Origin of the sequence: Rhizobium giardinii bv. giardinii H152 (assembly GCF_000379605.1) — a bacterium.
Taxonomy (GTDB): Bacteria; Pseudomonadota; Alphaproteobacteria; order Rhizobiales; family Rhizobiaceae; genus Pararhizobium; species Pararhizobium giardinii.
In genome coordinates this window covers 1-55300 of the sequence record NZ_KB902578.1, presented here as the reverse complement: position 1 = coordinate 55300, position 55300 = coordinate 1, and the positions used below count along the sequence as shown (strand labels likewise).

Sequence of the window (55300 nt, the reverse complement as noted above, 5' to 3'; positions counted from 1 at the left end):
TCCTAGCGCGCTCGAACGGCTTCCGGCCGGTGATCGGCATGCTCGAGGACAAGGCCGCACTGGAGCAGGCAGCCGAGATTGGCGATCCGGACGTCATCGTCCACCTCGCGGCACAGGCGGGCGTGCGCTACAGCCTGGAAAACCCGAAGGCCTATGTCGATTCCAACCTGACCGGCTCCTGGAACATCCTTGAACTGGCGAAGGCCGTGCGGCCCAGGCACCTGCTGCTTGCCTCCACTTCCTCGATCTACGGCGCCAACGAGAAAATTCCGTTTGCCGAGACCGACCGGGCCGACGAGCCGATGACGCTCTATGCCGCCACGAAAAAATCGGCCGAACTGATGGCCCACAGCTATGCCCATCTCTATCAGGTGCCGACGACCGCGTTTCGCTTCTTCACGGTCTACGGGCCCTGGGGGCGCCCGGACATGGCGCTGTTCAAGTTCGTCGACAGCATCCTTCACGACCGGCCGATCGAGATCTACGGCGAAGGCCGCATGAGCCGTGACTTCACCTATATCGACGACCTCGTCGAAGGCATCGTCAGGTTGATGGGCGTCCTGCCGGCGCAGGACAATCGTATCGACGACATCGATACGCTGTCGCATCACGCGCCATTCCGGGTCGTCAATATCGGCGGCGGGCAGCCGGTGGAACTGATGCGATTCGTCGAGACAGTCGAGGCTGCGGTTGGCCGGCCGGCGATCCGCAAGATGCTGCCGATGCAGCAGGGTGACGTGCCGCGGACCTTTGCCGCCCCGGACCTTCTGAAGGCACTGACGGGCTTCACGCCGTCCATATCGGTGGAGGAAGGCGTTAGACGCTTCGTCGACTGGTATCGCGCGGAGATGGCGGACGTCTGAGACCGCGCTGCACGCGACGCACTTTCCGCAAAATCGTCAGGGTTTGCGGGGACAGGATGCCCGCAGTGCATCCGGAAGGGTGCAAAAAGCATCGCACTGCATATATCTGTTGCTGCGCTGCACAGTTTGCTAGCTTTCGACTGCGTTTTCCCTGTCGGATCCGTTCATTATCCGGGTTCCGTCTTGACAGAGACCGCAAGAAACTTCTAGGCTGGGTAGTATATTTAATTTTTGTAGCGCAACTCCCACGTCCAATCCAATTTAAAGGGGCTCATTGATGTTTAAGCGATCTTTATTGATCTCGACTGTAGCGCTCTGCGCTTCTCTTTCTTTCGCACAGGCTCAAACGGCGCCGGCTGCGGCTACGATTGCCTCCCTTGCAAGCTGCTCGAGCAATTGCGTTGGGCAGGCACAAAGCCTTTCTGCTGAAATCAGCGCTCTGCCGGCCGGGCCGGAAAAAGACGCCTTGATCTTATCGCTGGTCAGGGCGGTCGGTACGCTCGCGATCTCCCAGCCGGCGCTTTCTGTTGCTCTCGGCGACGTCGTTGCCTCGACGCAGGCCGGCCTCAGCACAGACGCTGCTGCTGCGGCTCCGTTCGTCGAACAGGTCGCTGCCGCGCTTCAGGCTGGCACGCCGGGCACCGCAACGGCAACGATCGGCCAGATGCCTGGCGGGGATCCGGGCCTCGGCGACGATCGTGCCAGCTGATAGGGTGCACCGGAACAGGGTTTGACGCGTAGAAAAGCGCCCATCGGGCGCTTTTTTTGTGTCGGGCCCCAGAAAAAACTTCGCCGGGCTTCCGAACGACAGGTTTAACTTACGCTTGATACCGTCCGGCCTCGCAATATAGGGTACAAGCATACCGGTAATACAAACTTGAATATAGGCCCTCGTCCAACCACAGCTGGTGCGGTACAGCAGACGCGCGAAAACCCGAGCCGTTCGCGCGCCGCGGTGATCGACGGGCGATAAGGCCTTGTTTGGGACTGCTAATCATAATCCGAGCGGTAGGAATGACATTTTCAGAAAGCATCCGGCTTCGCGTGCTGGAAAAGCACCCGGTCCGGAGCAAACCCGCCAGAGATGGCGCATCATGGTAAGGCAGCGCAAATGGATCGCGATGGTATGCTGCCTGCTGATTGCGGCAGCGAGCGGCTACGGGCTGCGGCGCGAACTGGCGCCGTTTACCGCCAAACCGATCGAACAGGCGCTGACACCCAGCGCCTTCGCCGATGAGGACCTCGGCTACGGTCTGTCGTCCTATTCAAAGACGCTGGTGATGAAGGACTGTTTCCGCATCGTGCTGGCCTACAGCGACATCGACATGATCGACAAGGCAGTGCGCGACGTGGTGTCGAGATGCGCCGCCCGGGCCGCGGACATCGTTGCGACGACACCGACAGACTCCTTCGCCTGGCTCGTGCGCGCCGCCGCATCCGTTCGCCTGCTTGCCAACGATGACTTCAACGCCGCGCTCAGGCAATCGCAACTGACCGGCCCCAACGAACAATGGATCGCCCGCCTTCGCGTCGATCTGGCGGAGAACTATTTTTCACGACTGAGCGCCGAGACCATCAAGTCGGAAGCCGCGGACCTGAAGCTGCTCGCCAGCAGCCAAAAAGGTGTCGCAGTCATCGCCCGGCGTTATGTCTCCGACCCCGATTTCCGGGCGCGGATTACGGCAATCGTCGAAGCGATGCCGCAGGACCGGCAAGTCGCCTTTCTGAACAACGTCAAGAGATCGATGGGCAAGTGATGATCCGGTTTTCCGCTTTGCCGTGTCCCTACCAGGACCTGGCCGCAATCCAGCCGTCAGGCCCGCGCTTTTCTGGCGCCACGGCAGGTCTGAGACCATGAGGAAGGCGACGCGCTACCACTCGGACCGGTTCCGGCTGAACAACCAGTTGATGTGGGCCATCCTTCTGGTTCTGTTCCTTTCGCCCTTCGCATTCGGCAGCACCAAGCCCTCCCTCTGGCTGCTGTGGTCCCTGCTGATTTCGCTGTGCGGCGCGGTTCTCTTCGGCCGCATGGCGCTGTCCAACGCCCGGTTCAGGATCGCACCACGCAATCTGCCGGTGCTGTTCTGCCTTTTCGTCCTTCTCGGCGCCTTTATGCTTTTTCAGGCTCTGCCCCTCGGCGTATCGTCAGCGGCTGCCAGCATTGCCGACCTAGGTGTCCTTATCACGCTCGATACGATCAGCCTGACGCCGCACGATACGATCCTTGCCCTCGTGCGCTGGGCGACCTATGGCCTGCTCTTCTTCTTGGTGCTGCAAATCACCAGCAACCCCCAGCGCGCGCGCGCCTTCATCAATCTCCTCTATTGGGCGATCGTCGTCCACGCCGTCGTCGGGCTGCTGTTCCTGCTGCAGTTCGGCGACACCATCCTCGGTATTCCGAAATGGAAGTATTTCGGCTCGGCGCTGGGCGGTTTCATCAATCGCAACTCGTTTGCCACCTTCCTGTCCTTCGGCAGCGTGCTCGGCGTCAATCTGATGATCGAGCGGATGACGGAGAGGTTGTCGGGAAAGGGCGACACCTCGATCCTGGGGATCTATCTCGGCAAGGGCGGCCTCGTGGTCATCGGGCTCGGCTGGCTGATCCTGGTCATCACGCTGATCGCCACGAACTCGCGCATGGGTCTCTTCGCTGGCTGCTGCGGCATGATCGCCTCGGTCGTACTGGCGCTTGCCAAGAAGTCCGCCAATACCAACCGAACCGGCATCTGGCTGTTTCTGCTCGTCATCCCTGTTTTCGTCGGTCTTGGCATGCTTGGCTACGGAACGCTGTTCCTTGAGCGCCTGGGCCGCGTTGGCGATGCGTCCGACGTCAGAATGCAGCTCTACCAGCAGGTTTTGCAGATGATCGAAGCCCGGCCTTTGCTCGGCTTCGGGGGCGACAGTTTCGAATATGCCTATCCGCTGTTCCATCAGGCGCCGGTCAGCGTCGATCTCGTCTGGGACAAGGCGCATTCCACCTATCTGTCGCTCTGGGCCGAATACGGGCTGTTCTTCGGCAGCCTGCCGATGCTGATCGTCGCGATCATCGTGCTGCAGCTTGGCGCCGCCTATGTGAAGGCGCCCGGTCAGGACATGCTGATCCGCAGCGGCCTTTGCGTCATACTTGTCGGCGCCCTGCACTCGCTGGTCGATTTCAGCCTCGAGATCGAAGCCGTAACGTTTGCGTTCGTCGCCATTGTCGCCACCGCTTGGGCACGGCAATTCGAACTCAGAAACGCCGGCACGAGGGAGGGGTCATGATTCGCAGCATCCTTGATTTCCTGCGCGGCGGTGCCGGCACGACGGCGACCGCGCAACGACAGAAGCTGTTCTTCGAAGGCGGCCCGGATCACATCTATGCCGTCGGCGACGTGCATGGCTGCGACGATCTTCTCGGGAGGCTGGAGGATCTGATCTTCGAAGACTGCCGCAGGCGTGAGGGCACCAAATGGCTGATCATGCTAGGCGACTACGTGGACCGCGGACCGAAATCGGCATCGGTGATCGATCGGCTGATCGCCAAGCCGCGTGCAGACATCAAGCGCTTCTGCCTTGCCGGCAATCATGAAGACGTGATGCTCGATTTCCTGCGCAACCCGTCTCGCGACCATCAATGGCTCGATTTCGGCGGGCGGGAAACGCTCTATTCCTACGGCCTGCACAAGCTGCCGGCCAGTCGCCCGGCATTGAAGAACCTGCTGCAATCGCGCATTCCGGACGAACACGTCGCCTTTCTCGAATCCTTGCCGTCGATGCTGAGCATACCGGGATTCTGCTTCGTCCATGCCGGTCTTCGCGATGGCGTGCCGCTCGCCGAGCAGTCGGATGCGGATCTGTTGTGGCTACGCCCTTCGGCGAGCGGAAAGGCTGTGGCTACAAATGGCATCGTCACGATTCACGGCCATACGCCGGTCGCCAGGGTCGAAGTGGGTCAGGGGCGAGTCAACGTCGATACCGGTGCCTTCATGAGCGGTATATTGTCCGCCGTGCGACTTTCTCGCCGCAGTGCGCCAGAGATCATTCAATGCAGTTGATGATGTTTGAACTTGGCAATTGTCGGTCGTGCGTAATCTGCTAGAACTACCACAATACATGCTGCATTGCAGCAATTTATAAAACACTTTTTCATTTTTTAAATAAGCAGCGACGGCTGCGCAAATAATGGTTGTGTGCACATGGATGCAGAAATTGACCTCAAAGGCATACTTGGCTTAATACGCCGCCAGCTCTGGCTGATTTTATCAACAATTGCCGCCATACTTGTCCTGACGATTATCGTCACCTACTCCCTTACACCCAAATACACGGCAACCTCTCTTGTCCTTGTCGATACGAGCACGAAAAACCTGCTTGATTCCGACAATGTCCTTTCCAACCCCAATGCCGACAATTCCCGCGTTGAAAGCGAGGTCGGAATTCTCAAATCCGATCGCATCCTGCTCAACGTCGTCAGCGAAAACAACCTCGTTTCGGACAGCGAATTCGGCATCGGCGCTTCGCTGAAAGACCGGATCCTGAGCTGGCTGCGTATCCCATTGCCGCCGGCCCCCTCGGGCGAGGAGGCCCTGTCGCGCGTCCTCACCGCGTTCAAATCGGCCATCACCGTCAGCCGCAGCGGCCTGACCTACCTGATCACGGTCGGCGTGGTTTCAAAGGATCCCGAAAAGGCGGCAAAGCTCGCCAACTCGATGAGCGACACGTATATTCGCGAGCAGATCAACGCGAAGGTCGCTGTGACGCTCACCAAACGCGACACGATCCAGAAGCAGGCGGAGGCCGCCAACGCGGCCATCGTCGAAAACGAACGGAACTTCGACACCTACATTACAAGCAATATCGACCGGCTGGAGAAGCAGACCAATTCGCACGGCCTGACCACGCTTCGCGCGGAACTCGAGAAGGTCAATCGCGACCGCGCAACCGGGCTCGGCCGCATCGAATCGCTGCAGAAATCGCTGCAGACGCAGGATTTCTCGACGCTGGTAACCCAGCTCGGTTCAGACGCGCTCAACGCGCTGCAGCGCCAGCGCGAAGGCCTCGCGACGCGGATCGCCGCGGCCGGCGACAACAGCACCGAGGCCATCAGCCTGCGTGAAGAACTCGCGAAGGTCGACAAATCGCTGGCCGGCGCGGCCTCTCAGGAGGTCAACACCCTGCAGCAGTCGGTCAGCAACTACCAGCAGCAGGCAAACGAGGTTCGGCAGAAGATCCGCAGCACGGTTCTGCAAAGCAACCTGCCGCCGGAAGTGCTGACCGAAATCTACAGCCTGCAGCAATCCTCCGAGATCGCCCGCAATCAATACCAGACCCTGCTGTCGCGGCTGCAGGAGCTTGACGCACAAGCGTCGCTGCAGTTGCCGGACAGCCGCGTGGTTTCGGCCGCGCTGACCCCGACCCTGCCGTCCTTCCCCAACAGCAAGCTGATCCTCGGACTGTCGCTGATCGTTTCGATCGGCATCGGCATCGGTCTTGCGATCCTGCGCGAATATTTCATCGGCGGCTTCGTCAGCGAAAACCAGATCGAAGCCGTGCTGAAAGTGCCGTTGTCGGCCATCGCCCCACGTCAGGTGAGCGACGATCTTCACAAGCTGGCGAGCCCGAGCTCCAGCCTGTCCGATCTCATGGTGACCGCGCCGCTCTCGCTCTTCAGCGAAAGCGTGCGGCGGCTGCGGCTGACACTCGACCAGCAGGAAAGGAAAAATCCGGCGCCCAAGCGGCAGGATGCCGACGAGGGCAAGATCATCATGGTCTCCTCCGCGCTTCCGGCGGAAGGCAAGTCGACGATGGCGCTGTCGCTCGCCCGCGCCTATGCCCTGACGGGCAAGCGGGCGCTGCTGATCGACTGCGACCTGCGCAAGCCGAGCGTCAACAAGCACCTCAATCTCGAGCCAAACCACGATTTCATCGACTATCTGCGGCAGGATCGCAACTCCGCGACCTTGACGTCGCTCATCATGCGCGATCCGCTCTCCAACCTGACCGTACTTCTCGGCGGGCGGCGCAGCGACGTGGCCACCGACGAACTGGTGATGAGCGAGAAAATGGGCCGGATTCTCGCCAGTGCCCGCAAGCACTTCGATTACGTCATTCTCGACACGCCGCCGATCGAACCGGTCGTGGACGGCCTTTATCTTTCCCGTCATGCCGACATGATCGTCTTCGTCATCAAATGGGCCAGCACGTCGCAGTCGAGCGCCAAGCGGGCCGTCGCCGCGCTCAAGGAAAACAAGAACCCGGACGCCGGTATCGTCACCCTGCTCAACCAGCAGGACCGCACCAAGATGTCGGGCAATTACAGCTACTCCGGCTACTACACCGAGTAGAGACCGGCGTTTTGCAGATCAACAGGGTGCGACGCGCTCCTTTGTGTGCCTCGAAGCGGCAATCCATGCAGCACAGGGCTTGGCGCATGAGGCTTGCGGCGCAGGACACGAGGCGCAAAAACGCAGTCCGTAAAATTCTATCTTTCTACTTAAGCGAGCCGAAGAACGTTCTCCTGTACCTTTATGACACAGATGGACGAGACGGATGTGTTCCGCCTCGCAGCATGATGCGCCCTCCGCCTGAACCGAAATGATTTCGGTCCAACAAACGAAGCCTTGGACAGAGGCTGCGGACGACAGGGACAGGGATCATGTTCAAGAAAGCAGTCATCGCGCTGGCGGCCATCGCGGCTCTTGGCGTCACCAGCATGTCTTCGGCTTATGCCGTCAATCTGGGCTCGGCGCGCGGCGCCGCAAAGGACCATCGCCAGACCTCGGTGGCACCGATCGCATTTTCGCTCTACTGCCTCGATCATATCGCGGAGTGCACCAAGAGCTCGAAGTCGCAGGTTGCTTACACCTCAAAGATCCGCGGGCTGCTGGCCTCCGTCAACCGCTCGGTCAACCGCAGCATCCGCCCGCTGAACGAGCGCCGCGACGTCTGGTCGCTCAACCCGGCCTTCGGCGACTGCGACGACTATGTCATGACCAAGCGCAGCCGCCTCATCCGCGCCGGCATTCCGGCCAGCGCGCTGCGGGTTGCCGTGGTGCGCACGCCGCGCGGAGAAGGCCACGCGATCCTGCTGGTCAAGACGTCCGCCGGCGAATTCGCCCTAGACAACCTGCGCAGCACGATCGTCAAGCGTAACCAGACCGGCTACCGCTTCGTCAGCGTTGCTTCGGCCGATCCGACCCGCTGGTCGGCGAACTGAGGGGCCTAAAAGGCGCTAGCGTGAACGGAAGAGCGCTTGCTCTTCCCGTTCGCGTTCGCCGCTAGAGCAATCCGCGTGCGGCGAGATTGCGCATCAGCGCTGCCAGGCCGAATGTCCAGGGCGGGCACTCCGTCGACAGGCGCACGGTGTTGGTGAGCGATCCGAGATGCGGATTGGCGATCGTCACGACGTCGCCGATCTTGTGGGTGAACCCCTGCCCCGGCGCATCGCGATCCTCGACGGGAGCAAACAGCGTGCCCATGAACAGCATGAAACCATCGGGATATTGATGGTGACGGCCGATCGTCTGGGAGACGAGATCGAGCGGATCGCGGCTGATTTCCCGCATCGTGCTTGAGCCGTTCAGCACAAACCCGTCGGGACCGGTGATCGTCAGCGACAGATCGGCATTGCGCACGTCGTCGATCGAATAGGTGGCATCGAACAGGCGGATGAACGGCCCGATGGCGGAGGACGCATTGTTGTCCTTGGCCTTGCCGAGCAACAGCGCCGAGCGGCCCTCGACATCGCGCAGATTGACATCATTGCCGAGGGTGGCGCCCTTGACGCGGCCCTGGCTATCGACCGCCAGCACGATTTCCGGCTCGGGATTGTTCCAGCGCGAAATCGGATGCAGCCCGACGGAGGCGCCCCAGCCGACGGAGGCCAGAACCTGCGCCTTGGAAAAGACCTCGGCATCCGGCCCGATGCCGACTTCGAGATATTGCGACCAGACGCCCTCCTCGATCAGTGCCCCCTTCACCTTCGCCGCCTCCGGCGAGCCGGCCTTCAGGTCGCGCAGGCTGTCGCCGATGATGGCGGTCACGCGCTCGCGCATCTTTTCCGCCAGCGCCGGGTTTCCGGCAGCCTTTTCCTCGATGACGCGCTCAAGCATCGACCGGGCGAAGGTGACGCCGCACGCCTTGACCGCCTGTAGATCGCATGGAGCGAGAAGATGCATCGTCGAGAGATCGCCCGTCGCCTCCACCGAGGCGTCCATGACCGCCTGCAGCGATGCGAGACGCTCGCCCTCCTGCTGCATGAGGAATGCGACGGGGTCGTCGCATTCAAGCAGGTCGCGCATCGTCGGCACCTCCTTCGAGGTGATGTCGTAGAGATCGCCGCCGCGCAACACGACCAGGGAAGGTCCGGCGGCATCCGGCCGCCAGAGGCGCCCAACGAATGTTCCCGTTTCAAAAATATCGCTTGCCGCCGCCATGCTGCCCTCCCCGTTGTATGCCTGCTGTGGCAAGATAACGGCCGCCGCATCGCGGGCAAGGTGCGCGACGGAAAAACAATATGACCGCGTCGGAAAGACTGTCGCGGAATCTTGCGGGATGACCCGAAGAATGGTCGGCGCGACAGGCGGACGCTCTATTTAATTTTACTAAATTTCTGATAGCACCGGAGAGACCGAATAAGCATGCGAGGCCAGCCGTTGCACGGATGGTCACAAGAGGGGGATGGGACATGAGTTTTACCGAAACGACGACGACTTCCTGGTTTTCGCGGTTGAAGAACGGGCTGATCGGCCTCATCCTCGGCCCGCTGCTGGTGCTTGGGATGATCTGGCTGCTCTCCTGGAACGAAGGCCGCTCGGTGCAGACTTATCGCGCCTTGGCCGAGGGTGCCGGCATTGTCGTTTCGGTCGATAATGGCAGCATCGATCCGGCCAATGAAGGCAAGCTGGTGCACATTTCCGGATCGGTGAAGCCCGATGGTACGCCGGAGGATCCCGCGCTCGGCGTTTCGGCCGAGGGTGCCGCCGGCCTCAACCGCAAGGTCGAGATGTATCAGTGGATGGAGGACAGCAAGAGCGAGACCAAGAAGACGCTCGGCGGCGGCGAGGAGACCGTTACGACCTACACCTACAGGAAGGAATGGCGCCCGCGCCGCGTGGATTCCTCCGACTTCAAGCAGGCCGACCAGCATCAGAACCCCGACATGCCGATCGAGGGTGAGCGCTTCACTGTCGCGACCGCGACGCTCGGCGCCTTCACCGTCGACGGCAAGGCCGTTGCCGATCTCGGCACGGACAGCCCGGTCAAGCTCTCTGCCGATGTCGTCGGCCAGGTGACGTCGGCTCTCGGTTCCGACAAGCCGGTCAAGGCAGACGGAACGACGATCTATGTGTCGCAGAACCGCCAGAGCCCGGCGATCGGCGATCTGCGCATCAGCTTCAGCCGCGAGGACATTTCCGCTGCGAGCTTCGTCGGCGCGCAGAAGGGCGCGGCGATTGCACGATACAAGGCCTCCAACGGTCGCGAACTGTTCCTGAGCGCTGCCGGCCAGGTCGGCGCAGCGGACATGTTCGAGGCGGCCCAGAGCGAGAACACCCTGGTCACCTGGCTCATTCGCTTCGGCGGCCTGCTCGGCATGTTCGTCGGCTTCGTCATCATGCTGTCGATCCTCGGCATCATCGCCGACGTCATCCCCTTTGTCGGCTCGATCGTCGGCTTCGGCACATCGATCATCGCCGGGATCCTGACCCTGATCCTCGGGCCGGTCGTCATCGCCATCGCCTGGATCGCCTATCGGCCGTTACTGGCGATCATCATCATCGCCCTTGGCATCCTCATGGCCGCGGCGCTGATTTACCTTCGCCGCAAGAAGGCAGTCGCTGCCCCGACGGCATCGACCGCCGCTTTCGGGCGGAGCTGACACGACCCGCGCGCGCCCGAACCGACGCGCCTTGCCTCCTTTCGTCCGGCAGCGCTTCGTAAATCGACCGCCGGACGTTTGCGTTTGAGCATCGTTCTCTCTAGCCTGCAGCTCCTTCAACGCGGCGGATCACAGGCACCGGATGTTTCTCGTCTCGAAAGTCTTTTGGCTGTTGGCGCAGCCGCTCTCGCTGATCTTCCTGCTTCTGATCCTGAGCCTTGTTTTCGGTGGCGCTGGCTTCCGGCGGCTGGGCCGGTTTTTCTCCGGGCTTGCCGCTACCCTGTTGTTCTTGACGCTGTTCACCAACTGCGGTGCGGTGATGCTGCAGGCGCTGGAGAACCGCATTGCCCGGCCCGCAAGCCTGCCTGCCGATCTCTCCTGCATCATCATCCTCGGCGGCGCCTTCGAGAACGAGGTGATCGCCGGGCGTGGCGGCATGGAATTCAATCAGGCGGCAGACCGTTTCGTCGAGGGCCTGGAGCTGGCGCAGACCTATCCCGCCGCGAAAATCCTGGTCTCGGGCGGCGACGGTTCGTTCAGCGGCATATACGACGGCGACGCCGAGACCTCCGCGGCCTTCTTCTCCACCTTCGGCATCGCGCCCGAACGGATCATCCGGGAGAGCCGGTCGCGAACCACTTTCGAGAATGCCGACAACACCAGGGCGCTGCTCGAGAAGAACGGACTTTCGGATTGCGCCCTGATCACTTCGGCGTTCCACATGCCGCGGTCGATGGGCCTCTTTCGCAAGCTCGGCATTGCGGTCACCCCCTGGCCGGTGGATTATCGCACCAGCGGGCAGCTTTCCCTTGGCCCGGATTTCAGCCAGCCGTCGCTGAATGCGCAACTGACGACAACTGCAATGCGCGAATGGACCGGGCTGATCGCCTATTACATCGGCGGCAGGACGCATGTGCTTTTCCCGCAATAGGCGGCCGTTGACGCAGCATCCCCATTGTGGTCCTTCTCGGTTTTCTGGCGAGGGGGAAACATGCCGATCCTGGAAATTCTCGACTATGCCGGGGTGGCCGTGTTTGCCGCGACCGGGGCGCTTTCGGCCTCGCGCAAGCAGCTCGACATCATCGGCTATATCTTCCTCGCCTCGGTGACCGGCATCGGCGGGGGCACGCTGCGCGACGTCATCCTCGGCGCGACACCCGTCTTCTGGGTCAAAAACCCGATCTACCTCGTCGTCTGCTGCTGTGCCGGCCTCCTGGTCTTCTTCTCCGCGCGCAGGATGGAATCACGCTACAAATTTCTGGTCTGGCTAGACGCGATCGGGCTGTCGGCCTATTGCGTCATGGGGGCGGCCAAGGGGCTATCGGCAACCGGCTCGCCGATCGTGGCGCTGGTCACCGGCATGCTGACGGCGACCTTCGGCGGCATCCTGCGCGATCTGCTCGCGGGCGAACCATCGGTGCTGCTGCGACCGGAAATCTACGTGACGGCCGCACTTGCCGGCTCCGGCGTCTTTACCGCAGCCACCTATTTCGGCGCATCGCTGCTTATCGCCTCAAGCCTTGGCGTCGTGACGGCCTTTGCCGTACGGGGCGGCGCGCTCAAATACGGATGGACGTTGCCGACCGGCGATTCTCGCCCCGGCCGTCATCCGGACGATGTCATGTAGCAAGGAAGCTCAGCTGCGCTTGGGGCGAAGGCGGATCACCACGTCGACATGGGCGATTTCCATGCCCTCCGGCGGCTCGGGCAGGTTGCCGATGGTGATGCTGTTGACCGGGATGTCGAGCACTTCGTTGTGTCCCTCGACAAAGAAGTGATGGTGATCGGACACATTGGTGTCGAAATAGGTCTTGGCGCTCTCGACGGCGAGAACGCGGATCATGCCGGCTTCGGTGAACTGGTGCAGGGTGTTGTAAACCGTTGCGAGCGATACCGGCACGCCGGCCGCGACTGCTTCCTCGTGCAACTCCTCCACCGTCAGGTGGCGATCGCCCTTGGCAAAGATCAGGTCTGCAAGCGCCATGCGCTGACGCGTCGGCCTCAGGCCGGAGCGGCGCAGGCGTTCTTCCGAACGGATCTCGATGGCATTCGTCATACGGACGGGTCCAACTTTCAGGCTATTGCACAACGCATTCCCTGTGCCGATATAACTTTTGCTGCGATTGCTTTCAATAGTCGGCAAGGGCAGCAAGGCGGCGAAGCCGTGAAAAACAGCCGGAATCTTGGGGCAAGGGCCAATTATCTCTGGCCGTTGCAGCCCCCATAATGTATGCGACGGCGGAAATAGACCTTGTGCTTGACCGGGCAGGGAGATGCGACACAACTGGGAAGCGTCATGCCGACGCTTCAAATTGTGGCTGTCTTGCTCTAAACCAAGTCAACGAAAAACGGATGTAGCGGGGAAACGACAGTTCATGACGACCAGACAATCCAGCTTCAACTATGAAGAGATCCTATCGTGCGGTCGTGGCGAACTGTTTGGCCCGGGCAACGCCCAGCTTCCCCTGCCACCGATGCTGATGGTTCATCGCATCACCGACATCTCCGAAACCGGGGGCCTGTTCGACAAGGGCTATATCCGCGCCGAGTACGACGTCCGTCCCGATGATTGGTACTTTCCCTGCCATTTCCAGGGCAATCCGATCATGCCGGGATGCCTCGGCCTTGACGGCATGTGGCAGCTGACCGGCTTTTTCCTCGGTTGGCTTGGCGAGGAGGGGCGCGGCATGGCGCTTTCCACTGGCGAAGTGAAGTTCAAGGGCATGATCCGTCCGCATACCAAGCTCCTGGAATATGGCATCGACTTCAAGCGCGTCATGCGTGGCCGCCTTGTCCTTGGCACGGCCGATGGCTGGCTAAAGGCCGATGGAGAGACCATATACCAGGCAAGCGACCTTCGCGTCGGTCTGTCGAAGGAAAAGGCTGCCTGAACCGCGGCCACGCCGCACTCAGAGACAAATAAGAAGAGGTCATCGACATGAGACGGGTTGTTGTCACGGGTCTGGGCATTGTTTCCTCCATCGGAAACGATGCGCAGGAAGTCACCGCGTCGCTGCGCGAGGCGAAGTCCGGAATTACGTTTTCGAACGATTTTGCCGAACATGGCTTCAAGTGCCAGGTCTGGGGAGCGCCCAACATCGACACGACCGAGCTTGTCGACCGTCGCGCCGCGCGCTTCCTGTCACAGGGTGGCACGTGGAACCACGTGGCCATGAAGCAGGCGATCGCCGACTCGGGCCTCGAAGACAAGGATGTCGGCGGCAACGAGCGCACCGGCATCATCATGGGTTCGGGCGGCCCTTCGACCCGCACGCTGATCGACGCGGCGGAAATCACGCTGAAGAACAATTCGCCCAAGCGCATCGGCCCGTTCGCCGTGCCGAAGGCGATGTCGTCGACCGCATCCGCGACGCTCGCCACCTGGTTCAAGATCCACGGCGTCAATTATTCGATTTCATCGGCCTGCTCCACCTCGGCGCACTGCATCGGCAATGCGGCGGAAATGATCCAGTGGGGCAAGCAGGACGTGATGTTTGCCGGCGGTCACGAGGACCTCGACTGGACCATGTCGAACCTGTTCGATGCCATGGGCGCCATGTCCTCCAAGTACAACGACACGCCCGCGACCGCCTCGCGCGCCTATGACGCCAGCCGCGACGGCTTCGTCATCGCCGGCGGCGCCGGCGTTCTGGTTCTCGAAGAGCTGGAGCATGCCAAGGCCCGCGGCGCCAAGATCTATGCCGAAATCACCGGCTACGGCGCAACCTCGGACGGCTACGACATGGTCGCTCCGTCCGGCGAAGGTGCGGTCCGCTGCATGCGCCAGGCGCTTGCCACGGTGAAGGGCGACGTCGACTACGTCAACACGCACGGCACCTCGACGCCGGTGGGCGACAGCAAGGAAATCGGCGCGATCCGCGAAGTCTTCGGAAACAAGATCCCGCATATCCAGTCGACCAAGTCGCTGACCGGACATTCGCTGGGCGCTGCCGGCGTGCAGGAATCGATCTATTCGCTCCTGATGATGCAGGCCGGCTTTATCGGCGAAAGCGCCCACATCACCGAACTCGATCCGGAATTCGAAGGCGTGCCGATCGTGCGCAAGCGCATCGACAACGCCAAGATCGATATTGCGCTGTCCAATTCCTTCGGCTTCGGCGGCACCAACGCAACGCTCGTTTTCCAGCGCTACAACGGATAAGAACATGACCGGTCTCATGAACGGAAAACGCGGCCTCATCATGGGTGTTGCGAACAGTCACTCGATCGCCTGGGGTATTGCGCAAGCGCTGGCCGCCGAAGGTGCGGAACTTGCCTTCACCTATCAGGGAGAAGCGCTCGGCAAGCGGGTCAAGCCGCTGGCAGCCGAACTCAACTCCGACATCCTGCTTCCCTGCGACGTCGAGGATATCGCTTCCGTCGATGCCGTCATCGACGCGCTGAAGGAAAAATGGGGCACGCTCGACTTCATCGTCCATGCCATCGGCTTTTCCGACAAGAATGAGCTCAAGGGCCTCTACGCCGATACGACGCGCGACAATTTCAGCCGCACGATGGTCATCTCCTGCTTCTCCTTCACCGAGATCGCCAAGCGCGCGGCCGAACTGATGACCGACGGCGGGGCGATGCTGACGCTGACCTATGGCGGTTCCGTGCGCGTCATGCCGAACTACAACGTCATGGGCGTCGCCAAGGCCGCTCTCGAGGCGTCCGTGCGCTACCTGGCGGCCGACTATGGCGCGCGTGGCATCCGCGTCAACGCCATCTCCGCCGGCCCGATCCGCACGCTTGCCGGCGCCGGCATTTCCGACGCCCGCGCCATGCTGTCCTGGCAGCAGAAGAACTCGCCGATGCGCCGCACCGTCACCATCGAGGATGTCGGCAGTTCCGCGCTGTACCTGCTGTCCGACCTGTCGCGCGGCGTCACCGGCGAAATCCACTATGTGGATTCGGGCTACAACATCACGTCGATGCCGACACTCGACACCCTGCGCAAGGCAGATACGGAGTAGTTTTCGAGCTGCTCGCGACCGGCGCGCGGTTCGCAAACGGCGCGCGCCTCTTGCCCTCTTGAATTTTGCCCGATTCCTTGCCAGTTCAGAGCGCGCAAGAATTCCGCAATACAAGATGAGGCATGACAAGCATGAGCAATGCTCAAGAAAAACCCGTCGAAAACCACGTTTTTGAGGCCGACGTCGCGCGTCTGCTGCACCTCATGGTGCATTCCGTCTATTCCGACAAGGACGTGTTCCTGCGCGAGCTGATCTCCAACGCGGCCGATGCCTGCGAGAAGCTGCGCTACGAGGCGATCGCAGCACCGGAACTCCTCTCCGACGATCCCGGCTCCCGCATTGTGCTGACGCTGGACGCGGATAAAAACACGCTGACCCTCGAAGACAACGGCATCGGCATGAGCCGCGACGACATGGTCGAGGCGCTCGGCACGATCGCCCGGTCCGGCACCCGCGCCTTCATGGAACGCGTCGAGGCGGCAAAGGCGGGCGATGGCGCCCAGCTGATCGGCCAGTTCGGCGTCGGTTTCTATTCCGCCTTCATGGTCGCCGACAAGGTCGATGTCGTTTCCCGCCGGGCCGGTACTGCCCATGCCTGGCTCTGGTCATCCGACGGCAAGGGCAGCTACACGGTCTCCGAGGCCGATCTCACGGAAGCTCCGGCGCGGGGCACCCGCGTCAGGCTGCATCTGATGGACGACGCCAAGAACTATACCTCGAAATGGAGCGTCCAGCGGATCGTCAAGGACCAGTCCGGCCACGTGCCGGTGCCGATCGACCTGATCGAGAAGCCCGGCGCGGAAGCCGAGCGCGTGGCCGACGGCACCGCTCTCTGGACCCGGTCCAAGAACGAGATCACCAAGGAAGAGTATGCCGATTTCTACCGCGGCGTTTCCGGCCAGTATGACGAACCGGCGCTGACCGTGCATTTCCGCGCCGAAGGGCGCCACGAATATACCGGCCTTGCCTTCGTGCCGGAATCGAAGCCCCTCGACCTGTTCGATCCCGAGGGCAAGGGCCGCATGAAGCTCTACGTCAAGCGCGTCTTCATCACCGACGACGCCGAGCTTCTGCCGCGCTACCTGCGCTTCGTGCGCGGCCTCGTCGACACGGCCGACCTGCCGCTCAACGTCTCGCGCGAAATGATCCAGGAAAGTCCGATCCTCGCAGCGATCCGCAAAGGCCTGACCAATCGCGTGCTGACCGCCATCGAGAAGCTTCAGGAAAGCGACGAGACCGCTTTTGCCAAGCTCTGGGAGGCCTTCGGCAGCGTCCTGAAGGAAGGCATCTATGACGATTTCGAGCGCCGCGCGCAGCTTCTTGCACTGTCACGCTTCCGCACAACGACTTCGGACGAAGCGACACGGTCGCTTGCCGACTACGTCAAGGACATGAAGGATGCGCAGGCGGCGATCTACTATCTGGCGGGCGACAATCTCGACCACCTGAAGGCTTCGCCACAGCTCGAAGGGTTTCGCGCCCGCGGCATCGAGGTGCTGCTTCTGACGGATTCCGTCGACAGCTTCTGGGTGACGGCCGCTCCGGATTTCGAGGGAAAGCCGTTCAAGTCGATCACCCAAGGCGCTGCCGACCTCGCCCAGGTGCCGAAGACCGAGGGCGATGTTCCAAAGACCGCGGAGACGACACCCGCCGTCAGCGATTTCATCGCCTTTGCCAAGTCGGCGCTCGGTGACGCGGTATCGGACGTGCGGGCCTCCGACCGGCTGACGGAAAGCGCCGTCTGCCTCGTCGCCTCCGAACAGGGTTACGATCGCCAGCTGGGAAAGATGCTGCAGGGTGCGGGACGTCTGGATGCCGTCGCCAAGCCGATCCTCGAGATCAATCCCGGCCACGGGCTTATCGCCGCGCTGGCTTCAGGCGGCAGCGAAGAATTCCGCACCGACGCAGTCCAGCTTCTGCTCGACCAGGCCCGCGTCCTCGACGGCGACAAGCCTCAGGACCCGCGCGCCTTCGCCGAGCGGCTTTCGCGGCTGTTCGAGCGGGCTTTGCGAGGCTAACTAATGGGAAAACGGCGCGATGGCGCGGGCTTGGGCGCGGGCCATCGCCACCGCGCAATGGATCGGTCTGCCTGACGCGTCAGGCGGCCCACCAGACGGCGAGCAACACCGCCAGGACCGCGATCGCAAAGATGCCGAACATCGTCATCTGCTTGCGCGCCTGGTCCAGGGTTTCCGGATCGACCGACCGGCGGCCGGTCTGGAAGGCCAAGGGCACCTCGGAGGTTGGTTCCTTGCCTTCGCCGCTCTTGATATCCTTTGCGATCACTTCCGCGACATCTTCGGTGATGGGCGGGCGGGCAGGTCCAAATCCCATTGTTTGCTCCATCGAGCGCCGCGCGTCCGCTTGGACGCGCAAGGGCGCGGCGAGGAAATGGTGAACCTTATTCAGGGCGAACGCAACTGCAAAAGATGCGTCCCGGGAGCGCTGCGGGAGGGCCGCCCTCAAAGCCTCAGCGCTTGCCCCAGAGCACCTTGAAGCGGGCGTTGCGGCAGGTCTCGCCCCATTCCTTGAAGGTCTCGGCCATGACCGGCTCGTAAGGCAGGCCGCGATTGGCAACCAGCATCAGCCGTCCCCCGATCTTGAGCGCCTTGGCCGCCGCCTTGATCATCGCGGCGCCGAGTGCCGGATCGGCGGCCTGGGTCTCGTGGAACGGCGGGTTCATGACGATCAGGTCGTATTTGTCGCGTGTTTCCTCGGAGGTGAGGTCCTGCCAATAGAAGCGCGTCGGGACGTTCGGCGCGTTGGCCTTGAGGTTGGCGCGTGCGGCTTCCAGCGCGTGATAATCGGCCTCGAAGAGATCGATGCCCTTCAGGCCAGGGGATTTTCCCGCCAGCATCACCGACAGATAGCCCCAGCCGGCGCCGAAATCGGCGGCGTGGCCCTTGAAATCCTCCGGAAGACGCGAGGCCAGCAGTTCCGAGCCGGCATCGATCCGCTCATGCGAGAACATGCCCGGCGCCGCGTCGAAACGGCCTTCGACCCGAACCGGCTTCTTGGCAAACTTGGCGATCACATCATCCGCATCTTCCGGACGGCCGAACCAGAAGGCGATGCCATGATATTTCGGCAGGCTGTCGCCGCCCCAGCCAAGCTGGGCGACGCGCTTGCGCAGCGACTGGATGCCGTCTTCCTTGCCGCCGGCGACGATGATCAGGCCGCCGATCTTGGTGCGCTTCAGCGCTTCGGCAATCCGGTCCTCGTTCTCGCCCTTGTGCTTGCCGCAGAGGATGAGCGCGGCATCATAGTCCTCGCCCTCGACGAACGGCGTCACGCTCGCCCTTGAGGCTTCCAGGCCGCGATAGAGCGGGCGCAGAGGCTGCACGGCGGCGATCGACGCCGCGAAATCCGCCGGCAGCCGGTAACCCGCCTCGGCGCCGAGGAACAGCACCCGCTCGTCTTTACCGGGTGCGGGAACGACGCCGGTTTCGAAGGGATGGAAAAGGGTTTTCAGCGCGTCGCGGCTCATGGTGGAACGTCCTAGGCGGCATTTCCAGGAAAAATGTGAAACGGTTTTCCGCCCGGAAATGCGTAAAAACAAAGAGATAGAGCGTATTCGTCACTCGGGGAAAAGCGCAACGCTCTAGCGGAGATAAACAAGAAAGGGCGCGGAACGATCCGCTCCGCGCCCGTGGCAGTCTTTTCAAGCGCCGCGCTTATTCAGCAGCTTCGCCTTCGCCCTTGGCGACTTCCTTGCCGGTTGCCTGGTCGACAACCTTCATAGAGAGGCGGACCTTGCCGCGCTCGTCGAAGCCCATCAGCTTGACCCAGACCTTGTCGCCTTCCTTGACGACGTCGGAGGTCTTGGCAACGCGCTCGGAAGCGAGCTGCGAGATGTGCACGAGGCCGTCACGCGGGCCGAAGAAATTGACGAAGGCGCCGAAGTCGGCGGTCTTGACGACCGTGCCTTCGTAGATCTGGCCGACTTCCGGTTCCGCGACGATCGAGTGGATCCACTTGCGGGCCGCTTCGATTTCCTTAGCCGACGAAGAAGCGATCTTGATCGTGCCGTCGTCTTCGATGTTGATCTTGGCGCCCGTCTTCTCGACGATTTCGCGAATGACCTTGCCGCCCGAACCGATGACTTCACGGATCTTGTCGACCGGGATGTTCATGACTTCGATGCGCGGTGCGAATTCGCCGAGCTGGCTGCGGCCTTCGGTGATGGCATTGGCCATTTCGCCGAGGATGTGCTTGCGGCCGCCCTGGGCCTGCTCAAGCGCCACCTTCATGATTTCTTCGGTGATGCCGGCAATCTTGATGTCCATCTGCAGCGAGGTGATGCCGTCGGCGGTGCCTGCGACCTTGAAGTCCATGTCGCCGAGGTGGTCTTCATCGCCGAGAATATCGGAGAGAACTGCGAAGCGCTCACCTTCGAGGATCAGGCCCATGGCGATACCGGCAACAGGCTTTGCCAGCGGAACGCCGGCATCCATCAGCGCAAGCGAGGTGCCGCAGACGGTTGCCATCGAGGACGAGCCGTTCGACTCGGTGATCTCGGAGACGACGCGCAGCGTGTAAGGGAACTGCTCGGCGCTCGGCAGCATCGGGCGGATAGCGCGCCAGGCGAGCTTGCCATGACCGATTTCGCGGCGACCCGGGGAGCCCATGCGACCGGTTTCGCCGACCGAATAGGGCGGGAAGTTGTAGTGAAGCAGGAAGCGTTCCTTGTACATGCCGGTCAGGCTGTCGACGTATTGTTCGTCTTCGCCGGTACCGAGCGTGGCAACGACGATCGCCTGCGTTTCACCGCGGGTGAACAGGGCCGAGCCGTGCGTGCGCGGCAGGATGCCGACTTCCGAGACGATCGGGCGAACGGTGGACAGGTCGCGGCCGTCGATGCGGCTCTTGGTGTCGAGGATGTTCCAGCGGACGATCTTCGCCTGCAGGTGCTTGAAGACGGCACCGACGACTTCGGCCGTGTACTTCGGCTCAACGCCTTCGGGCAGGAAATGCGCCTTCACCTTGGCCTTGACGGCGTCGACGGCGGCGTAGCGCTCAGCCTTCTGGGTGTTCTTGTAGGCGACGCGCAGTTCGGCTTCGGCGAGCGAGAGCATTTCGGCTTCGAGTTCCGAATAGTCTTCCGGCTGGAAGTCGCGCGGCTCCTTGGCAGCCACTTCGGCGAGCTTGATGATCGCGTCGATCACCGGCTGGAAGCCCTTGTGGCCGAACATGACGGCGCCGAGCATGATGTCTTCGTTCAGTTCCTTGGCTTCCGATTCGACCATCAGGACGGCGTCCTGGGTGCCGGCGACGACGAGGTCGAGGACCGACTCGTCCATTTCGTCGAGATGCGGGTTGAGCACGTATTCGCCGTTGATGTAGCCGACGCGGGCGCCACCGACCGGACCCATGAAGGGAACGCCGGAAATCGTCAGCGCTGCGGAAGCGGCAACCATCGACAGGACGTCCGGATCATTTTCCAGGTCGTGCTGGACAACGGTGACGACAACCTGGGTGTCGTTCTTGTAGCCTTCCGGGAAGAGCGGGCGGATCGGGCGGTCGATCAGGCGGGAAACCAGCGTTTCCTTTTCCGACGGACGGCCTTCGCGCTTGAAGTAGCCACCAGGGATCTTGCCGGCGGCGTAGGTCTTTTCCTGGTAGTTGACGGTCAGCGGGAAGAAATCCTGGCCAGGCTTCGGCGCCTTGGCCGAAACGACGGTGGCGAGAACGACCGTTTCGCCATAGGTGGCAAGCACGGCGCCGTCAGCCTGACGGGCGATCTTGCCGGTTTCGAGCTTGAGCGGGCGGCCTGCCCATTCAATTTCTACCGTGTGGGTATTGAACATGTTTTGTCCTTCGTGTGCGGCAAGTCCGCGCCGCTGCCTAACTGGCGCGGGCGGTCCGCAAAAATGACGCATCACGGGCAAGACAACGGGAGGCTTCCAAATCTGGCTGGCGGTCGTTCCGCTCCTGAAAGCCAATTGGCTTCGGGCGCCGGGAAAACGAGCAAGCGCCGAAGCATCCTGCAATCCTGCCCCATGACAGGTCATCGGTTGGTTCCGCAGAGCCGGCCCATCCGGTCTGCTGGAGCGTCCGCTTCGGCAGAGCCAGCGTGGCTCGCCCGGAAGCGCAAAGACGGGATCAATCCCGCAAAAAAGAACCGGCGGGCATCCTTCCTTCGAAGGGTCCCGCCGGCGTAAGGCTTAGCGGCGAATGCCGAGAGCGGTGATCAGCTTGGTGTAGCGCGCTTCGTCCTTGCCCTTGACGTAGTCGAGAAGCGAACGGCGGCTGGAGACCATTGCCAGAAGGCCACGACGCGAGTGGTTGTCCTTCTTGTGACCCTTGAAGTGTTCGGTCAGGTTGTTGATCCGCTCGGTGAGGATGGCAACCTGGACTTCCGGAGAACCGGTATCGCCTTCAACAGTTGCGTATTCCTTGATGAGCGCAGCCTTGCGCTCTGCAGTGATCGACATCGTGTCATCCTTTCAATGTTTAGGATTTCGGGTCGCCAGCAGCCGGGATGTCGTCTAGCTGCGGCCATGAAGGCAAAAGTCCACTTGATCGGGTCTGATGCTGGCGCTGCCTATAAACTATCCGGCATCAAAAAGAAAGAGGGCGGATGACGCCCTTCCGGAGCGCCTATTGCGGCGCTGAGCGCGGATGCATCGGCGCCGATTTCAGCTTATCGTCGCGTCCCGAGCAATCGAGGAAATTGCCAAAGACCCAGCCCAGCGTCTCGCCGTTGGCAGCCACCTCGACCCAGCGCTTGCCGCCTGTCCGCGTTTCGGCGATCACCTCGACCGAAAGCCCGTTGTCGAGCGTCGACAGGATTTGCCCGTTCGGCTGTGCGCGAACATTGAGCGGCGTGCCCGTCGGGTCGGCAACCACGCATTTGGCACCGAAAGCGGACACCATACCGGAGGCGAAAACCCCAACAACGGTGGCTGCGATGATCGTCTTGCAACGCATGTGTACTCTTTCAACTGGACTCAGCTATCGCGCAGGATAAACCAATCAGGATTGTACCGACAGGTTTGCATTCAACCGCTCCTGGGGCACAGTCATGCGCCATTCGATGCCATCCGCATGCATGATCCGCTCCAGTTTTGCATCCAGCACCATCGCAAGCATACGCTCAAGCACGATGGTCCCGAAACCCTTGCGTGTGGTGGCGATGCTATCCGCATCGATGTCTGCGCCCGCCTCTCTCCAGACGAGCAGAAATGCCCCGTCAGCGAGCGACCAGGTGAGGTCGACGGTCCCCCTGCTGTTGCCCAGCGCACCATATTTCGTGGCGTTGGTGGCAAGCTCATGCAGCGCCATGCCCAACGTCTGCGAAACCTGTGCGTCAAGCCGCACGGACGGCCCGGAAAGGTGAACACGCTGCGGGTCATCGGGAATGAACGGTTGCAGCTGGTTTTGCGCAAGTTCCTGGAAATCGACGCCCTGCGTGGCGTTGGCAATCATCAGATCTGTCGAGCGTGCAAGGCCGGCAATCCGCTTGCGGAACGCCTCGGCAAAGTCCGCCCGGCTTTCGCCCACGTTGAGCGATTGGTTGAGCATCGATTGAATGACCGTCAACTGGTTCTTGGACCGGTGCGCCACCTCGCGCATCAGGAAGCGGATTTCGTTTTCCGCCTTCCGGCGGGCCTGAGCCGCCTCGGCCAGCGCGGTCGATACCGTCTCGATTTCGGAAATCATATGCGTGCGCGGCGCGATCGGCCGTCCGGCACCGAGGAGATGCGCATCCTGTGCCAGTACCTTGACACCCTGGGTCAGCAGACCGGCAATGGTGACCGACCCGGCGATCGCAATACCGGCAAAGAGAATTCCACCCAGCGACAGCCAGAAATAGGACCAGAGCGCTGGCGCATCGACATCGGCACTCCTCGCCCAGGCGATGACCTTCCAGCCGGTGAGGACGGAAAACTCGGTGACAGTCCGGTATGCGACGCCTTCATGCGTCGCCTCGCCGACGCCGACGCGTAACGACGGCACGATACTCATGAAGAAGGGCTTGCCGACCGCCACGCTGGGATCTGACGAGGCAATCACATTGCCGGCGCTGTCGACGAGGGCGGCGTTCCAGCCGGGCGACAGAACGTCCCTGCTGACCGCCTTCGACATGTTTTCGGCGTTCTGGGTCAGCGTCAGCAGATAATCATTGTTGCCGAGGGGCGTGGTGACAGGCAGATAGACGTTGAACACCCATTTTCCTGCGGTCCTGCCAAAAAACACGTTCGAAATGAGCGGACCGCCGTTGCGGAACGCCAGGTCGATCGAAGCGGGATCGGACGCCTTGCCGAGCGCGCTGCCGAAGGGCGCCCGCGTGTTTAAAAGCTGATTGTGCCCACGATCGATGACCAGCAGATGGGATCCGGTACCGGCAAGGGCGGACGATGCCCGCTCATAGAGCTGGCCCAGATTTCTGGTGTCCATCGGCGTGGCGGTCGACAACACCTTGAGCGTGGTCAGCATGCTGTCGATCTCGCGCTCGACGACGCGGGTGACCGCACCCGTCGTTCCCTTGAGCAACGCCGCAATCACACGCTCCTGCTCGTCGGTACTGCGTTTCAGGATGATCATCGAGAAAACGAACGAAGGAACGATGGCGACAAGCAGCAGCGCCGCCAGATAGAACGACAGCGGGCGTCTCAGCCGCGAGCGAAGGAACGCCAGCCAGGGAGCGCCCTGCTCGCTCGGTTTGTCCAGTCTGCCGTTCAAGCTTCCCTCATCAGATCAGCCCCTCCGGACCGCGGCCTGCCGCGAATCCCGACCACCGATCGGAACATGCGCCAGCGATCCCGGGAAGGCAACCCGATGGCTTGTGATGAAATCTAATACCAAAGATCACTGATAATGACCGATGTGACCGGATCGATTTTGACTTCCGGCTAGGAGAAAACCGCAGTCGGACCAGAAGGTCCGGCGAGGATTTTTGACGACGTCCGGAAGCCAAAAGCGACCGGCCCTTCGGGTGGCCCGGAAATCGGCCACCGGAGGGCGTCGAAATCCTCGACCGATNCTCAGGCATCGCTCTGCGGTTTCTTCTACCCGGACGCCCGTTTCCGGGCCATCACATCGGTCATTATCAGTGATCTTTGGTATAAAGGATTGTTGCTGAACTCAACCGGTGGCGAAGACGCGCTTTGGCCGGAATTCGCCCTCGCCGATCTCGCCGATGGCGACCAGCTTGCCGCGCGAGGTTGCGTAGGCCTCCGGCTCCGCCATCGGCGCATCGCGGCCGCGCAGGATGATCGGATTGCCCATTTTCAGGCGGTGCGCCTGATCCTCGGTAATGGCGATATGCGGCAGGTTGGACAGCGCCTCGCCGGTATCGATCAGGAAGGCATCGAGGGCTTCAAGCCGCTCGTCCTCGTTCTCGATCTTTTCCAGCGCCACCAGTTCGGCAAGCGGCACCATCGCCTCTTCGGCAAAGGGGGCAACGAAACTGCGGCGCAGCGACGCGATATGACCGAAACAGCCGAGATCGCGGCCGAAATCGCGGGCCAGCGACCGGACATAGGTCCCCTTGCCGCATTCGATCTCGAAATGCGCGAGATTCGGCGTGCAGCCGAGCAGCGACAGGCGGAAGACTTCCACTTCGCGGGCCGGGATGTCGACGGTTTCGCCTTCACGGGCCAGATCATAGGCACGATTGCCGGCGATCTTGATGGCGGAAAACTGCGGCGGCACCTGACTGATCACGCCGGTATATTTCGGCAGCAGCGCGCGGATGTCTTCTTCGGAAGGGCGAGCGTCGGACGACTGGACGACTTCGCCCTCCAGATCGTCGGTCGAGCGCTCTTCACCCCAGGCAACGGCGAATTCATAGATCTTGCGGCCGTCCATGACATAGGGAACCGTCTTCGTCGCGTCACCCAGCGCGATCGGCAGCATGCCGGAAGCGAGCGGATCGAGCGTGCCGGCATGGCCCGCCTTCTGCGCCTTGAACAGCCACTTGATCTTGGACACGGCCTCGGTCGAGCCGAAATCCAGCGGCTTGTCGAGGATCAGCCAGCCGGAAACCGGGCGGCCCTTGGGTTTGCGAGGTTTTGACATTCTCTATGCTCTTTTTTTGCGAAACGTCGCGGCGGTCTTTGCCACGCTGCCGTCCGGCATCTTCTGGCTGTTACCCTTTTCGAATCCCAAGGCGTAGAGCCGCCTTGCGATCAAGTATCCCGCCGCGACCGTGCCGCCATTGTCGACCCGGTAATCCTCGCCGAGGTCCTCGACGATCAACGGTTCGATGGCGCCGAGCGGCGGCCTTCCCGCGGCCGCTGCATCGAGCAGCAGCTTCTCATTATAGGGCGAATAGACGATGGCCTCGAGCGCCTTCATCTCGGGATCGCCATGGGCGATCTCCTTGCCCCTGCGGAAGGGCAGGCCCGAGGCGACCATCATTTCCACCAGGCGAACGGCCTCGGCATTATCGAAGCGGGCAAGGCCACTGCGGTAGAATGTCTGGCGCTGCTCGAAGGTCCATCCGTTCAGTTCATCCAGAGTGATATGCTTTGCCATCACTCTTCGCCGTCTTCGTCCTTCAGATCCCGCACCACTTCCGGCGATTTGAGCAGCTCGTCGATCTTCTTGTAGTTGTCGAAGCTGGTATCGTCGCGGAAGCGGACTTCCGGCATGTATTTCATCTGCCTCAGATGCGGCGTCAGGCGGCCGCGGATATATTTGGCGTTGCGGTTCAGCGCCTCGATGGTCGCCGCGTGATCGGCAATACCGAGCGGCGTCACGAAGGCGGTGGCGATCTTGAGATCCGGCGACATGCGCACTTCGGAAATCGAGATCACCGTCTTCTCGATCAGAGGATCGCGCACCTCGCCGCGCTGCAACACCTGGGTCAGGGCTGCGCGAACCTGTTCGCCGACCCTCAGCATGCGCTGCGAGGGGGCAGAGGATGTAGCTTTGCTCATGGTTTTTCCGCTGTCTGGCGTTGCTTGGAACGCGACCAAGGCGGTCCAATGCTACTTTCGGGCCAAAAGGTCAAGGCTTGAGGACATTCCCGGGGCAACAGAGGCCGCCAAATCCGCTCGAAACCCACTTGAATGCCGAGGCCCGGCATGGTCAATCTGGTTGAAACGGCAGGATAAGCGGAGACGACATGCGGGTTCTGGTGGTGGAAAACATGATCCATTCCGACCTTGGACAGGTGGGCGTGGCGCTTGGCGAGGCGGGAGCGGAGATCGACCTCAGGCGGCCTTTCACCGGCGAGGCGCTGCCAGCCGATATCCATGCGCATGACGCACTGGTGGTGCTCGGCGGCGAGCAGAGCGCTGTCGACGACCACATCCACCCCTACCTGCCGCAGCTTGCCCGCCTGATGCGCGCCTTTGCCGATGCCGACAAGGCCGTGCTCGGTATCTGCCTCGGCAGCCAGCTTCTCGCGCGGGCGCACGGGGCGGAGAACCTGCTTGGCCAGACCTGCGAATTCGGCTGGCACGACGTCGCACTGACAGCCGCGGGTGAAGGCGATCCGGTGTTGAATGCGGCCGGCACCTCGTTTCCGATCTTCGAATGGCACGCCGATACGTTCACCCTGCCCGAGGGCGCCGTTCGTCTCGCCACAAATCCGGCCGTTGCCAACCAGGCCTTCCGCATCGGCCGCGCCGCCTATGGCATGCAGTTTCACTTCGAGGCAGGAACACGCGTCGTCGAGGACTGGAACCGGATTTTCGAGGACCAGATCATGGGAATCGATCCGCACTGGCTCGAGCGCTACCCCGAGCATGCCGCGCGGGATGCCGAACAGGCCGATGCGGCAGGTCTCGCGCTGGCGCGGGCCTGGGTGCGGACGATCCGAAGGGTCGAAGCGGATGGCAGCGAGGCGCGGAAACTCGCGGCGGCATCCGCATAGGCCAAGCTGCCGGTTTGACATTGCCGTTCGGCTCCCCATTTTCCAATAGTGGCCGGCAAATCAATGGTCTTGTCTTGCCGCGCAAGCGGTGTAGAACGGGTGGAGACCGTGCATCCGGGCAGCCGCATGGACGGAGCATTCGGAGTGGTAAATGGGCATGTTTGTTAAGAGACCCGGCGGGATGACCAAGAGGCTGCGCGTCGCGCGAAAGACGATCCCGCCTGTTCTTACGCCTGCCCCGTTGGCATCGGTGTTCCTTCTTTCCGGTTTGCTTTTTTCCGCGCAGCCGGCCATCGCATCCGACTGCGGCAGCATGCCAGCGCCGGGGCTGGATTGGAGCGAATGCACGAAGAAAAGCCTGATGCTGTCATCCAGCGAACTGGAAGGCGCCAACCTCTTCGGCACTGATTTTTCCATGACCGACCTCAGCGGCTCGAACCTGACCGCCGCGAACCTGGAGAAGGCCCATCTGGTGCGTGCATGGCTGGCCGGCGCAAGGGCGGAAAAAGCCAATTTCGCCCGCGTCGAAGCCTACCGATCGAGCTTCGTCAACATTGTCGCCACTGGCGCTTCCTTTGCCAGCGCCGAACTGCAGCGCGCCGATTTCAGCGGAGCCCAGCTGACCGGCGCGAATTTCGAGAAGGCTGAACTCGGCCGGGCGCACTTCAAGGGCGCGGTGCTGACCGGCACGCGCTTTTCGCTCGCCAATCTGTCCCGCGCCGATCTCACGGCAGCAAAATTCGAGGGGCCGCTCGTCTTCGATCAGGCCTTCCTGTACCTGACCCGGATCGAGGGGCTCGATCTTTCCGCCGCCACGGGCCTTGAACAGGCGCAGGTCGATCTTGCCTGCGGCGACGACAAGACCAAGCTGCCGGCCGGATTGACCGCCCCCTCCAGCTGGCCCTGCGGCACCGACTGAGACCGGCGTCCAAGCCAGCGGCTGCGATGTTTCACCCAGCCGCGCGAGCGAAGACAAGGATGGGTTTGACGACTGCAGTTGCTCCGCTAGATTGATCCAAAAATGCGGAGGACCCATCATGAAAATTCAGAATTTCCCCCTGGAGGGAGGCTGCCGTTGCGGCCAGGTGCGGCTGAAGATCAGCGCGCCGCCGCTTCTTACCATGGCCTGCCACTGCACCGGCTGCCAGAGAATGTCGTCCAGCGCCTATTCGCTGAGCGCCGCCATTCCGGCCGAGGGCTTCGAGGTAACTGAAGGCGAACCGGTGATCGGCGGCCTGCACGGCGCCACCCGCCACTATTTCTGCCCGCACTGCATGAGCTGGATGTTCACCCGCCCCGAAGGCATGGACTGGTTCGTCAACCTGCGCCCGACCATGCTGGACGATACAAGCTGGTTCTCGCCCTTCATCGAGACCTTCACCAGCGAGAAGCTGCCCTGGGCAACCACGGCGGCGGTGCACAGTTACGAGACGTTTCCGCCGATGGAAGCCTATGAGGGGCTGGTGAAGGAATTTGCGGAAAAGCAAGCAGCGGCTTGAGCGAGATCAAGACGGATATGGCGACAGGCGATAAGGTGCCGCCCAGCACCTGGAGATCATCTTGACCGCACCCGCCTTTATCGCCGCCGTATTCCTTCTGCTTCTCACCCCCGGCCCGACCAACACGTTGCTGGCTGTCGCCGGCGGCTCTGCCGGTTTCCGGCGATCGCTGCACCTGATCGCGGCAGAGGCCGCCGGTTACCTGCTGACGATCGTGCCGCTTGCGACCTTTGCCGGACCCTATCTCGCCGCCCATCCGATTGCCGCCTCGGCCATCAAGCTCTGTTCGGCGATCTGGGTGCTGTTGCTTGCCGCCCGGCTCTGGACGATCTCGCCTGCCGGTATTGGCGCCCCGCTCGTCACCTTCCGGCAGGTTTTCATCACCACCGTGCTCAACCCGAAGGCGCTGATCATCGGCCTCGTTCTCCTGCCGCATGGCAGCCTTCAGGCCATGCTGCCATGGCTCGGACTGTTTCTGATGATCGTGCTGACGGTCGCCTGCCTCTGGCTCAGTTCCGGCGCGGCCCTGATCGGCCGGGCCAATGGCGAATTCCCGCCACTGCTGCGCCGGATAGCGGCAAGCCTGCTCCTGTGCTTCTCGGCCGGGCTGGCGGGGAGTTCACTGGGGCTGATTTGAAGTCTCTGAGGGTGCGCCGCCTCGCCGGATGGTGAGGTGGCAGGCCATCAAGCGCTGGCGGTTTCGTCTTCCACCGGCGCGTCCGGGGCGTTCTTCTTGACGGACTCGATGCAATTCTTGGCGCTTGCCTTGGACGCGTAGGTCTCGGAGCGGACCATCGTCTCGCCATTGGACGCCTTGAAGCGGACGAAATGCTCGCCGTCCTTGCTTGCGACGATCTCGAAACGATAGCCGGATCCGGTTTCGTCCTTGCTGACATCGACCGTCGCCGCACCCGGCGCGTTCTTCTTGATCGATTCGATGCAGTTCTTCGCGCTCGCCTTGGACGCGTAGCTCTCCGACCAGACCATCACTTCCGCATTGTACAGGAACTGGATGCGGAACTGGTCGTTAGCGGCCTTCAGAATCTTGAACTTGTGCATTTCGAAACCCCTTATGGATCCGGCAAGACTGCAGGCCGAGGCTTCGGCATGCAAGGAAAGGTTTAATGGAGCGGGGCCTGCAGTTCAAGCCGATGTGAATGGCAGGAAGACGAGCCCCCGCTTTTCAAAGGCCGCGCTTGCGGGCGGCGGCACCGGTCTGCAAAGATAGACGTCCTGCGGGGGGAGAAATGGCATGTCGGACAGCGAGCGGATGAAGATGGAAGCGGGCCAATGGTACAATTGCCTCGATCCCGAGCTCGACGCTTTACGGCGAAGGGCGCGCGAGGCGGTGCATCAGCACAATACGCTGCCGCCGGCGGAGCGGGGGCAGGCGGCGCCGGCCCTGCAGGCGCTTTTTCGCGCCGTGCCCGAAAATTTCACGATCGAGGCACCGTTTCATTGTTCCTACGGCATGAACATCGCCCTTGGCGAGAATGTCTACATGAATGCAGGCTGCACCATTCTCGATTCCGCCCCTGTCCGCATCGGGCGGGGCTCGATGCTGGGACCGGTCGTGCAAATCTATTGCGCCGTCCACGCCAACGATCCCGCCTTGCGCAGGACAGGGCTTGAGCTCGCAAAGCCCGTGACGATCGGCGCGGACGTGTGGATCGGGGGCGGCGCCATCCTCCTGCCCGGCGTAACCATCGGCGACGCCGCGATCGTCGGAGCGGGCGCCGTAGTCACCAAGGACGTGCCCGCCGGGGCGACGGTCGTGGGAAACCCGGCGCGGCGGCTCGGGAGATAAAGCGGCGTGCACCGCGGGTCCGGGAGCACGCCCGGCAGCCGCGATCTCTCGGCTCGATCAATGGCGCGTCAATCCATCCCCTCGATCATAAGCGGAAAAAGGCGCCTACTCGTCACCCATCTTCAGCGCCGCGATGAACGCTTCCTGCGGGATTTCCACCTTGCCGAACTGGCGCATGCGCTTCTTGCCGGCCTTCTGCTTGTCGAGCAGCTTGCGCTTGCGGGTAGCGTCGCCGCCGTAGCACTTGGCGGTGACGTCCTTGCGCAGGGCCGAGATGGTTTCGCGGGCAATCACGTTGCCGCCGATGGCGGCCTGGATCGGGATCTTGAACATGTGCTTCGGGATAAGTTCCTTGAGCTTCTCGCACATGTCGCGGCCGCGCTTTTCGGCGGCCATGCGGTGCACCATCATCGACAGGGCATCGACCGGCTCGCCGTTGACGAGGATCGACATCTTCACCAGATGGCCTTCCTGATGGCTGGTGATGTGGTAGTCGAAGGAGGCATAGCCCTTGGAGATCGACTTCAGCCGGTCGTAGAAATCGAACACGACCTCGTTGAGCGGCAAGTCGTAGGTCAGCATCGCGCGGGTGCCGACATAGGTCAGTTCCACCTGGATGCCGCGCCGGTCCTGGCAGAGCTTGAGGATGCCGCCGAGATAATCGTCGGGCGTCAGGATGGTCGCGCGGATCCAGGGCTCGTGGATTTCCTTGATCTTGACGACATCGGGCATATCGGCCGGATTGTGCAGTTCGCGCTCGGTGCCGTCGGTCATGTAGAGCTTGTAGACAACCGACGGCGCCGTCGCGATCAGGTCGAGATCGAATTCGCGCTCGAGGCGCTCCTGGATGATTTCCAGATGCAGCAGGCCGAGGAAGCCGCAGCGGAAACCGAAGCCGAGTGCCGCCGAGCTTTCCATTTCGAAGGAGAACGAGGCGTCGTTGAGGCGCAGCTTGCCCATGGCGGCGCGCAGGTCCTCGAAATCGGCTGCATCGACCGGGAAGAGGCCGCAGAAGACAACCGGCTGGGCCGGTTTGAAGCCCGGCAGCGCCTGCGCCGTCGGGCGCTTGTCCTCGGTGATGGTGTCGCCGACGCGGGTATCGGCAACTTCCTTGATGCTGGCCGTGATGAAGCCGATCTCGCCGGGACCCAGCGCATCGACCGTGAGCATCTTCGGCGTGATGACGCCGACGCGCTCGACCTGATACTTGGCGTCGGTGCCCATCATGCGGACCGTCTGGCCCCTCTTGAGCACACCATCGAGAATGCGCACGAGAACGATGACGCCGAGATAGGTATCGTACCAGCTGTCGACGAGCAGCGCCTTCAGCGGCGCTTCCTCGCCGCCCTCGCTCTTTGGCGCCGGCAACTGATGAACGATCGCTTCGAGTACGTCGGGAATGCCGAGGCCGGTCTTGGCCGAGATCAGCACCGCTTCGGATGCATCGATGCCGATGACTTCCTCGATCTGTTCCTTGATCCGCTCGGGTTCTGCGGCCGGCAGGTCGATCTTGTTGAGGACGGTGACGATCTCGTGGTTGTTGTCGATCGCCTGGTAGACGTTGGCAAGCGTCTGGGCTTCGACACCCTGGGACGCATCGACGACCAGCAGCGAACCTTCGCAGGCCGACAGCGAGCGCGAGACTTCATAGGCAAAGTCGACGTGGCCGGGCGTGTCGATCAGGTTGAGAACATAGGTCTCGCCGTTGTTGGCGACGTAATGCAGGCGCACGGTCTGCGCCTTGATGGTGATGCCGCGCTCCTTCTCGATGTCCATGCTGTCGAGAACCTGTTCGGACATCTCGCGCGCGGCAAGACCGCCGGTCGACTGGATCAGCCGGTCAGCCAGCGTCGACTTGCCGTGGTCGATATGGGCGACGATCGAGAAATTGCGGATGTGCGAAAGGGGTGTGCGGGTCGAATTTGTGCTCATGCGCCCGCATACAATGGAACCTCCCAAACTGCAAAGAATTTTACCGATTGCGACCCGCCAAATGCGATGGACGCCGGTTATCTGCCGCAGGACGGCTGCAAAAGGCGAAGTGCGCGATCAACCGGTGGCGGGCCTCAGAAGATCAGGAAATCGTCGGCTGCCAGCTTGAGGTGGCTGTCGAGCCGCGCAATCTGGATCGCCGCACCGTTGCCCGCGCCATCGGCGTCGTAGAAAATTTCGCCGGTCCGGCTGTCGTAGATGATCCGGTCGCCAACATCGGCCGCCTTCGTGCCGATGACGAAGGCCGAGGCTTTGAGGGCGCCGACCGGCAGCCTGGAAAAGATGTCGTGGTCCAGGAGAAGCCGATCCTCGGCAACGCTGAAATCGACCACCCTATCGATATTGCCAGCGGCGAACTTGGTGTCGAAGACGAATTGATCCTTGCCGCTCCCGCCGGTGAGGGTGTCTTTTCCCGCTCCGCCATGGAGCTTGTCGTTCCCGGCTCCGCCGGAAATCGTGTCGTTGCCTTCACGCCCGGAAATTTTATCGTCGCCGCCCAGACCGCCGATCTTGTCGGCGAGCTTTGAGCCGCGCAGGGTGTCCGCCTGCGCAGTGGGCCGGATATAGGCGGGATCGCCATCATGGGTGCCGACCAGCCTGTCGAGATCGCGCTCGGGGGCGGCAAACGGAATGAACCCGTCCGCCAGGACCATCTTGTTGAACGCGTCGACGCGCGCGCTGCCACTGATGTAATCCACCACAAAGACCGGTATGCCCTTGTCGACAAAGTCGCGCTTCAGGATTGCGATCGTCTCTTCGTCGGGCCTCAGCGGATTGTTCTCGTCCTTGTCGCCGCGATAATAGAGATCTTCGACCGCTATGCCGCCGATGACATCGAGATAGGCCTGCTTGCGCGCGCTGTCGTTACCCAGGTCATTGAGGATCCACGCGCCATTCTGGGGGATGACGAAAAAATCCGGATTGGTTTCGCGGGCATGTTCCGTCAGGGCGACGACGAAATCGACCATGCGCTGTGCGGCCTGCTTCTGGTTGACCGGATCCCCGGCGTGGCGATCACCCCTGGAGACTTCGGCGCCCCAGAAATAATAGGCGTCGATGATGTCGAGATAGGCCGCATCGAACCCGGCCTTGACGATGGCGTCGAGATCACCGGTCTTGCGGTCGTTAAACATGGTATTCTGCCAGTCCGGATCCCAGTACCGCACCTTGCGCGATTCCGGCCAGTCGGGATTGACAGGTCCAAGCCAGTCCGGCGCCTCGTCGGTCAGTTTGCCGGTGGCTCTGCCCGTGGTGGTCCAGTCCTCGTCCCAGTAGTCGCGGAAATCGGACGCCTCGCCGACGGAGATATAAGACACGACCACGGACCGCCCGCCCATGCCGTCCTTCATGCGGGTCACTTCGTCTGCGGTGAAACGCCCGCTGTTCGTGCCGTCGCGGGAGGAATCAATGACGAGCAGATCATGGGTGGCGGAGACGAGCAGGTCGACGTTTTGCGGGTCGCCGCCCAACCCCTGCAACTGATAGCCCCAGGTATCGACATTGACCACGCCGGTAGATGTCTTGAACGTGAGCATGACGCAGTCCCGGTTTCCTGTTTCCGACCGCATGATTAGGCGATTTCCCTCGGATGAAGAAAGTGGGAAGTGCGATTAGCCTCAACGAGGTCTTTCAGTTTCATAGTTGACTCCACTATAGGATCATTTAATTCTCCTATCATGGAATCGACCACAGGCACGTTTGAGACAGATATCGGCGAGCGGATGAAAACGCTGCGCCTTCAGCTATCCCTGACACTCGACGAGCTCGCCGGCCGCTCAGGTGTCAGCCGGGCCATGATCTCGCGCATCGAGCGCGGCGAGGCGAGCCCCACCGCACAGCTGCTTGCCCGGCTTTGCAGTGCGCTCGAGACGACGCTTTCACGCTTCTTCGCCGGCGAACAGCCGGAAGGAAAGCCGCTTCTGCGGCGCGCAGAGCAGCGCGTCTGGCGTGATCCGGACACGGGTTACCTGCGCCGCTCGGTTTCGCCGGACGGCATCGGCTCGCCCGTCGATATCGTCGAGGTCGAGTTTCCGCCGGGCGCCCGCGTGGTGTTCGAGCAGCAACAGCTCGATGCCGGCTGGACCCAGCATCTGTGGCTTTTCGAGGGACGGCTCACCATGACCGCCGGTGAGGAAACCCATGTGCTGGAGGCGGGCGACTGCCTGTTCATGCGGCTTGCCGAAGCCCACATCTTTCACAATCCGCATGGCGCGCCGGCCCGCTACGCCGTCATTCTCAACCGCAGCAAAGTCTAGTCCCATGCCCCAGATCACGATCCGCACCCTTGCCCCGTCCGAAATTGCTGCTGCCTTGCCGGCGCTGGCCGAGGTTCTCTCGGACTGCGTCGAGGGTGGCGCGTCCGTCGGGTTCATGTCACCATATGCGCCTGCCGATGCCATGCCCTATTGGGAGGGCGTCGGCCGCTCCGTGGTCGATGGACAGACGCTGCTGATCGTGGCGGAAAGAGATGGCGAGATTCTCGGCACGGTGCAGCTCGGCATCGGCATGATGCCGAACCAGCCGCATCGCGCCGACCTGAAGAAACTGCTCGTGCACCGCAAGGCGCGCGGCCTTGGGCTTTCGCGATTGCTGATGGAAGCCGCCGAAAGCGAGGCGGCCAACCACGGGCGGCATGTGCTCGTGCTCGACACGGCAACCGGTAGCCCGGCCGAATCGATCTATGAGAAATTCGGCTGGCAGCGCGTCGGCGTCATCCCGCAATATGCGCTGATGCCCGATGGCAGCTTTTGCGGATCGACCTTTTTCTACAAGTCGTTAGCCAGAGTTTGACTTGGCATCTTGAAGGCGAAATCCGTCGCTGCTCCACCTTTCCTTGTCCCCAAAAATGGTGTCGAAAAATCCGCGTCGCCGGCCCCAGTCGGCCGTTTCGCGGTTGTTATATTCATGCTAGCTGAATTTTGGCCGCACGGCCGATAATTCAGAGGGGATTCATGAAAACCATTCGTCAACGCGCGGGTCTTGCCGCGCTTTCCATAGTCGTGCTTTTGGGCGGCGTCAGCGCCGCCTCTGCCGCCGACGTAACCTTCCAGATGATGAACAGCCATCCGAACGCCGTCGAAGTCGAGCTTTACAGCCAGGACCGCGATCATGTCTGGCCGGGCAACAATCAGGTCTATCTGCTGGACGACGGCGAAACCAAGCAGATTCCGCTCTCTTGCGACGAAGGCGAGAAGATCTGCTACGGCGCATGGGTTTCCGGCGACAAGACGACCTATTGGGGAACCGGGCCTGAAAATGCCGAGACCTGCACCGATTGCTGCTACACGTGCCAGGGCGACAGCACGGAAGAGATCAACCTGACGGAATAGCGACCAAGGACGCGGGAGCGCTGTCAGCGGCCTTCCCGCGCCTTACCCAACGGATTTCATCCCTAAATGAACCCTTGCTCTTCATCTTCCTGCCGCAATCAGTAGTATGAAACAGACAACACCATTGGGGACCGCTGATTCCATGATCAAGAAATTTGCCGTACTGGCCATCGCCGCCGTCTATCTTTCCGGTTGCACCACCACCGATCCGTATACGGGCCAGCAAAAGATGTCGAACACCGCCGGCGGCGCGCTGATCGGCGCGGGCCTCGGCGCCGCGACCGGCCTTCTGGTCGGCGGAAGTGCGGCCGGCCGCCGTGACGCGGCCCTTGTCGGCGCCGGTATCGGCGCGCTCGGCGGCGGCCTGATCGGCAACTACATGGACAGCCAGGAATCCGAACTGCGCGCCCAGTTGCAGGGCACCGGCGTTTCCGTGACCCGCGCCGGCGACCGCATCATCCTCAACATGCCCTCGAACATCACCTTTGCGACCGACCAGGACCAGGTGAACCCCGGCTTCTATTCGACGCTGGACTCGGTGGCGATCGTCTTGCGCAAGTTCAACAAGACGCTGATCGACGTGGACGGCCATACCGATTCGACCGGCAGCGCCAGCCACAACCAGGGCCTTTCCGAGCGCCGCGCGGTTTCGGTCGCCAACTATCTCGGCTCGCGCGGCGTCGACCAGCGCCGCATGTCGGCCGTGGGCTATGGCCCTGACCGTCCGGTCGCCTCGAATGCGAGCGAAGCCGGGCGGGCGCAGAACCGCCGCGTCGAAATCGCGATCGCGCCGATCAAGGAAAGCTGATCCGGCTTTTTGAATTGCAAATCAGCCGGTCACCGCGCGGTGGCCGGCTTTTTTGTGTTGGCCGTCGGGCGGCGGTGCACTGCACCAAAATTGGCTCGCGAGTGCGAGAGAAAGCCCATCCTTAACCATTGACGCACGGGGCAGTCCAAACTTAAACTTGGTTATTGCGAACGTGAGCAGATACAAATGCGCGTTAACGCCGGAGCACTCGCACAGGCCCTCGATCACGTCCAGGCGGCGGTTTTCGAGCCGTCGCGCTGGCTGCACACCGTGGAGGCCATCAGCAATGCGACGGGCGCAGTAGGCGCCAATATCATGGAACCGACCGGTCGCGGCGCCTTTGGCGCGGCGTTATGCACCGAAAGTCTCGGCGATCTACTCGACGGCTATATGCGGGAAGAATGGAACACGCGGGATTTTCGCGCCCAGCTGCTGCCGCAACTTCACCAGTCGGGCGTCGTCCTGGAAGGGAACTTCATCTCCAGGCAGCAGTTCGATCAGCACGAATACTATCAATTCCTGAGAAAATACGGAATCGGCGATTCCGTGCTCATGAATATCTCCTCAGGCACGGACGAGCTCTATTTCGTCCTGCAAAACAAGGCAACGGAAGCGTCTCCGCCTCCGGAAGATACGCCGCATTTCCACGCCATTCGATCCCGGCTGCTCACAGCGATGCAGATCGCCAAGCATATCGACGCCAGCAAGGTGATGGGCATGGCGGCCGCTTTCGAGACATCCAACATCGCCTGTATCTTCTTCAACCGCAAAGGCCTCGTCACGCTGACCAATCGGAAAGCGGACGCCCTGTTTACAAGAGGATTGCGCATTTCGAGAGGCGTGGTGCGAACCTGCTTTGCGAGCGAAACCGCCCGTTTCAACCGCGAACTCAAGATCGCGATCCAGGCAAACGGACACGCCGCGGAAAGCCTGTCTGCGGTGCGTCTCTCACGTCCCGGAAAACGGCCGCTGATCGTTCGTTTCGAACGGTTCGGCGCCAATCTGGCCGACGTGTTTTCCCATTCCTGTGCCGTCGCGCTGATCGAGGATCCGGACGAGGACATTCGGCTGAAGCCGGAAACGCTGATGGCGCTGTTCGACCTGACGCCCGCCGAGGCCAGGATATCGCTTCTCGTCGCCAGCGGGTTGAGCGCCGTCGATATCGCCGCCCGGCATGCGACCGGCTACGAAACGGTCAGAAGCCACATCCGCGCGATATTCCAGAAAACCGGAACCAGCCGGCAATCCGAGCTGAGCGCCCTGTTCGGTAAAATTCGCCTCTAAGCAGGTTTTAGTTGGCAAACCGTGCGATACTTTCCCCAAACCTGCTTAGTCCGTCACGAGAGGCGGATAGGCGTGCGTCTCGCCATGGAAATCCGCGACAGTATAGCAACCGCCGCCATTGTCCGCGATCGTCGAGGCACTGATGACCGTCTTGCCGTGGCCGCCGGGAATATCGAGGACATAGGCCGGCTGGCAGAGCCCGGAGACGCGGCCGCGCAGCGATGCGACCAGGGCCTGCCCCTCCTCGATCGTCAGGCGGAAATGGCTGGTGCCGGGCGCGAGATCGGGATGGTGCAGATAATAGGGCTTGATCCGGTTTTCGACGAAGGCCCGCATCAGCGCGGCGAGCGTGTCGGGATCGTCATTGACGCCCTTCAGCAGCACCGACTGGCTGACCATGACGATGCCGGCATCGACCAGCCGGCCGCAGGCGGCACGGGCATCCATCGTCAGTTCGCGCGGGTGGTTGGCATGCAACGCAAGATAGGTGGTCTTGCCGCTTGCTTTCAGGGCGGCGATCATCGCCGCATCGACGCGCTCCGGCTCGGCGACCGGCACGCGGGTGTGGAAGCGGACGATCTTCACGTGATCGATCGCTGCCAGCCGTTCCATGACCGAGGCCAGCCGGCGCGGCGACAGCACCAGCGGATCGCCGCCGGTGAGGATCACCTCCCAGATTTCCGGATGATCGGCGATATAGGCGAAGGCTCTGTCCATCGCCTGCGAGGCAAGTGTGCCGAGCCCCTGCGGCCCGACCATTTCGCGGCGGAAACAGAAGCGGCAATAGACCGGGCAGACATGCACGGCCTTCAAGAGCACGCGGTCCGGGTAGCGATGAACGATACCCTCGACGGGACTGTGCGCTGTGTCGCCGATCGGATCGGCGCGCTCTTGCGGCAGGCGGACAAGCTCGGCCGCGTCGGGAATGAACTGGCGGGCGATCGGATCGTTCGGGTCGCCCGGGTCGATCAGCGCCGCCATGGCGGGCGTCACGGCGATTGCGTAGCGGGCGGCGACGTCAGACAGCTGCGCGTTCCGCGTGCCGGCGATCAGGCCCGCCTCTTCGAGATCATCGATCGTTTTCAAAGCGCGGCTGGCGGTCACGCCCGGCCTCCTCTTCGCTCGCTGGTTTCGGCCACCGGCGCCCAGATGACCTGATCGATCCGCGTCGCCCCTGTCGCCAGCATCACCAGCCGGTCGAATCCGAGCGCGCTGCCGCTTGCCTCCGGCATGATGTCGAGCGCGTCAAGGAAATCCTCGTCCAGCGGATAGGTTTCGCCGTAGACACGGCTCTTCTCGGCCATCTCCATCGTGAAGCGGCGGCGCTGCTCGGCGGCATCCGTCAATTCACCGAAGGCATTGGCGAGCTCGACGCCGCAGGCGTAGAGCTCAAACCGTTCCGCCACGCGCGCGTCATGCGGCGTTGGCCGCGCAAGGGCGGCTTCGGCGACGGGATACTCGTAGAGGATCGTCGCGCGACCGAAACCGAGATTGGGCTCGACCTTGTCGACGATCACCCGGCTGAAGAGATCCGCCCAGGTATCGTCCTGCGCGACGCGCAGACCGGCGCTCCGGAGACTTTCCGCCAAACGCTCCCGGTCGGTTTCACCACTGCGATCGATCGAGGCGATGAGATCGATGCCGGCGAAACGCTCGAAGGCTTCGGCGACGGTGATCCGCTCCGGTTCCAGATAAGGATCGGCCTTGGCGCCGCGATACGTCAACTGCTTCGCCTGCACGGTCTCGGCGGCAAGCCCAAGGATATCGGCGCAATCGCGCATCAGCACCTCGTAGGTTTCGCCGGCCCGGTACCATTCGAGCATGGTGAATTCCGGATGATGCAGCGGCCCGCGCTCGCGATTGCGATAGACATGGGCGAAACAGGCGATGCGCTGCTCGCCGGCGGCCAAAAGTTTCTTGCAGGCGAATTCCGGCGAGGTGTGCAGATAGAGCGGCACCCGGCTGCCATCGTGATTGACGGCCTGCGTTGCAAAGGCATGCAGATGCGCCTCGTTGCCAGGCGACACCTGCAGCGTCGCGGTATCCACTTCGATGAAATCCCGGGCTGCGAAGTAGGCGCGCAGGGCAGCCTGAATCCGGTTGCGGCCGAGGAGGAAACCTCGGCGATCGGCATGGACATCGGGCGTCCACCAGGGGGAGGCAGCGGGCATGAAGTTCCTGTATCCAGATTTCTCGAGCAGTCGATGTTTCGCGCAATTCGGCGGTTTCTTCGGGCGGCCCCTGCCGTCGCACTGGCAATTTGCACAAATATAGGATAGGTGCGGCCCGAAAACGCATTCTGGCGTCTTTGACGCGCATGTTTCGTGCGCTCCTCTACGACGCATCAAGCTCAGTTACAAGGAAGACTTATGGTCAAGGTAATCGCCTCTTCAGTCCGCAAGGGCAATGTTCTCGAAGTGGACGGCAAGCTTTACGCCGTTCTGACCGCTCAGAACTTTCATCCCGGCAAGGGAACGCCGGTCACCCAGGTCGACATGCGCCGTATCTCCGATGGCGTGAAGGTTTCCGAGCGCTGGCGTACGACCGAGCAGGTGGAGCGCGCCTTCGTCGAAGACCGCGAGCACACGTTCCTCTATGAAGACGGCGAAGGCTTCCACTTCATGAACCCGGAAACCTACGATCAGGTTGCCGTTACGCCCGACGTCATCGGCGACGACAAGGCCTACCTGCAGGAAGGCATGGTCGTACAGCTGAAGATGTTCGAAGGCGTTGCCCTGGCAATCGAGCTTCCGACCCGCATGACGCTCGAAATCGTCGAGACCGAGCCGGTCGTCAAGGGCCAGACGGCATCCTCGTCCTACAAGCCGGCGATCCTGTCGAATGGCGTTCGCACCATGGTCCCGCCGCATATCGGCGTCGGCACCCGCGTCGTCATCCTGACGGAAGACGCGTCCTACGTCGAGCGCGCCAAGGACTGAGCCTTTTTACGGCAGCCATGGAAACGGGCGCGGCCTCGTACCGCGCCCGTTTCCGTTTCCGCCGCAAGCTTTCAGTGTTTCAATTCCGGATAGGCCTCGGAAACTTCGCCGAGGTCGCTCAGCGTGTCGTCATAGCCTTCGAGCGTGACGCACACGCTGCAATGAGCATCAAGAACGCCGTCACGCCGCACCGCGATGCGCGAACCGTTGCTGCGCACCAGAACCGCATCGCCGGTGAAACCCTGCTTCAGCAGCCAGTCGCGCGGGGCATTCAAGCGAATCCGCACTTGGCTGCTCTCATCTTCCTCGCGCGCCACGATCAACTCGTAGGAAACCGGCTCGGAATGGCCGTTGATTTCCAGCTTGCCCTGGCCGCTGCCCTCGGCTGCGAATGTCAGCATTGTCGTTCTCCTCGATGGCCTACCTCCGCACGGCGCGTCCGGCGGCGATCAGCAGGCAGGCGCCGATGAAGCCGATAAGCAGATAGGCGAGCCAGCCGGTGAAACCTACTCCCGCAAACGCCAGAATGGCGTTGAGCACGACGGCGCCGATAATGCCCAGAATGATGTTGAAGAACATGCCCATTTCGGACTTCATGAACTGTTCTGCAAGCCATCCGGCAAGACCGCCGATGATGATGGCCGCGATCCATCCTACACCATTGACATCCATGTGGGTTCCCTCGCTTGAAGTTGCAGTGCGACGATAACGATCCTGCAGCGATTATGTTCCCGTCGTCAGTGGCGAGCATCAAATGCCGTGAAGCTAAGGTCCACAAATATGAATTTGCCGGTTGCGCCTGCCTCCAGTAGAGCCGATGCCAACAATCGGCGGCAACCTGGAGGACAAGGACTTGGATCAGCGGACGGCCACACCGGCCTATGGAAACGACACGGCGATGCCGGTGGCGGCACCCTTGACGACGGGGACGAGCGCCGCGCTGACCGGCGGCGTCTTGTGCCTTCTGTCGATGTCGAGCGTGCAGTTCGGCTCGGCGTTTTCGGCATCGGCAATCGCCGCCTATGGCCCGTTCGGCACCACCTGGCTGCGGTTGATCTGGGCCGCGGCTCTGCTGGCCATCGTCGTGCGGCCGCCGGTCCTGCGCTATTCGCGGGCACAGTGGCAGACCGCCGGACTGCTCGGCGCATCCATGGCGGGGATGACGCTGTGTTTCTTCGCGGCGATCGAGCGCATCCCGCTCGGCCTTGCCGTCGCGATTGATTTTCTCGGACCGCTGGCCGTCGCAACCTTTGCCTTCGGCCTCGGCTGGCGGCTCGTCTGGCCGCTGATCGCCGGCGCCGGCGTGCTTTTCCTCGCCCATGACGGGCATGGCTGGGTCGGCAATCTCACAGGCATACTCTTTGCCTTTGGCGCCGCCACCGGCTGGGGGCTCTACATCATCCTGATGAAGAAGGCGGGGAATGCGTTCGAGGGCCTGCAGGGTCTTTCCATGTCGCTGATCGTGGCCGCCATCGTCGCGACGCCGTTCGGGCTTCTGGAAGTCTCGCGCATCACGGTCGAGGGCGTCGTTGCTGTTGCGGGTCTCGCCCTCCTTGTGCCGCTGATCCCTTATGCGCTGGAAATGATAGCCCTGCGGCGGATGAGCACCTCGTCCTTCGGCATCCTGATGAGCCTGGAACCGGCGATCGGCGCCCTTGCGGGCTTTGTTGTGCTCAGCCAGCCGATGACGGCGCTGCAGATCGCCGGCACTGTTCTCGTCGTTGCCGCAAGTGCCGGAGCGACCGCAACAGGTCGTTGAATATTTGCGAATTTCGGCCGCGCATTTTGCAAACCCGGTGATAGAGTGGCGCGTACCGAGCTGCTTTATCCACCGAGGTGTGCATGTTTCCACTGTCGCATATGATGAAAGCCTTCATTCGCAAGGGCAAGCTGACGGTCATCGACGCAAACGGACAGCCGCATGTCTTTTCGGGCGAGCCCGGTCCCGAAGTAACCATGCGGCTGACGGATCCGAAACTTTACCGCACCCTTGTGTTCAACTCCGAACTTGCCGCCGGCGAGGCCTATATGGAGGGGACGCTGCGCTTCGAGGATGGCTCGAGCCTGCGTGATTTCCTGACGCTGTTTTCGATCAACCGGCTGGCGCTCGGCTCCTACCCGATCCAGAAGGCGTTGCGGGCCATCAAGATGCGCTTTCGCAAGCGCCAGCAATCCAACGTCAAGGGCGAGGCGCAGCGCAACGTCGCCCATCACTACGATCTCGGCAACGAGTTCTACAAGCTCTTCCTCGACGAGCACATGCTCTATTCCTGCGCCTATTTCCGCGAACCGCAGGAGACGCTGGAAGAGGCCCAGCGCAACAAGCTGCGGCTGCTTGCCGCCAAGCTCTGCCTTCGCCCCGGCATGAAGGTGCTCGACATCGGCTGCGGCTGGGGGGACCTGGCGCTCTATCTCGCCCAGCTCGAGGACGTCGAGGTGCTTGGCGTGACACTGTCGAAGGAGCAGCAGGCGCTGGCGACGCAGCGCGCCAAGGATGCCGGGCTCGACGGACGGGTGCGCTTCGAGCTGCGCGACTACCGCGACGTCAACGAGCCCTTCGACCGCATCGTTTCCGTCGGCATGTTCGAACATGTCGGCGTGCATCACTATGACGAGTTCTTCAAGAAGCTGAATGCGCTGATGCCGGATGATGGCGTCGCGGTGCTGCATTCCATCGGCCATATGAGCCCGCCCGGCATGGCAAGCGCCTGGCTGCGCAAATATATCTTCCCCGGTGCCTATTCTCCCGCTCTTTCCGAGGTGTTCGAGGTGGTGGAGAAGAACAGCCTGTGGGTGACGGATCTGGAATTCCTGCGCATCCACTATGCGACGACGCTCAAGCATTGGGGCGAGCGGTTCGAGAAGAACCGCGACAAGGTCATCGAGATGTATGACGAGCGGTTCGCCCGCATGTGGGAATTCTATCTGATCAGCGCCGAAATGATGTTCCGCACCGGCAGCCAGCTGGTCTTCCACATGCAGCTGTCACGCTCGCGCGATGCAGCACCGATCGTGCGCGACTACATCACCGACCGGCAGAAGGCCTATATCGTGCGGGAGAAGACGCTCAATATTTCTCTATGAGGGGTTCGCCATCCTTGCTCTCCCACTGCAATCTTTTGTAGTCGAAGCCGTATTCGAGCGTCGGCTTGACGATCGTGAAATAGGGTGAAAGGTCGAAATCGCGCGGCGTATAGAGCGAATGATGACGGATATGCAGGATTTCGGAGCGCGAATATTGCGACGTCGCCGAGGCCCGTCCTGGCGCGCGGGTAATCTCCGGCAGGATCGGGTAGCGGATCTGCTCGAAGGCCTGCGCAATCAGCGTCGAGCAGATGGCGCGCGTCGGATCGCCGGATCCGAAGGCCAGCATCCGGCGGCGCCAGCGCACCGGTACCGGCGGTGCCGGCATGAAATACCTGAGCATGTCCAGAATGTTCTTCATGTCGTATTTCATGCCGAGCCGCGAGATCATGAAGGACAGCACCGTATCCCGGTCCTCCGGCGTCAACCCGATCGGCCGGCAGATGCGGGTGTTGTAGGTGGAGTATTTCCGAAGCGGCACCGCGACGCATCCTTGGCCGAGGTTGACCTCGATCAGTTGCGGCCGATCGATCACCGGCAGCGTTGCCTCGTCCAGCGTCAGCGGGATTTCGTCGCCGGCGAAGAAGGCGGCGTGCGACCAGGTCGACTGGGTCAGATACTTGATCGCCGCCGAGATTTTCTGATTGCCCTCGATCAGCAGAATGTCACCGGGCCGCAGCGTGCGGGCGAGCGTCTCCGGGTCAGACGGCGTATAGGGCTCATAGCCCGACGTCTTCGTCGTCAGCCTTTCAGCCATCGCCATGCCGAGGCGATCGAGAAGCGTATCCTTGCTGGACAGGAGCGGGTTCATGCGGTCCGAGCTTTCGGGAAAGCGTTCATCCTCTGACTATGTATGAAGTTATCGCGCTCGCTGTCGAGTCTCACGCGGCCGTTTCGCCTTGACCTTTTCGTGAGGCCTGACTATTTTTAGAATAATTCTAAACTAGGCATTTCGCATCATGTTTTCACGTCTTTTTTCCGGCTCTAAACGCAGCCTGTCATCGCTTTCCGAACAGGAGGTTCTGGCGCTCGCCATATCCTCCGAAGAGGACGACGGCCGCATCTACCAGGCCTATGCGCAGATCCTGAAGGACAGGTACCCGGATTCGGCCAGGATTTTCGAGGACATGGCCGAGGTGGAAAACACCCACAAGAACATGCTGATCGACATGCATCGCCGCCGCTTCGGCGAGCGCATACCGCTGATCCGGCGCGAACATGTCAACGGCTTCCTGACGCGCCGGCCGGACTGGCTGCGCCAGAACCTGACGCTCGACGCCATGCGCCGCGAGGCGGAGGCGATGGAGACGCAGGCCTATAATTTCTACGTGGAGGCCGCAAAGAACACCTCGGACGCCGCGACACGGCAATTGCTGGGCGAACTGGCGCTGGCCGAACAGGGCCATGAGGACGTGGCGCGCATGCTGACCGACAAGCATGTGCCGGAAGGCGTTCGCAGGAAGGAGGACGACACGGCGTATCGCCAGTTCCTGCTCACCTATGTGCAGCCGGGTCTTGCCGGGTTGATGGACGGCTCGGTTTCGACGCTGGCGCCGATCTTCGCCGCCGCCTTTGCCACGCAGGACACCTGGCAGACCTTCCTGGTCGGCCTTTCGGCCTCCGTCGGCGCCGGCATATCGATGGGCTTCACCGAGGCGGCGCATGACGACGGCAAGCTTTCGGGGCGCGGCTCGCCGCTCAAGCGCGGCCTTTCCTGTGGCATCATGACGGCGCTCGGCGGGCTTGGGCACGCGCTGCCCTATCTCATCCCGCATTTCTGGACGGCGACGATCATCGCCGGGATCGTCGTCTTCGTCGAACTCTGGGCGATCGCCTTCATCCAGAACAAATATATGGAAACCCCCTTCCTGCGCGCCGCCGTCCAGGTGGTGATCGGCGGCAGCCTGGTGCTGGCGGCGGGGGTGCTGATCGGGAATGCGTGATGGCAAGGGCAGCAACAAAAAACTCTGGGCAAGCCACGATGGTGCGGCAGCCCGCAGCAATGCGTTTCACAAATAAGTCAATATTCCTTGGTGCATAACGTTCAACCCCAAGGAGAAATTTTATGTCCTTTGCTCGTCTACTGGCTTTAACTTCAATACTGATTGCATCGATCTTTCCGAGCCTTTCCGTTGCTCAAGATGGGAACAAGGGTATCAGAGGCGAATGGACGACTGATTGCTTGCCCATAGGGAAAAACGGCAGGCATGGATACATGACCCGTGTCACCGTTTCAGACAATGTGATCAAGGCCACATCGCAGATTTATGCGACAAGCCAGTGCCAAACACCCACAGTTCAGGTGAATTTTACTGGATCGCTCATCCATGATCGAGACGAGGGCGGGAAAATCCATATTGAGCATGTTGTTCGCACCCTCACGACCACACCCAACATCAAAGCTGTTGTCGATCACTACAACAAAGAAACCGCCGATGGGGCTGGTTGCGGCATGACTGGGTGGCAGGGGAATGTACCTGTGTCGGTCGCGGGGAAAACCTGCGGCCTTTTCACTTTCGCTGCTGTAGGAACGCATCTGTATGACAGTGCATGGGTAGAGGGAAATCAACTCCGTTTTGGAGCCTTTCCTGTTGCATGGACAAACACGTCCGCTGAGAAAACGCCGTCGCAGCCGCTTGAGACCGTCTACTACAGAACCGGCCAGTAAGACCAAGAGCCGCGGTGCTCAAGTTTCGCGGCGAACCGACCCTCTTAAATTTTCAGGTCTTGCAAAGGTTCTTCAGGGGGTGATGGGTGTCTTTGTATTAAACCAGTGATCAGTTCCCGACCGAGCCAACCAGCACTTCCGCGCCGTTTTCGATGGTAACCCAGCGGCCGGTGTCGAAGGAGGCCCGACGCTTCAAAAAGCGCTTGGATGTCTTCGTCCGGAGGCGCTAAACCGCCCGTGATTATTCAATGAAATCCGCTACCCCGCGATCGAGCCGATAAAATCCGTCCTGCGGGACGGGCAGTTCCAGCATTTCGCGTCGAGACAGGCCGAGATAGATGCCTCGTATTATCCGGCCGGTCAGCCCATGCGAAATGGCAATTGTGGGGCCGGATATGTCCAATAGCCACTCCGTTACACGAAGGCACACATCGTCGAATGTCTCGCCATCCGGGGATCGAAAAAACCAATCAAAAGGATTCGCGCCGACCAGAGCCTCAGGATATTCCATGTCGATTTCAAAGTGGGTCATGCCGTCCCATGCGCCCACCGTCACTTCCATCAAGCGGGGCTCCTCCTTGGTTGGCAGCGGGATTGACCGCGTGATGCGCGCCGCTGTTTCCAATGCCCGGCCGAGCGGAGATACCTGGATTTCGAATGTTTTCTCGCGGCCGTGGATTTCGCGCGCCAATCGTTTGCCGACTTGATCGGTTTGCTCAATTCCACGCTGCGTGAGCGGAGAGTCCTTCCGACCCTGAAATCGACCCGCAATATTCCAAGCCGTTTCTCCGTGGCGGAGCAAATAAATCATCTCTTGGCGTCCGCAATTTCGATGAGGTCACAGAGTTTACGGCCAATGGATACTGCGCCAACCTGCGCGCCCGCAGCGGCTGACGGCCAGACCTTTGGAGCCCCTTTAAATCTCTGAATTCTGAATCTTAGTTCCCGACCGAGCCGACCAGCACTTCCGCGCCGTTTTCGATGGTAACCCAGCGGCCGGTATTGAAGGAGGCCTGACGCTTCAAAAAGCGGTAGGGTGTCTTCGTCCAGAGTTTTACCTCGTTTTCGAGATTGTCGAGGATGAAATCGCCCTGGGCCGTGCGCACGGTCAGAACCGCGTGGCCCTCGCCGTCCGGCTTGCGGACGACGGTGATCAGCAGATCGGACGGCGAAAAGCCCTTCTCCATCAGGCGCTTTCGCTTCAACAGCACGAAGTCCTCGCAATCGCCCGCCGTCGTCGGATTGGCCCAGACCTCGTCCTTGCCGTAGAGGTCCATGTCGGTCACGGGGGTGATTTCGCGATTGACGGTGAGATTGACCTCGCGGATGACCGACCAGCCGAAATCGGTGACGCGCGGCGCGGTCGAGGGCTTGGACTTGATATCGCAGTCTAGACGATGGGACTGGCAGAACTCGTAATGGCCGATCGGCTGGGAGGTGATGGCGCCCGTCTGCATCGAGAGGGCTGTTGCCGATGGCGCCGGAATTGCCGCGCCTGCCGATGCGAAAACAGCCGCGATTGCCACGACCATTTTCCTAACCCCAGTCAACTGCGCCATACACGTCCCCTGTGGCGCGGTTTTCTCCTGAAACAGTTCCGAAGAATCCCCGCGAAAAGCTGAAAATCTGACGCCAGCTTTCGCAATCGATCCCCATCGCGAGCTGCTCTAATCGTTAACAAAGAGTTAACAGTGCGCCCGAAACGAAGTCAATCTGCAGAATTGGGGATTGCTGGATATGGTTAAAATGCGCGGCAAACCGGCATCGCAGCTGAATTACCGCACGTTTTCAAGCAGTTATCATGCCGTCGACGGCGGCCAGCATGCGCTCGACGTCCTCTGGCCGCGACAGGCGGTGATCGCCGTCGCGGATCAATGTCATCACGACATCGTCGGACGGCAGGTGTTCCATCAGCTTCAACGCATGGCCATACGGCACGTCCGGATCGCGCATGCCCTGCAGGATATGCACCGGGCAACCGGTCTCGATGATGCCGTGCAGCACGCGGTTGTCGCGTCCGTCCTCGATCAGCCTTGCGGTGTAGATGTTCGGGTCCGGGCCGTAGGGCGTCGGCTCCTCGAAATAGCCGCGTTCGGCAAGGGATGCACGCTCGGCATCCGTCAGGTTCGGCTCGATGAGTTCGCTGGTGAAATCCGGCGCCGGCGCGATCAGCACGAGGCCGGCGATGCGACCACCCTGCCCGCGGGCGCGCAGTTCGGCGATCAACCGAAGCGCGATCCAGCCGCCCATCGACGAGCCGATCAACACCATTCGCTTGGGATTGACGTGATCCAGTACCGCAAGGCTTTCTTCCAGCCACCGCGAAAGCGTTCCGTCCGCAAACGTGCCGCCGGAGACGCCGTGGCCGGAATAGTCGAAGCGGATGCAGGCGGCGCCGGTCTTTTCGGCGTGCCGTTCGAGCTCGACTGCCTTGGTGCCGGCCATGTCAGACCGGTATCCGCCGAGCCAGACGAGTGCCGGCAGCGATTTGCCCCTTGCCGCGGGCAGAATGCGCATGGCAATCCGGCGCTTATCCACGCCGCTGCCGACATCGAGATAGTCAGGCTCAGCGTCTGCGTTTGGCAATGACATCACGTCTTTTCCTTTTTTTGAGCGTTTCTCGCTGTTTTTCTTTCTAAAACAGATTCGCCGAATGCCTGACAGGTGGTGATTTCTGCAAAAAGCTGTGGTATTGACTTTCCGGCAGCAATTTCCACATGACGGTCCATCGGCAGTTGAACGGCATTTTGCCGGGAAATCGCGCTACCGTCATGCATTCCATTTAACAGCTCGAGGAGAGTACGACCATTCGCAGACCGTTCAAAACGGACGCCCCGACAAAAGACGGGCCCCGCTCTAACAAGGAAATCCGGGTTCCCCGGGTTCAGCTCATCGACGCCGAAGGTGTCAACCACGGCAGCATCCCCACAGATCAGGCATTGCGCATGGCAGAGGAGGCCGGCCTTGACCTGGTGGAGATTTCACCGAACGCTGAACCGCCGGTGTGCAAGATCCTTGATCTGGGCAAGCTGAAATACGCAACGCAGAAAAAGGCGGCCGAGGCGCGCAAGAAGCAGAAGATCATCGAGATCAAGGAGATCAAGATGCGTCCGAACATCGACACGCACGATTACGACGTGAAGATGAGAGCGATGAACCGCTTCTTCGAAGAAGGCGACAAGGTCAAGGTGACCCTGAAGTTCCGCGGCCGCGAAATGGCGCACCAGGAACTTGGCTTGAAGCTCCTGCTCCAGGTCAAGGAAGACACCACTGCGATCGCCAAGGTCGAAGCCGAGCCCAAGCTCGAAGGCCGTCAGATGATGATGGTGCTGGCGCCGAAGTAAGCGCCGCGTTTTCAGGCTTGATCCTGATGAAAGCCGCCGAACAGGCGGCTTTTTCATATCCGACGCCGGCAATGCGGAAATATCGGCGCGTTTTCCTCAATGCCATTGCACTTTGGGGGCGCTTCGGTTACAAGCCCCCGTCCGAACGGTCCGGCAGGGCATGCCGTGGCCGTTCTTTACGCTGGAGACGACCTCGTCAGTCGATCTCGAAATCAAGAAAAATGGAGTAGCAAAATGCCCAAGATGAAGACGAAATCCTCTGCCAAGAAGCGGTTCAAGATCACCGCAACCGGCAAGGTCATGGCAGCTGCCGCAGGCAAGCGTCATGGCATGATCAAGCGGTCCAACAAGTTCATTCGCGATGCGCGTGGCACCATGGTGCTTGCAGAGCCTGATGGCAAGAAGGTCATCAAGAACTACCTGCCCAACGGTCTCTAAGACGTCTGGCACTTTTGGATTTTTAAGGAGATCATGACATGGCACGTGTAAAACGCGGCGTAGCAGCTCACGCCAAGCACAAGAAGACACTCAAGGCAGCCAAGGGCTTCTACGGCCGCCGCAAGAACACCATCCGCGCCGCCAAGGCAGCCGTGGACCGTTCGAAGCAGTACGCTTACCGCGACCGCAAGGTCAACAAGCGCAACTTCCGCGCTCTGTGGATCCAGCGCATCAACGCTGCCGTCCGCGAGCATGGCCTGACCTATGGCCGCTTCATCGACGGCCTCTCCAGGGCTGGCATCGAAGTCGACCGCAAGGTTCTGTCCGACATGGCAATCCATGAGACGGAAGCATTCGGCGCGCTCGTCGCCGCCGCCAAGAAGGCGCTTGAATACCTCAAGGACGCAGGCACCACCAACGAGTTTGAAAGCGCGGTTCGTTAAGACCAGCGCTTCCCAAGCCCTTGCTATTTTAATTGGGAAACCCGCGCTGGTACGGCTGGCGCGGGTTTTTCTTTGACCGATCACGGGAAATGAACCATGTCCGATCTGCAAGCACTGAAAGAAAAGCTGCTGACCGAGGTGACGGGGGCAGGTGACGAGGCGGCCATCGAGGCCGTGCGTGTCAACGCACTCGGCAAGAAGGGCTCGATCTCCGAGCTCCTGAAGACCCTCGGCACCATGTCGCCGGAAGAGCGCCAGACACGCGGTGCTGCGATCAACGCGCTGAAGACCGACGTCTTCGAAGCCATCGCCGCCCGCAAGTCGGCGCTGAAGGACGCGGCGATCGCCGAACGCCTTGCGCGCGAGACCGTCGATATCAGCCTGCCGGTGCGCTCGTCCCCGGCCGAGCGCGGCCGTATCCACCCGATCAGTCAGATCATCGACGAAATTACCGCGATCTTCGCCGACATGGGTTTCTCGATCGCCGAAGGTCCCGACATCGAGACCGACTATTATAACTTCACCGCGCTGAACTTCCCCGAAGGCCATCCGGCGCGCGAGATGCACGACACGTTCTTCTTCAATCCGGACGAAAACGGCGAGCGCAAGGTGCTGCGCACACACACCTCGCCCGTGCAGGTGCGCACCATGGAAGCGCAAAAGCCGCCGATCCGCATCATCATTCCGGGCAAGACCTACCGGCAGGATTCGGATGCGACGCACTCGCCGATGTTCCACCAGGTCGAGGGTCTCGTCGTCGACACCAAGTCGAACGTCGCCAACATGCGCTGGATTCTCGAAGAATTCTGCAAGGCCTTCTTCGAGGTGGACGACGTGACGATGCGCTTCCGCCCGTCCTTCTTCCCCTTCACCGAACCGTCCTTCGAGGTCGACATCCAGTGCGACCGTTCCTCCGGCCCGATCGTCAAGTTCGGCGAAGGCACCGACTGGATGGAAATCCTCGGCTGCGGCATGGTGCACCCGAACGTCTTGCGCGCCGGCGGTCTCGATCCCGACGTCTACCAGGGTTTTGCCTGGGGCATGGGCCTCGACCGCATCGCCATGCTGAAATACGGCATGCCGGACCTGCGCAACTTCTTCGACGCCGACGTGCGCTGGATGAGCCACTACGGCTTCCGCCCGCTCGACATGCCGACGCTGTTTGGCGGCTTGAGCGCGTAACAGCCGACGACATCAAGGCGCTCGTGCCGATAGCCTAAATTGAGAAGAGAACCGCAATGAAATTCACCCTCTCCTGGCTGAAAGAGCATCTGGAAACCGATGCGACCCTTGAACAGATCTGCGAGCGCCTGACGGCGATCGGGCTGGAGGTCGAGGATGTCGACGACAAGGCTGCGTTCAAGCCCTTCGTCATCGCCAAGGTCATTTCGGCCGAAAAGCATCCGCAGGCCGACAAGCTCAAGGTGCTGATGGTCGATACCGGTTCCGGCGCGCCCGTGCAGGTCGTCTGCGGTGCGCCGAATGCCCGCGCGGGCCTCGTCGGCGCCTTTGCCGCACCCGGCAACTACGTGCCCGGCATCGACGTGACGCTGTCCGTCGGCAATATCCGTGGCGTCGAGAGCCGCGGCATGATGTGCTCGGAAAAGGAGCTGCAGATCTCCGACAGTCACGACGGCATCATCGACCTGGCCGAGGATGCGCCGGTCGGGACGAGCTTCGCAGCCTATGCCGGGCTCGACGATCCGGTGATCGAGATCAACCTGACGCCGAACCGTCCGGACTGCACCAGCGTCCACGGCATCGCACGCGATCTGGCCGCCTCCGGCCTAGGTACGCTGAAGGCTCCGAAGGCCCCCTCCTTCAAGGTGGAGGGCGAGACGACAACCAAGGTGAAGCTCGATCTCGGCGAGGACACGCATCTCTGCCCCGGCTTTGCGCTGCGCCTGGTGCGGGGCGTCAGGAACGGTCCAAGCCCGAAATGGATGCAGCAGCGGCTCATCGCCATCGGTCTCAGGCCCATCAATGCGCTGGTCGACGTCACCAACTACATGACCTTCGACCAGGGCCGGCCGCTGCACGTCTTCGACGCCGCCAAGGTCACGGGCAACCTCACCGTTCGCCGCGCCAGGGAGGGCGAGAAGGTCCTGGCGCTCGACACGCGCGAATATACGCTGTCGCCGGCCAACGTCGTCATTGCCGATGAAAACGGCATCGAATCGATCGGGGGCATCATGGGCGGCGAACATTCCGGCTGCGACGAGAACACGACCGACGTGTTGATCGAATCAGCGCTCTGGGACCCGATGAACATCGCCAAGACCGGCCGCACGCTGGGTATCATCAGCGATGCGCGCTATCGCTTCGAGCGCGGCGTCGATCCGGAATATATGGTTCCCGGTCTCGAACGCGCCACGCAGCTGGTTCGCGACATCTGCGGCGGCGTTGCGGCAAAGACCGACGTGGTCGGCTATGCCGGCTACACGCCGAAGGTCGTCGATTTCCCGGTTTCCGAGGTCAAGCGCCTGACGGGCCTTGAGGTCAGCGCAAAAGAGAGCGTCGCGATCCTCGAGGGTCTCGGTTTCGCTGTGACGGGCTCCGGTGAGCATGTCTCCGTCTCCGTTCCGTCCTGGCGGCCCGATGTCGATGGCAAGGCGGACCTCGTCGAGGAGGTCATGCGCATCCACGGCGTTGACAACATCAAGCCGCAGCCGATCGAAAGCCTCGGCACCGTCAACGGCAAGATCCTGACGACGCTGCAGATCCGCACGCGCCAGGCCAAGCGGGCGCTTGCCGCCCGCGGCATGCTGGAGGCGGTCACCTGGTCGTTCATCTCCAAGGCGCAGGCCGAACTGTTCGGCGGCGGCGCCCCGGCGCTGTCGCTGGCTAACCCGATCGCCGCCGACATGTCCGACATGCGGCCGTCGCTGCTGCCGGGCCTTTTGACCGCCGCCCAGCGCAATGCCGACAAGGGCTTCGGCGACGTGGCGATCTTCGAGGTTTCCGGCACCTATGAAAACGATACGCCGGCCGGCCAGCGCCGCGTTGCCGGCGGCGTGCGCCGCGGCACGGCATCGCTCGCCGGCGCCGGCCGCTCGTGGTCGAATGCGGCAAAGGGTGGCGGCAAGCCGGTCGACGTGTTCGACGCCAAGGCCGACGCGATCGCCGTTCTCGAAGCCTGTGGCGTGCCGATGAGCAATGTCCAGTTCGAAGCAGGCGGCCCGTCCTGGTATCACCCGGGCCGTTCCGGCACGATCAAGCTCGGCCCGAAGATCGTGCTCGGCACCTTCGGCGAGTTCCATCCGAAGGTGCTGGCAGCGCTCGACGTTTCCGGCGCGCTCGCGGGCTTCGAAGTCTATGTCGATGCCATGCCCGAGCCGAAGAAGAAGGCCACCCGCACCAAGCCGGCGCTGGAGCTCTCGCCCTTCCAGGCCGTCAGGCGCGACTTCGCCTTCGTCGTCGACAAGACCGTTGAAGCGGGCGCCATCCTCAAGGCGGCTTCGAGCGCCGACCGCAAGCTGGTCGCCGGCGTCAACGTCTTCGACGTGTTCGAAGGCGCCTCGCTCGGCGACGGCAAGAAGTCGGTAGCGATCGAGGTCGTCATCCAGCCGGCCGAGCGCACGCTGACGGACGAGGATTTCGAAGCCCTGACCGGCAAGATCATCGCCAATGTGACGAAGAGCACGGGCGGGGTTCTGCGAGCCTGAAACTTAGCCGCAAGAGGGGTTCTTCTCCCTTTTGCGGCCCGGCCGGGCGAGCCTGTGCTTTATCATGCCTCTCCCATGGCTTGCAGGTACGGGCTCTCCCCGGTCATTTCCGCCTGTCAGCTTCCACCTCCGGGTCATCCCTCCGGTCATCTCCACCCCGGTCATCTTCACCTCTGGTCATCTTCACCTCTGGTCATCTTCCACCTCCTCGTCATCCTCGGGCTTGACCCACTGCTGTCCGGTTTAAATTTCCACGATTGGCAGAGGCAATTGTCGTGGGTCGGATCTCGGTGATGGGGGAGTTTGCCTGAGCGCGTTGATCGGTCTGCGGTGCATGATGTTGAGGCGGACGAGGCGGGTGAAGGCGAGCGNTTGGGAAATCGCGGTCTGGCAGGCTTGGGCCATGCGCAGCAGAATGTAGGCGATCAGTGCAACGTAGACCTGGATGCGCACGGCGTTCTCCGAGGTGCCGAGGAAATGA

General features: G+C 61.7%; 57 protein-coding genes and 3 pseudogenes (1 of these 60 cut by a window edge). 34 read left to right on the top strand and 26 right to left on the bottom strand.

Annotated features, from left to right (window positions below):
• From A3AY_RS0100290 to A3AY_RS0100260, 7 genes are all read left to right on the top strand, one after another.
• Nucleotides 1-863: the 3' portion of an NAD-dependent epimerase gene (locus A3AY_RS0100290; protein ID WP_018323665.1), read on the top strand. 142 nt of this gene lie to the left of the window's left edge; 863 of the gene's 1005 nt are visible here — the last part of the coding sequence; its start codon lies beyond the left edge, outside the window; it ends in the stop codon at nt 861-863.
• Nucleotides 864-1329: 466 nt separating this feature from the next.
• Complete coding sequence (locus A3AY_RS0100285; RefSeq protein WP_018323664.1) at nt 1330-1572, top strand: hypothetical protein; 243 nt, start codon at nt 1330-1332, stop codon at nt 1570-1572.
• Nucleotides 1573-1957: 385 nt separating this feature from the next.
• Nucleotides 1958-2620 (top strand): hypothetical protein, encoded by a 663-nt coding sequence (locus A3AY_RS0100280; protein ID WP_018323663.1) that lies wholly within the window; start codon nt 1958-1960, stop codon nt 2618-2620.
• Between the two features lie 97 nt (nt 2621-2717).
• The gene (locus tag A3AY_RS0100275) at nt 2718-4124 is read left to right on the top strand and encodes an O-antigen ligase family protein (RefSeq protein ID WP_018323662.1); all 1407 of its coding nucleotides are present in this window, start codon (nt 2718-2720) and stop codon (nt 4122-4124) included.
• Complete coding sequence (locus A3AY_RS34315; RefSeq protein ID WP_018323661.1) at nt 4121-4897, top strand: metallophosphoesterase family protein; 777 nt, start codon at nt 4121-4123, stop codon at nt 4895-4897. Before A3AY_RS0100275 ends, A3AY_RS34315 begins: the two co-directional genes overlap by 4 nt.
• A 141-nt stretch (nt 4898-5038) precedes the next feature.
• Nucleotides 5039-7186 (top strand): GumC family protein, encoded by a 2148-nt coding sequence (locus A3AY_RS36935; RefSeq protein WP_018323660.1) that lies wholly within the window; start codon nt 5039-5041, stop codon nt 7184-7186.
• 311 nt (nt 7187-7497) lie between these two features.
• On the top strand, nt 7498-8058 hold the full coding sequence (locus A3AY_RS0100260; RefSeq protein WP_018323659.1) for a transglutaminase-like cysteine peptidase: 561 nt from the start codon (nt 7498-7500) through the stop codon (nt 8056-8058).
• A gap of 61 nt (nt 8059-8119) precedes the next feature.
• On the opposite strand, the gene A3AY_RS0100255 is transcribed toward A3AY_RS0100260, so the two are convergent.
• On the bottom strand, nt 8120-9277 hold the full coding sequence (locus tag A3AY_RS0100255; RefSeq protein ID WP_018323658.1) for a fumarylacetoacetate hydrolase family protein: 1158 nt from the start codon (nt 9275-9277) through the stop codon (nt 8120-8122).
• Between the two features lie 251 nt (nt 9278-9528).
• Here A3AY_RS0100255 and A3AY_RS0100250 point away from each other — a divergent pair, with 251 nt between their 5' ends.
• The 3 genes from A3AY_RS0100250 to A3AY_RS0100240 all read left to right on the top strand — a co-directional run bounded on the left by A3AY_RS0100250 (nt 9529) and on the right by A3AY_RS0100240 (nt 12346).
• A complete protein-coding gene (locus A3AY_RS0100250; RefSeq protein ID WP_018323657.1) occupies nt 9529-10719 on the top strand; it encodes a TMEM43 family protein in 1191 nt (396 codons plus the stop codon).
• A gap of 142 nt (nt 10720-10861) precedes the next feature.
• Complete coding sequence (locus A3AY_RS0100245; protein ID WP_018323656.1) at nt 10862-11650, top strand: YdcF family protein; 789 nt, start codon at nt 10862-10864, stop codon at nt 11648-11650.
• Nucleotides 11651-11710: 60 nt separating this feature from the next.
• On the top strand, nt 11711-12346 hold the full coding sequence (locus A3AY_RS0100240; protein WP_018323655.1) for a trimeric intracellular cation channel family protein: 636 nt from the start codon (nt 11711-11713) through the stop codon (nt 12344-12346).
• Nucleotides 12347-12355: 9 nt separating this feature from the next.
• Here the strand turns inward: A3AY_RS0100240 and irrA are convergent, their stop codons facing one another.
• Complete coding sequence (gene irrA, locus A3AY_RS0100235) at nt 12356-12775, bottom strand: iron response transcriptional regulator IrrA (protein ID WP_018323654.1); 420 nt, start codon at nt 12773-12775, stop codon at nt 12356-12358.
• A 319-nt stretch (nt 12776-13094) separates the two neighbouring features.
• On the opposite strand from irrA, the gene fabA reads away from it, so the two are divergent.
• From fabA to htpG, 4 genes are all read left to right on the top strand, one after another.
• Nucleotides 13095-13610 carry a 3-hydroxyacyl-[acyl-carrier-protein] dehydratase FabA gene (gene fabA, locus A3AY_RS0100230; RefSeq protein WP_018323653.1) on the top strand — a complete coding sequence of 172 codons (516 nt, stop codon included), beginning with the start codon at nt 13095-13097 and terminating at the stop codon, nt 13608-13610.
• 47 nt (nt 13611-13657) lie between these two features.
• Nucleotides 13658-14881, top strand: a complete 1224-nt coding sequence (fabB, locus tag A3AY_RS0100225; RefSeq protein WP_018323652.1) for a beta-ketoacyl-ACP synthase I — start codon at nt 13658-13660, stop codon at nt 14879-14881.
• 4 nt (nt 14882-14885) lie between these two features.
• Nucleotides 14886-15692, top strand: coding sequence for an enoyl-ACP reductase FabI (fabI, locus tag A3AY_RS0100220; protein ID WP_018323651.1), 807 nt, complete (start codon nt 14886-14888; stop codon nt 15690-15692).
• Nucleotides 15693-15823: 131 nt separating this feature from the next.
• Nucleotides 15824-17710, top strand: coding sequence for a molecular chaperone HtpG (gene htpG / locus A3AY_RS0100215; RefSeq protein ID WP_018323650.1), 1887 nt, complete (start codon nt 15824-15826; stop codon nt 17708-17710).
• 79 nt (nt 17711-17789) lie between these two features.
• Here the strand turns inward: htpG and A3AY_RS0100210 are convergent, their stop codons facing one another.
• From A3AY_RS0100210 to rbfA, 9 genes are all read right to left on the bottom strand, one after another.
• Nucleotides 17790-18026 carry a hypothetical protein gene (locus tag A3AY_RS0100210; RefSeq protein WP_018323649.1) on the bottom strand — a complete coding sequence of 79 codons (237 nt, stop codon included), beginning with the start codon at nt 18024-18026 and terminating at the stop codon, nt 17790-17792.
• 136 nt (nt 18027-18162) lie between these two features.
• Nucleotides 18163-19179 carry a class I SAM-dependent methyltransferase gene (locus A3AY_RS0100205; protein WP_018323648.1) on the bottom strand — a complete coding sequence of 339 codons (1017 nt, stop codon included), beginning with the start codon at nt 19177-19179 and terminating at the stop codon, nt 18163-18165.
• A gap of 187 nt (nt 19180-19366) precedes the next feature.
• Nucleotides 19367-21499 carry a polyribonucleotide nucleotidyltransferase gene (pnp, locus tag A3AY_RS0100200; protein ID WP_018323647.1) on the bottom strand — a complete coding sequence of 711 codons (2133 nt, stop codon included), beginning with the start codon at nt 21497-21499 and terminating at the stop codon, nt 19367-19369.
• Nucleotides 21500-21856: 357 nt separating this feature from the next.
• Nucleotides 21857-22126 carry a 30S ribosomal protein S15 gene (gene rpsO / locus A3AY_RS0100195; protein WP_018323646.1) on the bottom strand — a complete coding sequence of 90 codons (270 nt, stop codon included), beginning with the start codon at nt 22124-22126 and terminating at the stop codon, nt 21857-21859.
• 166 nt (nt 22127-22292) lie between these two features.
• On the bottom strand, nt 22293-22622 hold the full coding sequence (locus A3AY_RS36930; RefSeq protein ID WP_018323645.1) for an SH3 domain-containing protein: 330 nt from the start codon (nt 22620-22622) through the stop codon (nt 22293-22295).
• A 45-nt stretch (nt 22623-22667) separates the two neighbouring features.
• Nucleotides 22668-24377, bottom strand: coding sequence for a sensor histidine kinase (locus A3AY_RS0100185; RefSeq protein WP_018323644.1), 1710 nt, complete (start codon nt 24375-24377; stop codon nt 22668-22670).
• A 402-nt stretch (nt 24378-24779) separates the two neighbouring features.
• The gene (truB, locus tag A3AY_RS0100180) at nt 24780-25715 is read right to left on the bottom strand and encodes a tRNA pseudouridine(55) synthase TruB (protein WP_018323643.1); all 936 of its coding nucleotides are present in this window, start codon (nt 25713-25715) and stop codon (nt 24780-24782) included.
• A 3-nt stretch (nt 25716-25718) separates the two neighbouring features.
• Nucleotides 25719-26174 carry a hypothetical protein gene (locus A3AY_RS0100175; protein WP_018323642.1) on the bottom strand — a complete coding sequence of 152 codons (456 nt, stop codon included), beginning with the start codon at nt 26172-26174 and terminating at the stop codon, nt 25719-25721.
• Nucleotides 26174-26578 (bottom strand): 30S ribosome-binding factor RbfA, encoded by a 405-nt coding sequence (gene rbfA, locus A3AY_RS0100170; RefSeq protein WP_018323641.1) that lies wholly within the window; start codon nt 26576-26578, stop codon nt 26174-26176. The genes A3AY_RS0100175 and rbfA overlap by 1 nt, the downstream gene beginning before the upstream one ends.
• A 188-nt stretch (nt 26579-26766) precedes the next feature.
• Between rbfA and A3AY_RS0100165 the strand changes: the two genes are divergently transcribed.
• The 4 genes from A3AY_RS0100165 to A3AY_RS0100150 all read left to right on the top strand — a co-directional run bounded on the left by A3AY_RS0100165 (nt 26767) and on the right by A3AY_RS0100150 (nt 29655).
• Nucleotides 26767-27519 carry a type 1 glutamine amidotransferase gene (locus A3AY_RS0100165; protein ID WP_018323640.1) on the top strand — a complete coding sequence of 251 codons (753 nt, stop codon included), beginning with the start codon at nt 26767-26769 and terminating at the stop codon, nt 27517-27519.
• A 181-nt stretch (nt 27520-27700) separates the two neighbouring features.
• Entirely contained in the window at nt 27701-28438 is a 738-nt protein-coding gene (locus A3AY_RS0100160) for a pentapeptide repeat-containing protein (RefSeq protein ID WP_083925881.1), read from the top strand.
• 118 nt (nt 28439-28556) lie between these two features.
• Nucleotides 28557-29018, top strand: coding sequence for a GFA family protein (locus A3AY_RS0100155; protein ID WP_018323638.1), 462 nt, complete (start codon nt 28557-28559; stop codon nt 29016-29018).
• A gap of 61 nt (nt 29019-29079) precedes the next feature.
• A complete protein-coding gene (locus A3AY_RS0100150) occupies nt 29080-29655 on the top strand; it encodes a LysE family translocator (protein ID WP_018323637.1) in 576 nt (191 codons plus the stop codon).
• Nucleotides 29656-29702: 47 nt separating this feature from the next.
• Here A3AY_RS0100150 and A3AY_RS40250 read toward each other — a convergent pair whose 3' ends face one another.
• Nucleotides 29703-29873 carry a YegP family protein gene (locus A3AY_RS40250; RefSeq protein WP_245275871.1) on the bottom strand — a complete coding sequence of 57 codons (171 nt, stop codon included), beginning with the start codon at nt 29871-29873 and terminating at the stop codon, nt 29703-29705.
• 51 nt (nt 29874-29924) lie between these two features.
• Nucleotides 29925-30077 (bottom strand): annotated as a pseudogene (locus A3AY_RS40245) (YegP family protein); the annotation flags it as partial.
• A 193-nt stretch (nt 30078-30270) separates the two neighbouring features.
• On the opposite strand from A3AY_RS40245, the gene A3AY_RS0100140 reads away from it, so the two are divergent.
• Nucleotides 30271-30825 carry a sugar O-acetyltransferase gene (locus tag A3AY_RS0100140; RefSeq protein WP_018323635.1) on the top strand — a complete coding sequence of 185 codons (555 nt, stop codon included), beginning with the start codon at nt 30271-30273 and terminating at the stop codon, nt 30823-30825.
• A 105-nt stretch (nt 30826-30930) separates the two neighbouring features.
• Here the strand turns inward: A3AY_RS0100140 and lepA are convergent, their stop codons facing one another.
• Nucleotides 30931-32757 carry a translation elongation factor 4 gene (lepA, locus tag A3AY_RS0100135; protein WP_018323634.1) on the bottom strand — a complete coding sequence of 609 codons (1827 nt, stop codon included), beginning with the start codon at nt 32755-32757 and terminating at the stop codon, nt 30931-30933.
• Nucleotides 32758-32891: 134 nt separating this feature from the next.
• Nucleotides 32892-34352 (bottom strand): MJ1477/TM1410 family putative glycoside hydrolase, encoded by a 1461-nt coding sequence (locus tag A3AY_RS36925; protein WP_162709272.1) that lies wholly within the window; start codon nt 34350-34352, stop codon nt 32892-32894.
• A gap of 186 nt (nt 34353-34538) precedes the next feature.
• Between A3AY_RS36925 and A3AY_RS0100125 the strand changes: the two genes are divergently transcribed.
• The 5 genes from A3AY_RS0100125 (at nt 34539) to A3AY_RS0100105 (ending at nt 38238) form a co-directional block, all read left to right on the top strand.
• Complete coding sequence (locus A3AY_RS0100125) at nt 34539-35072, top strand: helix-turn-helix domain-containing protein (protein ID WP_420830233.1); 534 nt, start codon at nt 34539-34541, stop codon at nt 35070-35072.
• A 4-nt stretch (nt 35073-35076) separates the two neighbouring features.
• Complete coding sequence (locus A3AY_RS0100120) at nt 35077-35607, top strand: GNAT family N-acetyltransferase (RefSeq protein ID WP_018323631.1); 531 nt, start codon at nt 35077-35079, stop codon at nt 35605-35607.
• A 161-nt stretch (nt 35608-35768) separates the two neighbouring features.
• Nucleotides 35769-36146, top strand: a complete 378-nt coding sequence (locus tag A3AY_RS0100115) for a hypothetical protein (protein ID WP_018323630.1) — start codon at nt 35769-35771, stop codon at nt 36144-36146.
• Nucleotides 36147-36288: 142 nt separating this feature from the next.
• Nucleotides 36289-36954 (top strand): YiaD family glycine zipper/OmpA-like lipoprotein, encoded by a 666-nt coding sequence (locus A3AY_RS0100110; protein WP_018323629.1) that lies wholly within the window; start codon nt 36289-36291, stop codon nt 36952-36954.
• Nucleotides 36955-37140: 186 nt separating this feature from the next.
• Nucleotides 37141-38238 (top strand): helix-turn-helix transcriptional regulator, encoded by a 1098-nt coding sequence (locus A3AY_RS0100105; RefSeq protein ID WP_018323628.1) that lies wholly within the window; start codon nt 37141-37143, stop codon nt 38236-38238.
• A 45-nt stretch (nt 38239-38283) separates the two neighbouring features.
• Here A3AY_RS0100105 and A3AY_RS0100100 read toward each other — a convergent pair whose 3' ends face one another.
• Both A3AY_RS0100100 and epmA read right to left on the bottom strand, forming a co-directional pair.
• On the bottom strand, nt 38284-39342 hold the full coding sequence (locus tag A3AY_RS0100100) for a lysine-2,3-aminomutase-like protein (RefSeq protein ID WP_018323627.1): 1059 nt from the start codon (nt 39340-39342) through the stop codon (nt 38284-38286).
• Complete coding sequence (epmA, locus tag A3AY_RS0100095; RefSeq protein ID WP_018323626.1) at nt 39339-40409, bottom strand: EF-P lysine aminoacylase EpmA; 1071 nt, start codon at nt 40407-40409, stop codon at nt 39339-39341. The genes A3AY_RS0100100 and epmA overlap by 4 nt, the downstream gene beginning before the upstream one ends.
• 198 nt (nt 40410-40607) lie before the next feature.
• On the opposite strand from epmA, the gene efp reads away from it, so the two are divergent.
• Nucleotides 40608-41177: an elongation factor P gene (gene efp, locus A3AY_RS0100090; protein ID WP_018323625.1), complete on the top strand. Its 570-nt coding sequence runs from the start codon at nt 40608-40610 to the stop codon at nt 41175-41177.
• Nucleotides 41178-41248: 71 nt separating this feature from the next.
• Here the strand turns inward: efp and A3AY_RS36920 are convergent, their stop codons facing one another.
• Together A3AY_RS36920 and A3AY_RS0100080 are read right to left on the bottom strand one after the other, a co-directional pair.
• Nucleotides 41249-41578, bottom strand: a complete 330-nt coding sequence (locus tag A3AY_RS36920; RefSeq protein ID WP_018323624.1) for a hypothetical protein — start codon at nt 41576-41578, stop codon at nt 41249-41251.
• Nucleotides 41579-41597: 19 nt separating this feature from the next.
• A complete protein-coding gene (locus tag A3AY_RS0100080; protein WP_018323623.1) occupies nt 41598-41849 on the bottom strand; it encodes a GlsB/YeaQ/YmgE family stress response membrane protein in 252 nt (83 codons plus the stop codon).
• 226 nt (nt 41850-42075) lie between these two features.
• Here A3AY_RS0100080 and A3AY_RS0100075 point away from each other — a divergent pair, with 226 nt between their 5' ends.
• Nucleotides 42076-42936: an EamA family transporter gene (locus A3AY_RS0100075; protein WP_112864827.1), complete on the top strand. Its 861-nt coding sequence runs from the start codon at nt 42076-42078 to the stop codon at nt 42934-42936.
• A gap of 83 nt (nt 42937-43019) precedes the next feature.
• On the top strand, nt 43020-44261 hold the full coding sequence (locus A3AY_RS0100070; RefSeq protein ID WP_018323621.1) for an SAM-dependent methyltransferase: 1242 nt from the start codon (nt 43020-43022) through the stop codon (nt 44259-44261).
• Here A3AY_RS0100070 and A3AY_RS0100065 read toward each other — a convergent pair.
• Complete coding sequence (locus tag A3AY_RS0100065; RefSeq protein WP_018323620.1) at nt 44245-45072, bottom strand: C40 family peptidase; 828 nt, start codon at nt 45070-45072, stop codon at nt 44245-44247. The two genes, A3AY_RS0100070 and A3AY_RS0100065, sit on opposite strands and share 17 nt — an antisense overlap.
• A 148-nt stretch (nt 45073-45220) precedes the next feature.
• Between A3AY_RS0100065 and mbfA the strand changes: the two genes are divergently transcribed.
• Both mbfA and A3AY_RS0100055 read left to right on the top strand, forming a co-directional pair.
• A complete protein-coding gene (gene mbfA, locus A3AY_RS0100060; RefSeq protein WP_018323619.1) occupies nt 45221-46204 on the top strand; it encodes an iron exporter MbfA in 984 nt (327 codons plus the stop codon).
• Nucleotides 46205-46326: 122 nt separating this feature from the next.
• Nucleotides 46327-46929 (top strand): hypothetical protein, encoded by a 603-nt coding sequence (locus tag A3AY_RS0100055; RefSeq protein WP_018323618.1) that lies wholly within the window; start codon nt 46327-46329, stop codon nt 46927-46929.
• A 109-nt stretch (nt 46930-47038) separates the two neighbouring features.
• Here the strand turns inward: A3AY_RS0100055 and A3AY_RS40240 are convergent.
• The 5 genes and pseudogenes from A3AY_RS40240 to A3AY_RS38820 form a co-directional block, all read right to left on the bottom strand.
• Nucleotides 47039-47155: pseudogene (locus tag A3AY_RS40240) on the bottom strand (transglutaminase-like cysteine peptidase); the annotation flags it as partial.
• 15 nt (nt 47156-47170) lie between these two features.
• Nucleotides 47171-47740: a histidine phosphatase family protein gene (locus A3AY_RS0100045; protein WP_026202960.1), complete on the bottom strand. Its 570-nt coding sequence runs from the start codon at nt 47738-47740 to the stop codon at nt 47171-47173.
• Nucleotides 47741-47867: 127 nt separating this feature from the next.
• Complete coding sequence (locus A3AY_RS0100040; RefSeq protein ID WP_026202959.1) at nt 47868-48488, bottom strand: transglutaminase-like cysteine peptidase; 621 nt, start codon at nt 48486-48488, stop codon at nt 47868-47870.
• A 229-nt stretch (nt 48489-48717) separates the two neighbouring features.
• Nucleotides 48718-49521: an alpha/beta hydrolase gene (locus A3AY_RS0100035; RefSeq protein WP_018323615.1), complete on the bottom strand. Its 804-nt coding sequence runs from the start codon at nt 49519-49521 to the stop codon at nt 48718-48720.
• Nucleotides 49521-49844, bottom strand: coding sequence for a hypothetical protein (locus tag A3AY_RS38820; protein ID WP_154663231.1), 324 nt, complete (start codon nt 49842-49844; stop codon nt 49521-49523). Before A3AY_RS38820 ends, A3AY_RS0100035 begins: the two co-directional genes overlap by 1 nt.
• Here A3AY_RS38820 and infC point away from each other — a divergent pair.
• From infC to pheT, 5 genes are all read left to right on the top strand, one after another.
• Nucleotides 49737-50273 (top strand): translation initiation factor IF-3, encoded by a 537-nt coding sequence (gene infC, locus A3AY_RS0100030; RefSeq protein ID WP_083925864.1) that lies wholly within the window; start codon nt 49737-49739, stop codon nt 50271-50273. The genes A3AY_RS38820 and infC overlap by 108 nt on opposite strands.
• A 234-nt stretch (nt 50274-50507) precedes the next feature.
• Nucleotides 50508-50711: a 50S ribosomal protein L35 gene (gene rpmI, locus A3AY_RS0100025; RefSeq protein ID WP_018323613.1), complete on the top strand. Its 204-nt coding sequence runs from the start codon at nt 50508-50510 to the stop codon at nt 50709-50711.
• Nucleotides 50712-50749: 38 nt separating this feature from the next.
• Nucleotides 50750-51154 (top strand): 50S ribosomal protein L20, encoded by a 405-nt coding sequence (gene rplT / locus A3AY_RS0100020; protein ID WP_018323612.1) that lies wholly within the window; start codon nt 50750-50752, stop codon nt 51152-51154.
• Between the two features lie 96 nt (nt 51155-51250).
• On the top strand, nt 51251-52336 hold the full coding sequence (gene pheS / locus A3AY_RS0100015; protein WP_018323611.1) for a phenylalanine--tRNA ligase subunit alpha: 1086 nt from the start codon (nt 51251-51253) through the stop codon (nt 52334-52336).
• Nucleotides 52337-52392: 56 nt separating this feature from the next.
• Nucleotides 52393-54819 carry a phenylalanine--tRNA ligase subunit beta gene (gene pheT / locus A3AY_RS0100010; RefSeq protein WP_018323610.1) on the top strand — a complete coding sequence of 809 codons (2427 nt, stop codon included), beginning with the start codon at nt 52393-52395 and terminating at the stop codon, nt 54817-54819.
• Between the two features lie 243 nt (nt 54820-55062).
• Here the strand turns inward: pheT and A3AY_RS40235 are convergent.
• Nucleotides 55063-55300 (bottom strand): annotated as a pseudogene (locus A3AY_RS40235) (IS4 family transposase); the annotation flags it as partial.

Excerpts from the sequence above, each read along its gene's own strand:
- A3AY_RS0100280 (WP_018323663.1), top strand. The coding sequence starts at position 1,958 with ATGGTAAGGCAGCGCAAATGGATCGCGATGGTATGCTGCCTGCTGATT.
- A3AY_RS0100275 (WP_018323662.1), top strand. The coding sequence starts at position 2,718 with ATGAGGAAGGCGACGCGCTACCACTCGGACCGGTTCCGGCTGAACAAC.
- A3AY_RS34315 (WP_018323661.1), top strand. The coding sequence starts at position 4,121 with ATGATTCGCAGCATCCTTGATTTCCTGCGCGGCGGTGCCGGCACGACG.
- A3AY_RS36935 (WP_018323660.1), top strand. The coding sequence starts at position 5,039 with ATGGATGCAGAAATTGACCTCAAAGGCATACTTGGCTTAATACGCCGC.
- A3AY_RS0100260 (WP_018323659.1), top strand. The coding sequence starts at position 7,498 with ATGTTCAAGAAAGCAGTCATCGCGCTGGCGGCCATCGCGGCTCTTGGC.
- A3AY_RS0100255 (WP_018323658.1), bottom strand. The coding sequence starts at position 9,277 with ATGGCGGCGGCAAGCGATATTTTTGAAACGGGAACATTCGTTGGGCGC.
- A3AY_RS0100250 (WP_018323657.1), top strand. The coding sequence starts at position 9,529 with ATGAGTTTTACCGAAACGACGACGACTTCCTGGTTTTCGCGGTTGAAG.
- A3AY_RS0100245 (WP_018323656.1), top strand. The coding sequence starts at position 10,862 with ATGTTTCTCGTCTCGAAAGTCTTTTGGCTGTTGGCGCAGCCGCTCTCG.
- A3AY_RS0100240 (WP_018323655.1), top strand. The coding sequence starts at position 11,711 with ATGCCGATCCTGGAAATTCTCGACTATGCCGGGGTGGCCGTGTTTGCC.
- irrA (WP_018323654.1), bottom strand. The coding sequence starts at position 12,775 with ATGACGAATGCCATCGAGATCCGTTCGGAAGAACGCCTGCGCCGCTCC.
- fabA (WP_018323653.1), top strand. The coding sequence starts at position 13,095 with ATGACGACCAGACAATCCAGCTTCAACTATGAAGAGATCCTATCGTGC.
- fabB (WP_018323652.1), top strand. The coding sequence starts at position 13,658 with ATGAGACGGGTTGTTGTCACGGGTCTGGGCATTGTTTCCTCCATCGGA.
- fabI (WP_018323651.1), top strand. The coding sequence starts at position 14,886 with ATGACCGGTCTCATGAACGGAAAACGCGGCCTCATCATGGGTGTTGCG.
- htpG (WP_018323650.1), top strand. The coding sequence starts at position 15,824 with ATGAGCAATGCTCAAGAAAAACCCGTCGAAAACCACGTTTTTGAGGCC.
- A3AY_RS0100210 (WP_018323649.1), bottom strand. The coding sequence starts at position 18,026 with ATGGGATTTGGACCTGCCCGCCCGCCCATCACCGAAGATGTCGCGGAA.
- A3AY_RS0100205 (WP_018323648.1), bottom strand. The coding sequence starts at position 19,179 with ATGAGCCGCGACGCGCTGAAAACCCTTTTCCATCCCTTCGAAACCGGC.
- pnp (WP_018323647.1), bottom strand. The coding sequence starts at position 21,499 with ATGTTCAATACCCACACGGTAGAAATTGAATGGGCAGGCCGCCCGCTC.
- rpsO (WP_018323646.1), bottom strand. The coding sequence starts at position 22,126 with ATGTCGATCACTGCAGAGCGCAAGGCTGCGCTCATCAAGGAATACGCA.
- A3AY_RS36930 (WP_018323645.1), bottom strand. The coding sequence starts at position 22,622 with ATGCGTTGCAAGACGATCATCGCAGCCACCGTTGTTGGGGTTTTCGCC.
- truB (WP_018323643.1), bottom strand. The coding sequence starts at position 25,715 with ATGTCAAAACCTCGCAAACCCAAGGGCCGCCCGGTTTCCGGCTGGCTG.
- A3AY_RS0100175 (WP_018323642.1), bottom strand. The coding sequence starts at position 26,174 with ATGGCAAAGCATATCACTCTGGATGAACTGAACGGATGGACCTTCGAG.
- rbfA (WP_018323641.1), bottom strand. The coding sequence starts at position 26,578 with ATGAGCAAAGCTACATCCTCTGCCCCCTCGCAGCGCATGCTGAGGGTC.
- A3AY_RS0100165 (WP_018323640.1), top strand. The coding sequence starts at position 26,767 with ATGCGGGTTCTGGTGGTGGAAAACATGATCCATTCCGACCTTGGACAG.
- A3AY_RS0100160 (WP_083925881.1), top strand. The coding sequence starts at position 27,701 with ATGACCAAGAGGCTGCGCGTCGCGCGAAAGACGATCCCGCCTGTTCTT.
- A3AY_RS0100155 (WP_018323638.1), top strand. The coding sequence starts at position 28,557 with ATGAAAATTCAGAATTTCCCCCTGGAGGGAGGCTGCCGTTGCGGCCAG.
- A3AY_RS0100140 (WP_018323635.1), top strand. The coding sequence starts at position 30,271 with ATGTCGGACAGCGAGCGGATGAAGATGGAAGCGGGCCAATGGTACAAT.
- lepA (WP_018323634.1), bottom strand. The coding sequence starts at position 32,757 with ATGAGCACAAATTCGACCCGCACACCCCTTTCGCACATCCGCAATTTC.
- A3AY_RS36925 (WP_162709272.1), bottom strand. The coding sequence starts at position 34,352 with ATGCTCACGTTCAAGACATCTACCGGCGTGGTCAATGTCGATACCTGG.
- A3AY_RS0100125 (WP_420830233.1), top strand. The coding sequence starts at position 34,539 with ATGAAAACGCTGCGCCTTCAGCTATCCCTGACACTCGACGAGCTCGCC.
- A3AY_RS0100120 (WP_018323631.1), top strand. The coding sequence starts at position 35,077 with ATGCCCCAGATCACGATCCGCACCCTTGCCCCGTCCGAAATTGCTGCT.
- A3AY_RS0100115 (WP_018323630.1), top strand. The coding sequence starts at position 35,769 with ATGAAAACCATTCGTCAACGCGCGGGTCTTGCCGCGCTTTCCATAGTC.
- A3AY_RS0100110 (WP_018323629.1), top strand. The coding sequence starts at position 36,289 with ATGATCAAGAAATTTGCCGTACTGGCCATCGCCGCCGTCTATCTTTCC.
- A3AY_RS0100105 (WP_018323628.1), top strand. The coding sequence starts at position 37,141 with ATGCGCGTTAACGCCGGAGCACTCGCACAGGCCCTCGATCACGTCCAG.
- epmA (WP_018323626.1), bottom strand. The coding sequence starts at position 40,409 with ATGCCCGCTGCCTCCCCCTGGTGGACGCCCGATGTCCATGCCGATCGC.
- efp (WP_018323625.1), top strand. The coding sequence starts at position 40,608 with ATGGTCAAGGTAATCGCCTCTTCAGTCCGCAAGGGCAATGTTCTCGAA.
- A3AY_RS36920 (WP_018323624.1), bottom strand. The coding sequence starts at position 41,578 with ATGCTGACATTCGCAGCCGAGGGCAGCGGCCAGGGCAAGCTGGAAATC.
- A3AY_RS0100080 (WP_018323623.1), bottom strand. The coding sequence starts at position 41,849 with ATGGATGTCAATGGTGTAGGATGGATCGCGGCCATCATCATCGGCGGT.
- A3AY_RS0100075 (WP_112864827.1), top strand. The coding sequence starts at position 42,076 with ATGCCGGTGGCGGCACCCTTGACGACGGGGACGAGCGCCGCGCTGACC.
- A3AY_RS0100070 (WP_018323621.1), top strand. The coding sequence starts at position 43,020 with ATGTTTCCACTGTCGCATATGATGAAAGCCTTCATTCGCAAGGGCAAG.
- A3AY_RS0100065 (WP_018323620.1), bottom strand. The coding sequence starts at position 45,072 with ATGAACCCGCTCCTGTCCAGCAAGGATACGCTTCTCGATCGCCTCGGC.
- mbfA (WP_018323619.1), top strand. The coding sequence starts at position 45,221 with ATGTTTTCACGTCTTTTTTCCGGCTCTAAACGCAGCCTGTCATCGCTT.
- A3AY_RS0100055 (WP_018323618.1), top strand. The coding sequence starts at position 46,327 with ATGTCCTTTGCTCGTCTACTGGCTTTAACTTCAATACTGATTGCATCG.
- A3AY_RS0100045 (WP_026202960.1), bottom strand. The coding sequence starts at position 47,740 with ATGATTTATTTGCTCCGCCACGGAGAAACGGCTTGGAATATTGCGGGT.
- A3AY_RS0100040 (WP_026202959.1), bottom strand. The coding sequence starts at position 48,488 with ATGGCGCAGTTGACTGGGGTTAGGAAAATGGTCGTGGCAATCGCGGCT.
- A3AY_RS0100035 (WP_018323615.1), bottom strand. The coding sequence starts at position 49,521 with ATGTCATTGCCAAACGCAGACGCTGAGCCTGACTATCTCGATGTCGGC.
- rpmI (WP_018323613.1), top strand. The coding sequence starts at position 50,508 with ATGCCCAAGATGAAGACGAAATCCTCTGCCAAGAAGCGGTTCAAGATC.
- rplT (WP_018323612.1), top strand. The coding sequence starts at position 50,750 with ATGGCACGTGTAAAACGCGGCGTAGCAGCTCACGCCAAGCACAAGAAG.
- pheS (WP_018323611.1), top strand. The coding sequence starts at position 51,251 with ATGTCCGATCTGCAAGCACTGAAAGAAAAGCTGCTGACCGAGGTGACG.
- pheT (WP_018323610.1), top strand. The coding sequence starts at position 52,393 with ATGAAATTCACCCTCTCCTGGCTGAAAGAGCATCTGGAAACCGATGCG.